Here is a 55,903-nt window from a genome sequence, read left to right as displayed (position 1 = left end):
GCAGCAGGTAGTAGTACGGCCGCGTGTCCAGCAGCCCGTACTTCAGCGGCTGCACGCCGAGGATCTCGAACTCCGACAGCGACGGCGGGTGCGGGATGCCCTGCACACCGCGCGGGCCGTTCACGAACGAGCTGTTGTTCGCCGTCCGCTTGACGATCTCACCGAAGCCGAGCGTCACGATCGCCAGGTAGTCGCCCCGCAGCCGCAGCGTCGGAGCGCCGAGGATCACGCCCGCCAGCGCCGAGAACAGGATCGCCAGGACCAGCGTCTCCCAGAAGCTCCAGTGGTACCGCACCGCGAAGATCGCGATGGTGTAGCCGCCGACCGCGTAGAACGCGACGTAGCCGAGGTCCAGGAGGCCCGCCATGCCGACGACCACGTTCAGGCCGAGCGCCAGCAGCACGTAGATGGCGATCTGGTCGCTGAGCATCGACGGCCAGCTCGCGCCGCTCGGCGCCATGAAGCTGCCGATCGCCTCGCTCGGCAGGAAGACCGCGCCGACGATGAGCAGGACGTAGACCGCCCAGCGCTGCCAGCCGGGGGCGCCCGCCCACCAGTCCCGCAGCGGGTCGAGGGAGAGGCCGGAACCGCGCCGGCCCGCCTTGCCGTTCTTCGTCTTCGTAAGGTTCATGCGCGCGCCTGCTGGAGGGACTCACCGAGGATGCCGGTGGGACGGAACATCAGGACCAGGATCAGCACGGTGAACGCGACCACGTCCCGCCACTGCGAACCGAACAGGCTCGACCCGTACATCTCGAGCAGCCCGAGGACGAACCCGCCCGCGAGCGCGCCGCGGATGTTGCCGATCCCGCCGAGGACCGCCGCCGTGAACGCCTTGATGCCGAGCAGGAACCCGACGAAGTAGTTCGTCTGCTCGAAGCGCAGGAAGTACAGCGCCGCCGCGACGCCCGCCATGACGCCGCCGACCACGAACGTCACCGACACGACGCGGTCGATGTTGACGCCCATCAGCACGGCCGTCTCCGGGTCCTGCGCCGTCGAGCGGATGCCCCGGCCGAGCTTCGTCCGGTTCACGAACTGGTCGAGCGCGACCATCATCAGCACCGCGCCGACGAAGATGATGAGCTTGTCGTTGCTGATCTGGATGGGGCCGAAGTCCACCACGTCGGTGAGCTTCTTGTAGTGCTCGTCGACGGGGAGCTTGCCGCCCTCCTTCGAGGTTCCGAACACCCGGTGCACGACCACCGTCGCGAACAGCTGCTGGATGAAGATCGACGCACCGATGGCCGAGATGAGCGCGGCCAGCCGGGACGCCCCCCTTTTTCGGAGCGGCCGGTACGCCGTCACCTCCAGGAGCATGGCGCTGCCCGCGGTGACCGCGCCGGCCACCACCGCGGTGAGCGCCACCACCCCCACCAGCGCGAAGCCCCCCACGGTGCCGACGCCCAGCGAGCGCACCGTCCACAGGGCCGCGAACGTGCCGACCATGAAGATGTCGGCGTGTGCGAAGTTGATCAGCCTCAGCACGCCGTAGACCATCGTGTAGCCCAGCGCCAGCAGCGCGTAGATCGCGCCGAGCGCCAAGCCGTCGATGGTCGACGGCCAGAATTGATTGATGAAGTCGTCGAGCACCTTTGGTCGCCTTAGTCGAGAAGGAGCGGGAGCGCTGTAGCGCTCCCGCTCCCGCGCCGTCAGGAGATCTCGTCGGAGGCGTGGGTGACGCCTACGAGACCTTCGCTTCGTTGCTGTTGCCGAGCAGCGGCAGCTGGTTGTCCTTCACCTCGTAGATGAAGATGTCCTCGGTGGCGAGCTCGCCGTTCTCCGCGAACTTGATCGGCTTGCCGACGCCCTGGATGTCCAGGGTCTTGAGGAAGTCGTTGATCTCCTCGGGCTTGGTCTTGCCGGCCTTGACCGCCTCGACGAACGCGGTCGCGGCGTCGAAGCCCTCGGTCGAGTAGATCGCGACGTCCGAGCCGAACTTCGCCTTGTAGTCGTCGGCGAACTTCTTGGCCTTCGGGTTGGTCTTGCCGGTCGGGTCGATGAGGCAGCCGCAGCTGATCAGCGTGCCCTGGGCGTTCTTCTGCCCGGTGCCCTCGATCAGGCCGGTGGCGAGCGAGCCGTCGCCCGACATCATCTTGCCGGTGTAGCCGCCCTCGCGCAGCTGCTTGAACAGCCGGCCGGCGACCGCGTAGTAGCCGCCGAAGTACACCACGTCGGGCTTGAACTGGTTGATCTTGTTGACCGTGGAGGAGTAGTCGGTGCCCTTGTCGTCGACCGCGTCGCTCTGGGTCTGGGCGCCCTTGGCCTTCACGGCCTTCTCGATGGCGTCCGCGAGGCCCTTGCCGTAGTCCTGGTTGTCCGACACCAGGAAGACCTTCTTGGCCTTCACCGAGTTCATCACGAAGTTGCCGACGCCGGCGCTCTGCGCCGCGTCGTCGGCCACCACGCGGTGCCAGAACTTCCAGCCCTTCTCCGCCAGCGTGATGCCCGTCGCCGACGGGGACACGCTCGGGATCTTGGCCTCTTCCAGGATCGGGCCGACGCTCTGCGACTCACCGGAGAACGCGGGGCCGATCAAGCCGGCGATCTTGTCGTTCTTGACGGCGCCGAGGGCCAGCGAGGTCGCCTGCTCCGGCTTGCCCTGGCTGTCATAGGTCTTGAGCTTGATCTTGACCTTGGGGTTCGTGGCGTTGTACTGCTCGATGGCCAGCTGCGCGCCCTGCTTGGGCGGGATCACCAGGCCCGAGTTCTCGCCGGTCAGGTCGCCCATGAAGCCGATCGTGACCTCGTTGCCACTGCCACCCGAGTCGCCGCCGTCGTCACCGCAGGCCACGGCGCTGAGCGCGAGCGCCGCGCTCACCGCCACCGCGCCGGTGATCCTCATCTTGTTGCGCCGCAAGGTGCCCAACCTTTCCATCCGGATCCGGGAGGGGATCGGGTACGAGTCATGCCCCGACGCCGAACCCTTGGCAAAGGAAAACGGTCAGTCAGGGACCAGCTATGTCGTACACCGTCGAGCCACCCCGAAACAGGCCCCCCGGATCGAAGGGTTACTCAGTCGTTACTCCCCTGTGCCCATCCGATACCCGCAATTGCCTGGGATGATTACAGAGAGTGACGACGATGGGCCAGTCCAGAGCCTCTGGTTGGACCTTGACAACGCGCCGACCGCCGGTGACGGCGGGTCACTCGGCGGCGGACTCGTCCCGCGCGCCGGACGCGCCCGCGACGACCGCCTCCGCGACGGCCCGCATCGTGAGCCGGCGGTCCATCGAGGTCTTCTGGATCCAGCGGAACGCCTCCGGCTCGGACCACCCGTGCGCCTGCTGCAGCAGCCCCTTCGCGCGGTCGACCACCTTGCGCGTCTCCAGCCGCTCCTGCAGCCCCGCGACCTCGGCCTCCAGCGCCCGCAGCTCGGTGTAGCGGCTCACCGCCATCTCGATCGCCGGCGCGAGGTCGGTCTTGGAGAACGGCTTGACGAGGTAGGCCATCGCCCCGGCGTCGGTCGCCCGCTGGACGAGCTCGCGCTGGGAGAACGCGGTGAGGATCACCACCGGCGCGATCCGGTCCGCGGAGATCCGCTCGGCCGCCGAGATCCCGTCCAGCACCGGCATCTTCACGTCCAGGATGACCAGATCGGGCTTGAGCTCGCCGGCCAGCCGCACGGCGGCCTCGCCGTCCCCCGCCTCTCCGACGACCTCGTAGCCGTCCTCCTGAAGCATCTCCTTCAGGTCCAGCCGGATCAGGGCCTCATCTTCCGCGATCACAACTCGCCGAGCGCTCTCCACGCGCACGAGCCTACCGAAACCCGCTACCCTGGTCCCCGCGAGGGTTCCCCTGGCGCGCCCCGTTCCCTACGCCGCCCAACTGTCCGGATTATCCGGATAAATGCCCCGATAGCCCAATGGCAGAGGCAATGTGCTCAAACCACATCAAGTGTGGGTTCGAATCCCACTCGGGGCACCGCTGACGAACCGCCGTCCGGCCGGACGGCGGTTTTTTCGTCCGCCGGGGCCGGGCCGGGGGTGGGTGGTTGGCCGGAGCGTCGTGGAAATGAGATCGGGTGGTGATCGGAGGGCCGGGCACCGCGCGGGGTGCGGGTCGCGCGGTGCCCGGCGGGGCGGTTGGCTCTGTGCCGGGCGGGTCGCTCAGTGCTGGACGGCGATGGCGTCGCCCAGGGTGTGGACGCGGAGGGCGTTGGTGGAGCCGGGGGTGCCCGGGGGCGACCCGGCCACGACGACGACCTTGTCGCCCTTCTGGCAGCGGCCCAGTTCGAGGAGGGCCTGCTCCACCTGGCCGAACATGGCGTCGGTGTGGTCGACCTGCGGGACGATGAACGTCTCGACGCCCCAGACGTGCGCGAGCCGGCCGCGGACGGCGGGGACCGAGGTGAAGGCCAGCAGCGGGATCGGCGAGCGGTAGCGGGACAGGCGGCGGGCCGTCTCGCCGGACATCGTGAACGCGGCGAGGGCCTCGGCGCCGACGATGGCGCCGACCTCGGCGGCGGCGCGGGCGATGGCGCCGCCGACGGTCTCGGGCATGCGCTCCAGGGTGTGGGTGGCGTGCAGGGCGGCCTGCTCGGCGGTCTGCACGATGCGGCTCATCGTCAGGACGGACTCGATGGGGTACTGGCCGACGCTGGTCTCGCCGGACAGCATGACGGCGTCGGCGCCCTCGAAGACCGCGTTGGCGACGTCGGAGGTCTCGGCGCGGGTGGGGCGCGGCGCGGAGATCATGGACTCGAGCATCTGGGTGGCGACGATGACCGGGCGGGCCTTCTCGCGGCACAGCTCGATGGCGCGCTTCTGCACGATCGGGACCTGCTCCAGCGGGAGCTCGACGCCGAGGTCGCCGCGGGCGACCATGATGCCGTCGAAGGCGGCGACGATCTCGGGGAGGCGCTCGACGGCCTGCGGCTTCTCGATCTTGCCGATGAGGGGGACGCGGACGCCCTCCTCCTCCATGATCTGGTAGCAGATGTCGGCGTCGGCCGGGGTCCGCACGAAGGACAGGGCGACGAGGTCGACGCCGAGGCGCAGGGCCCAGCGCAGGTCGGTCTCGTCCTTGTCGGTGAGGGCGGGGACGCTGACCGGGACGCCGGGCAGGTTGAGGCCCTTGTTGTCGGAGACCATGCCGCCGACGGTGACGGTGGTGCGGACGCGGGTGCCGTCGACGTCGACGACCTTGAGGGCGACGCGGCCGTCGTCGATGAGGACGCTGTCGCCGGGGCTGACGTCGCCCGGCAGGCCCTGGTAGGTGGTGGACACCTCGCGGCGGGTGCCGGGGACGTCGTCGGTGGTGATGGTGAACTCGTCGCCGAGGGTGAGCCGTACCGGCCCGTCGGGGAAGCGCCCGATCCGGATCTTCGGGCCCTGCAGGTCCGCCAGGATGCCGACGCCGCGGCCGGTGGCGTCGGCCGCCGCCCGGATCCGGTGGTAGACCTCCTCGTGGACGGCGTGGTCGCCGTGGCTCATGTTGAGGCGCGCGACGTCGATACCGGCCTCGACGAGGGCGTTGATCTGCTCGGTGCTGGAGCAGGCGGGACCGATGGTGCTGACAATCTTCGCTCGACGGGTCACGTGCACAACCGTACTTAGTTACTTGCCGGTACGGATATTCGCGCAGGATATGGTCGCCCGCGGTTCACCGATTGGTCTAGGTCAGAGGTCTAGACCACATGTGGCCCCGGTCAGCGTTTGAACGCCTCGACGGCGGCCTGGCAGAACGCCTTGAGGTCGTCGGGCTTGCGGCTGCTAACGAGGGTGTTGGGCCCGTCCTCGCAGATCTGTACCTCCTCGTCCACCCAGTCCGCGCCCGCGTTGCGCAGATCGGTCTGGAGACTGGGCCAGGACGTCATGGTGCGGCCCCGCACGACGTCCGCCTCCACGAGCGTCCACGGCCCGTGGCAGATGACGGCGACGGGCTTGCCGGCGTCGAAGAAGGACCTGGCGAACGCGACGGCGTCGGGGTCGGTGCGCAGGAAGTCGGGGTTGGCGACGCCGCCCGGCAGCACCAGCGCGTCGAACTCGGTGTGGTCGGAGACGTCGACGGTGGTGTCGACGGGGAAGGTGTCGCCCTTGTCCAGGTGGTTGAACGCCTGCAGGCGGCCGGACTGGGTGGAGACCAGGCGCGGGGTGCCGCCGGCCTGCTCCACGGCCGTCCAAGGCTCGGTCAGCTCGACCTGCTCGGTGCCCTCGGGGGCGCAGAGGAAGGCGACGGAGGTGCCCTGAAGATCGTTCGACATGGTTTCTCCTGATTTGGCGGGTTTCCCTGGCCCTTGCCCGAAGGGACCGGTGGTATGCAGGAGGGATGAGCCCCACCGTCCGCCAACCGCCCCCACCCACCGCCAATCAAGCGACGGGCTCCGCTCGGCCGAGCGGCCGCCAGCGGACCTATCGCGAGTACCCGGCGCCGGGGCTGGCCTGCGCGTGGACGGCGGCGCTGCCGGCGGACGCGGAGCCGTTCGTGCAGCGCGTGGTGCCGGACGGCTGCGTCGACCTCATGTGGTCGCGGGACGGGATCCTCGTGGCGGGCCCGGACACCGGGCCGCTCCCCGCGGCGATGCGGCCGGGCGATGCGGTGGTGGCGGTGCGGTTCCGGCCGGGGACGGCGCCGCCGGTGCTGGGCGTCCCGGCGGACGCGGTCCGGGACGCGCGCGTCCCGCTGCGGGAGCTGTGGGGCGCGCAGGCCGACCGGCTGGCCGCGGACGTCGCGGCGGCGGGCGACCGGCGCGCGGCGCTGGTCGCGGCGGTGCGGGAGCGGCTGGGCCCGCCCGATCCGCTCGTCCCGGCGGTGGTGGCGGGGGTGGCCCGCGGCCGGGTGCGGGACGTGGCGGACGGCCTCGGCATCGGCGAGCGCCAGCTGCGGCGCCGTTCGCTGGCGGCGTTCGGGTACGGGCCGAAGACGCTGCAGCGGGTGCTGCGGTTCCAGCGGGCGCTGCGGCTGGCGCGGGCCGGCGGGGCGCTGGCGGAGGTGGCGTACGCGGCGGGCTACGCCGACCAGGCCCATTTCGCGCACGAGGTGCGGGACCTGGCCGGCGAGCCCGTCGGGAACCTGCTGTGAGTCAGGGCTTGAGCCGGCCGTAGGCGCGCAGCGTCAGGATCCGCTCGACGGTGACGAAGCCGCGCCACTCGGGCCGGGTGACGGGGGTCCAGCTGGGGAAGGCGATGTCCCAGCCGCCGTCGTCGTCCTGGTCGTCGATGAGGGCGTCGAGCCGCGCGTCGATGACGTCCTCGGGGTAGAGGCGGCTCCCGTGGCCGCCCGGGGCCGGCGCGAAGTCGAGCACGTCGTGGTGGTCGCTGTGCGCGGCGGCGGCGAGGGCGTCCCGGACGCGGCCGAAGGCGGCCTCGGCGCGGTCGCGGTCGGGGACGTGGTCGAGGAACGTCAGGATCGCCAGGACGTCGTAGGGCCCCGGTTCGGCGTCGAGGCCGTCCAGGTGGCGCCAGCAGAAGGCGGTGGCCTGGGCGAGCCAGGGGTGGGCGGATCCGGCACGGTGGAGCATCCCGGCGAGGGTGGCGGTGGGGTTGATGCTCGCGGGCGGGTCGTCGGGGGTCTGCCACCAGGGGCCGTGCGGCGCGTCGCGGACGGTCGGCAGCACGAACGGCACTCCCCCGCCGTCCCGGCTGATGGAGGCGAGGTAGCCGGCCACGCGGTCGACGGCGGGATCGCGGTCGGCGCCGGCCTCGTGCAGGAACTGGAGGGCGTGCTGGGCGGGGACGGGCTGGCTGCCGGCCCCGCGCAGGTCGGGTTCGAGGGCGTGGCCGTAGCCGCCGTCGGGGTTCTCGTAGGCCCGGAGCGCGGCGACGACGGGGGCGGCGGGGCCGCCCCGGAAGTGGAGCGCGAACCGGTGGCGGTCGATGAGGCGGCCGTTGAGCAGCAGGAACCGTTCGGCGCGGGCCAGGGCGTCGGCGTGCGGGACTCTCATGGCGACCACCCTAGGGAGGCCGGTTCCGGCCGGTCTTGTAGGAAACGGCCGTCCGGGCGGGTCGCGGTGGGCCCGGCCACCCCAGCGGTGGGTGGCCGGGCCCCTGATGTCCCGCGCTGCGGGGTGCGGGAGCGCGCGGCCCACGGCGGCGCGCCGGGAGTGTGCCGTCCCGGCGCCGCGTGGACCCTGGCGGGACGCTAGCCGACCGGTCCCAAGACCACAAGGGGGGCCGAGGTCAAGACCGTTTTCACCGGAACCGCGGCTGTGGTCTGCTATGCGTCATGAGTGATCCCCTAGACGAACGTGACAGGGCCGGTGGCCCGCTCGCGGTGGTGGCGCGGGAGGCGGGGCCGTATCTGGACGGGCTGGCGGCGCGTCCCGTCCACGACCGCTCGATGGACGCGCTCCTCGACGAGCTGGACGGCCCGCTGCCCGCCGCCGGGGACGGCGCGGTGGCGGCGGTGGAGCGGCTGGTCAGGGTCGGGACGGCGGCGGCGACGCACTCGTCCGGGCCGCGGTTCTTCCACTTCGTCGTGGGCGGGTCGACGCCGGCGGCGATGGCGGGCGACTGGACGGCGTCGCTGCTGGACCAGGCGGCCGGGCTGTGGCTCACCTCGCCGCTCGCGGCACGCGCGGAAACGGTCGTGCTGCGCTGGCTGAAGGAGCTGTTCGGGCTGCCCGCCTCGTTCGGGGGCGTGCTGACGCCGAGCGCGACGCTCGCGCACGTGGCGGGCCTGGCGAGCGCGCGCTCCTGGTGGGCGGAGCGGTACGGCGTGGACGTGGCGTCGCGGGGCCTGTCCGGGCTGCCGGCGATGCCGGTGTTCAGCAGCGGGCTGGTGCACGTCAGCACGCGCAAGGCGCTGCAGATCCTGGGCTGCGGCCGGGACACGCTGCGCACGTTCGCGCGCGACGACGCCGGGCGGGTCGACCTCGCCGCCATGGACGAGGCCCTCGCCCGGACCGGCGGGCGCGCCGTGGTCGTGGCGAACCTCGGCGAGGTCAACACCGGCGACTCCGATCCGATCGCGGACCTGGCGGACCTCGCCGAGCGGCACGGCGCCTGGCTCCACGTGGACGGGGCCTTCGGCCTGTTCGCCGCGCTGAGCCCGCGCACCGCGCACCTCGCCCGCGGGGTGGAGCGGGCCGACTCGGTCACGGCGGACGGGCACAAGTGGCTGAACGTGCCGTACGAGAGCGGGTTCTCGTTCGTCCGGGACCCCGGCGGGCTGAGCCGCGCGTTCGGCGCGTGGGGCGCGGCGTACCTGCCGGACGCCGACGGCGAGCGCGTCAACTACAACATGCTGGGCCCGGAGTCGTCGCGGCGGGCGCGGGCGCTGCCGATCTGGGCGACGCTGCGCGCCTACGGCCGGGACGGCTACCGGCAGATGGTGGAGCGCCACCTCGACGTGGCCGCGCATCTCGGCGCCCTCGTCGAGGCGGCGCCCGACCTGGAGCTGCTGGCACCGGTCCAGCTGTGCATCGCGTGCTTCCGGTACCGCCCGGAGGGCGTCCCCGAGGACCGTCTCGACGCGCTGAACGCCCGCCTGGGCGAGGCCCTGCTCGCCGACGGCCGCGTCTACGCGGGCACGAGCACCTACCGCGGCATGACGGTGTTCCGCCCCGCACCGCTCAACTGGCGCACGACAAAGGCCGACGTGGAACAACTGGTACACGTCCTCCGCGAACTCGGCCCCACCGTGCTGGAGTGACCTCTCAGGTGGCGCAGTCGTTCCAGGGGGCGGTCTCGTCGAGTTCGGCGAAGGGCTGGGTGAGGCTGTACCAGCAGCCGGAGTCGTCGCGGAAGACGGCCTCGATGCCGTACGGGCGCTTCTCCGGCTTGTGGACGAACTCGACGCCGCGGGCGGACAGGCGCTCGTACTCGGCCTGGCAGTCGTCGGTGTTGAAGGCGCCGGCGCCGAGGACGCCCTTGGCGATGAGCGCCTTCATCTGGGCGGCGGAGTCGGGGTCCATGGTGGGCGGTCCGGGGACCATGAGGGCGAGGCTGAGGTCGGGCTGCTCCTTGGCGCCGACGGTGACCCAGCGCATCCCGCCCTCGCCGAGGGTCAGGTCGTCGCGGACCTCCAGGCCGAGCTTGCCGGTGAAGAACGCGAGGGCGGAGTCCTGGTCGAGGACCCAGACGGTGGCCAGTCCCAGCTTCGTGATCATGTTGCCTCCCTGGTGGGCGGTGGTTACGGGTGCCCACGCTAGGCGGCCGGGAGGCGGGCGGCCTTCTCGAAAGTTGCTCAGCGCCCGCGGAAGCCGCCCGCCCAGAGCAGCACGTGGCAGCCGGGGATCGCGGCGGCGCCGCCGGTGCGGGCGCGGCGGCGGAACTCGGTCGGCGTCATGCCGGTCTGCTGCTTGAAGCGGGTGCAGAACGTGCCGAGGCTCGTGAAGCCGACCAGCATGCAGATCTCGGTGACGGTGAGGTTGGCGGTGCGCAGCAGGTCCTGGGCGCGTTCGACGCGGCGGCGGGCGAGGTAGGCGCCGGGGGTCTCGCCGTAGACCTCGCCGAACAGCCGGACGAAGTGGTAGCGGGAGTAGCCGGCGCGGGCGGCGACGGCGGCGACGTCGAGGGGTTCGGCCCATTCGCGGTCCATGGCGTCCCGGGCGATCCGCATCCGCCGCAGCACGCCGGTGTCCAGCACGGATGCCGTGTTCTGCATGCTCCCCATGCTCGCACGAAGGCCCTGGAGGGGCGTCCCTCCAGGGCCTTCGTGCCGTGCGCTCAGGCGATCGGGCGCGCCGTCGGCGGGATCGGGTACGGCAGGTCGGTCCGGCCGGTGAGGTGGGCGTCGACGCCGTGCGCGGCGGCGCGTCCCTCGGCGATCGCCCAGACGATCAGGGACTGGCCGCGGCCCATGTCGCCCGCGGCGTACACACCGTCCACGGACGTCCTGTAGTCGCCGTCGCGGACCACGTTGCCGCGCTGGTCGAGCTCCACGCCCAGCTGCTCCAGCAGGCCCTCGCGCTGCGGGCCGAGGAAGCCCATGGCGAGCGTGACCAGCTCGGCGGGGATCTCCCGCTCGGTGCCCTCGACCGGCGCGAACCGGGTGTCGGGGCCGCCGACCTCCACCAGCTTCAGCGCGCGGACGTTGCCGTCGCCGTCGCCGGTGAACTCGGTGGTGGACACGGCGTACACGCGGTCGCCGCCGAGGCCGGCCAGCTCCTCGTGGGCGCTCTCCACCTTGAACAGCATCGGGTAGGTCGGCCACGGCTGGGCGCCCGGGCGGGACTCCGGGGGCCGCGGCATGATCTCCAGCTGCGTGACGGACGCGGCGCCCTGCCGGATCGCGGTGCCGATGCAGTCGGCGCCGGTGTCGCCGCCGCCGATGACCACGACGTGCTTGCCCTTGGCGGAGATCGGCGACTCGTCGTAGTCGCCCTCCTGCGCCTTGTTGGACGGCGGCAGGTACTCCATCGCCTGGTAGACGCCCTTGAGCTCGCGTCCGGGGACGGGCAGGTCGCGCCAGGCGGTGGCGCCGCCCGCGAGCACGACGGCGTCGTAGCGCCCGCGCAGCTCGTCGGCGGTCACGTCGACGCCGACGTTCACCGAGGTCTTGAAGGCGGTGCCTTCGGCGCGCATCTGGGCGAGGCGCCGGTCGAGGTGCCGCTTCTCCATCTTGAACTCGGGGATGCCGTAACGCAGCAGGCCGCCGATCCGGTCGGCGCGCTCGTACACCGTGACGTCGTGGCCGGCGCGGGTGAGCTGCTGCGCGGCGGCGAGGCCCGCGGGCCCGGAGCCGACGACCGCGACCGTCTTCCCGGTCTTCACGGCGGGCGGCTGCGGGCGCACCCAGCCCTCCGCGAACGCCCGGTCGATGATCTCGACCTCGACCCGCTTGATCGTCACCGGGTCCTGGTTGATGCCGAGGACGCAGGCGCTCTCGCACGGGGCCGGGCACAGCCGCCCGGTGAACTCGGGGAAGTTGTTGGTGGCGTGCAGCCGCTCGACCGCCTCCCGCCAGTCCTTGCGGTAGACGAGGTCGTTCCACTCGGGGATCAGGTTGCCGAGGGGGCAGCCCTGGTGGCAGAACGGGATGCCGCAGTCCATGCAGCGGCTCGCCTGCTTCTCCAGGCGGTCGGTGCCGAAGTCCTCGTAGACCTCCGACCAGCTCTTGATCCGCACGTCGACCGGGCGGCGCTTCGGGAGCTCCCGCCGGACGGTCAGGAAACCCTTCGGGTCAGCCATGTGGAGTCCCCCTCTCTCAGCTCTGCGCCGCGGACATGACGGCCTCGTCGACGTCGCGGCCCTCGGCCTCGGCCTTGGCCATGGCGTCCAGGACGCGCCGGTAGTCGCGCGGCATGATCTTGGTGAAGCGGGCGGCGGCGGCGTCCCAGCCGTCCAGCAGCCGCCGGGCGACGGCGGAGCCGGTCTCGGCCAGGTGCCGCTCCACCAGCGTCCGGACGGACTCCGCGTCGGCGGCGTCGAGCGGCTCCAGGTCGACCATCTCGCCGTTGACCCGCTCGGGCACCAGGTCCAGGACGTAGGCGATGCCGCCGGACATGCCGGCCGCGAGGTTGCGCCCGGTCCGGCCGAGGATCACCGCGCGGCCCCCGGTCATGTACTCGCAGGCGTGGTCGCCGACGCCCTCGACGACGGCGGTGGCGCCGGAGTTGCGGACGCAGAACCGCTCCCCGACGACGCCGCGGGCGAACAGCTCGCCGGACGTCGCGCCGTACAGGATGACGTTGCCGCCGATGATCTGCTCCTCGGCCGCGAACCCGGCGTCCGCCGGCGGCGCCAGCGTGAGCCGCCCGCCGGACAGGCCCTTGCCGACGTAGTCGTTGGCGTCGCCGACGAGCCGCAGCGTGATGCCGCGGGGCGCGAACGCGCCGAACGAGTTGCCCGCCGACCCGGTGAAGGTGACGTCGATCGTCCCGTCGGGCAGGCCCGCGCCGCCCCACTTCTTGGTCAGCTCGTGGCCGAGCATGGTGCCGACCGTCCGGTTGACGTTGCGGATCGGCAGTTCCAGCTTGACCGGGTCGCCGAACGAGAGCGCGCCCTCGGCGAGCTGGATCAGGGTGTTGTCGAGCGCCTTCTCCAGCCCGTGGTCCTGCACGGCGGTGCGGCGCAGCGACGCGCCGTCCGCGACCTCGGGGGTGTGCAGGATCGGGGTCAGGTCCAGGCCGGAGGCCTTCCAGTGGTCGACGGCCTCGCGCATGTCGATCGTGTCGACCTGCCCGATCGCCTCGTCCAGCGAGCGGAACCCGAGGGCCGCCAGGTACTCGCGGACCTCCTCTGCGACGAACTCGAAGAAGTTCACCACGAACTCGGGCTTGCCGGAGAACCGCTGCCGCAGCACGGGGTTCTGCGTGGCGACGCCGACGGGGCAGGTGTCCAGGTGGCAGACCCGCATCATGATGCAGCCCGACACCACCAGCGGCGCGGTCGCGAAGCCGTACTCCTCGGCGCCGAGGAGCGCGGCGATGACCACGTCCCGGCCGGTCTTCATCTGCCCGTCGGTCTGCACGACGATGCGGTCGCGCAGGCCGTTCAGCAGCAGCGTCTGCTGCGTCTCGGCGAGGCCGAGCTCCCAGGGGGCGCCGGCGTGCTTGAGCGACGTCAGCGGGGACGCGCCGGTGCCGCCGTCGTGCCCGGAGATCAGCACCACGTCGGCGTGCGCCTTGGACACCCCGGCCGCGACCGTGCCGACCCCGACCTCGGCGACGAGCTTGACGTGCACGCGCGCCGCCGGGTTGGCGTTCTTCAGGTCGTGGATGAGCTGCGCCAGGTCCTCGATCGAGTAGATGTCGTGGTGCGGCGGCGGCGAGATGAGGCCGACGCCCGGGGTGGAGTGCCGGGTCTTGGCGATCCACGGGTAGACCTTGTGGCCGGGCAGCTGCCCGCCCTCGCCGGGCTTGGCGCCCTGCGCCATCTTGATCTGGATGTCGTCGGCGTTGGTGAGGTACTCCGAGGTCACGCCGAACCGGCCGGACGCGACCTGCTTGATGGCACTGCGCCGCAGGTCGCCGTTCTCGTCCGGGGTGAAGCGCGCCGGGTCCTCGCCGCCCTCGCCGGTGTTGGACTTGCCGCCGAGCCGGTTCATCGCGATCGCGAGGGTCTCGTGCGCCTCCGCGGAGATGGACCCGTACGACATCGCGCCGGTGGAGAACCGCTTGACGATCTCCGCGACCGGCTCGACCTCCTCGATCGGCACCGGCTCCCGCTCGCCCTCCTTGAGCCGGAACAGCCCGCGCAGCGTCATCAGCTTCTCGGCCTGCGCGTCGACCTTGGCGGTGTACTCCTTGAAGATCTCGTAGCGGCGGGTCCGGGTGGCGTGCTGGAGCTTGAACACCGTGTCCGGGTTGAACAGGTGCGGCTCGCCCTCGCGGCGCCACTGGTACTCGCCGCCGACCTCCAGGGTGCGGTGCGCGAGGTCGTTGCCGCCCGGCGGGTAGGCGCGGGCGTGCCGCTGCGCGACCTCCCGGGCCAGCACCCCGAACCCGACGCCGCCGAGCCGGGACGTGGTGCCGGTGAAGCAGCGCGCCACGACGTCCTCGCCGAGGCCGATCGCCTCGAAGATCTGCGCGCCGGTGTAGGACGCGACCGTGGACACGCCCATCTTCGACATGACCTTCAGGACGCCCTTGCCGTACGCCTTCACCAGGTTCCGGACGGCCTTCGCCGGCTCCAGGCCCTCGATCGCCCCGCCGCGGACCAGGTCCTCGACGGTCTCGATCGCCAGGTACGGGTTGATCGCGGACGCGCCGTACCCGATGAGCAGCGCCATGTGGTGGCACTCGCGGGCCTCGCCCGTCTCGATCACCAGGCCGGTCCGGGTGCGGGTCTTCTCCCGGATCAGGTGGTGGTGGACCGAGCCGGTGAGCAGCAGCGACGGGATCGCGGCGCGGGCGGAGTCGGCGCCGCGGTCCGACAGCACGATGATGCGGGCGCCGGCCGCGATGGCGCGGCTCACCTCGGAGTTGATCTCCTCCAGGCGGGCCTCCAGGGCCTCTCCGCCGCCGGCGACCTCGTACAGGCCCTGCACGACGTGGGCCTGCAGGTGCGGCAGCGACCCCTCGTCGTCGATGTGGATGATCTTGGACAGCTCGTCGTTGTCCAGGATCGGGGTGGGGAGCACGAGCCGGCGGCACGAGTCCGGGCCGGGCTCCAGCAGGTTGCCCTCCGGGCCGAGCGTGGACTGCAGCGAGGTGACGAGCTCCTCGCGGATCGCGTCCAGCGGCGGGTTCGTGACCTGCGCGAACAGCTGCTTGAAGTAGTCGAACAGCAGCCGCGGCCGCTCCGACAGGACCGCGATCGGGGTGTCGGTGCCCATCGACCCGATCGGCTCGGCGCCCGTCCTCGCCATCGGCGTCAGGATGATCCGCTGCTCTTCGAGGGTGTAGCCGAACGTCTGCTGCCGCCGGACCAGCGTCTCGTGCGTCGGGATCTCCCGCTCGCGCTGCGGCAGCTCCTCGAACCGGACGAGGCCCTCGTGCAGCCATTCGCCGTACGGGTGCTCGGCGGCCAGCTCGGCCTTGACCTCGTCGTCCTCGACGATCCGCCCGGCGGCGGTGTCCACGAGGAAGATCTTGCCGGGCTGGAGCCGGCCCTTGCGGACGACCTTGCTCGCCGGGATGTCGAGCACGCCGGCCTCGCTGGCCAGCACGACCAGGCCGTCGTCGGTCACCCAGTACCGGCCGGGGCGCAGCCCGTTGCGGTCCAGGACGGCGCCGACCACGGTCCCGTCGGTGAAGCTGACGCTGGCGGGGCCGTCCCAGGCCTCCATCAGCGTGGAGTGGAACTCGTAGAAGGCCCGGCGGGCCGGGTCCATCTCGGTGTGGTTCTCCCACGCCTCCGGGATCATCATCAGCACCGCGTGCGGCAGCGACCGGCCGCCGAGGTGCAGCAGCTCCAGGCACTCGTCGAACGAGGCGGTGTCGGACGCCTCGATGTCGATCACCGGGAAGATCCGGGACAGGTCGCCGGGCAGCAGGTCGGACTTCAGCAGCGCCTCGCGGGCCCGCATCCAGTTCCGGTTGCCCTTCACCGTGTTGATCTCGCCGTTGTGGGCGATGAACCGGTACGGGTGGGCCAGCTCCCAGGCGGGGAACGTGTTGGTCGAGAACCGCGAGTGCACCAGGGCGATCGCGCTGGTGAAGCGGCGGTCCGACAGGTCGGGGAAGAACGGCTCCAGCTGCGGGGTCGTCAGCATCCCCTTGTAGACGATCGTGCGGCTGGACAGGCTCGGGAAGTACACGCGGACGTCCTGCTCGGCGCGCTCGCGCATGCAGAACACGGCGCGGTCCAGCTCCAGGCCGGTCTTGCCCGCGTGCGGCCCGCCGGCGGCGGCGGAGACGAACAGCTGCGCGAAGTGCGGCATGACGCGCCGCGCGGCCGGGCCCGTGAAGTCGGGGTCGTGCGGCAGCTCGCGCCAGCCGAGGACCGTCAGGCCCTCCTCGACGCACAGCGTCTCGATGTGCGCGACCGCCGCCGCGCGCTCGCCGCCGTCCGCCGGGAGGAAGGCGATGCCGGCCGCGTAGGCGCCGGCCGCGGGCAGCGGGAAGCCGCAGACCTCGCGGAAGAACGCGTCCGGGAGCTGGACGAGGATGCCGACGCCGTCGCCGTCGTCCGGCTCCGCGCCCACCGCACCGCGGTGGTCGAGGTTCTTCAGCACGGTCAGGGCGTTCTCGACGATCTCGTGGCTCTTGCGGCCGTGCATGTCGGCGACCATGCCGACGCCGCAGGCGTCGTGCTCGTTCGCCGGGTCGTACAGCCCCTGGGCATCGGGGCGGCCCTGTACGCGGGCAGCAGGTGTGAAGGCAGCTGAGGCCATCAACCCTCCCGTCGTCGTCTCGTGTCACTGCTTCGGTGTCAGTGCAGTCGTGGGACGACGTTGGCCCTGCTGCGGTGAGATGACATTACATCACTGTCGGGAACATGCCCGACTGCACCGGATCGCGAAACTTCCCCGCGGCGATCCGACCGCATGCCATCTCGGAGTGGTTTAGACCAAGGCTAGTGCCGGGCTCGGGCCGGGCACCGCGCTGACCTGGGTGAGCATCATCACCGAACCGGCACGTTTACCCGGATATTCCGGCGATCTACCGAAAATTTCCGCCGTCCGGGGCTCCGTGGCGGCGCCGGACGCGGGCTGCCCGGACGCGGGCTGCCCGGAGGCGGGCTGCCCGGAGGCGGGCTACTCGGAGGCGCGGGCGGCGCGGCCGAGCACCGCCGGGGACTTGCCGCCCTCGATCAGCAGCGACAGCAGCGTCTCGTCGGTCGCGGTGCCCTTGCCGTCCAGCCGCGCCGCCCACGAGACCACGGCGAAGTGGCCCATGGCGAGGCCGCGCGCCATGCCGAAGCCGCGGCCGAAGTCGTCCAGCGGCTCGGGGGCCTCCAGCGGCCGGACGAAGCCGGCGCCGATCGTGTGCTCCAGCCGGGCGACGAACCGGTCCGCGTCCGCCGAGCCGTTCAGGTTGAACACCGCGACGGCCAGCCCGTAGCCGCGCTTCGGGTCGGAGTAGACGGCCCGCGCCGCCTGCGTGCAGCCGCCCCTGCCCAGCTCGGCGCCCACGCTGCCGCCCCACACGGCGGCGGCGCAGTCGGCGTCCAGCCGCTTGGCGCGCAGCTTCACCTTCACCTCGCCGTCCGGGACGGCCAGCGTCGCCGCCTCCGGCGGGAACGCCTCCGCGGCCGTCAGCGGCTCGGGGTCGGACCCGCGGGCGGCGATCCCGCCGTACGCCGACGTCGAGGGGGAGCTGGAGTAGGAGGTCGGGGACGGCCCGTTCCCCGCCGGCTTCCCGATCTTGGCGTTCGCCGCGCTGCCCGCCGCGGGACCGTTCCCGTCGCGGAACACGACGACCGCGGCGAGCCCGATCAGCACGAGCACGCCGAGCGCGGCGGCGGCGCCGAAGTACAGCCGCGGGCCGAGCCCGGCGACGAGGCCGGCGAGCCCTCCCGAGCCGGCCGGTTCGCCCTCCTGGTCGGGCCGCTTCGGCCGTTTCGGCCTCCTGGCCTGCTTGGACCGATCGGGTCGGCCGGGGCGGTCCTGCCGCTTCGCCTTGCCGGACCGCTTCGGCTTGCGCCCGCCGGAGCGGGGAGCCGGGACGGCCTCGTACGGCTCCCCGTACTCCTCGTCGTACCGCTCGTCATGCCGCTCGTCGTAGGCGGGCTCCGCGTAGGGGGCCGGCTCGTACGGCGCCTCGGCATGGGGCGGCGGCGCGTCGTCGTAGGACGGTGCGGGAGGCGGGACGGGGCGCTCGCGGCGCGGGGCCGGCCGGGGCGACGGGCCGCCGCGGCGCGGGCCGCCCATGCGGGCGGGCGCCGTCCTGCGCGGGCCGGGGCGGCCGCGGCCCTGCTGCCGGCTCACCGGCGCTCGGCCGCGTCCGCCGCGGCGGGGTTCATCGGGGTCCACGAGCGCGCAGACTACTGCCCGCCGGCCGGTGACACGCCCGCGTGCGGGCCGGTCACTGCCCGGGCCTTCCGGCGGAGGCCAGGTCGAGCCGCCCGTAGAGGAAGTCGGCGGCGTTCTCGATGACCAGGCTCACATCGATCATCTCGTTGAGCGAGGCGGGCTGCGCGCCGCCGGCCCGCTGCACCCATGTGAGCACGGCGTAGTGGCCGTAGGTCTTGGCGTAGGCGGCGCTGAACCCGGACCCGAACGCCGGGACGCCCGCGGCCTTCAGCGGCGTGATCCAGCCGGCGCCGGTCGCCGGGTCCAGGTCGCGCAGGATCTGCTTGACGCCGTCCTCGGTCTCCATGTTCAGCACGATGAACTGGCCGACGTGCTTCTTGTCGGCGCTCACGTAGGCGGCGCGGGCGAGCTGGCTGCAGCCGTGCTTGGCGAGGTCGGCCTGCAGCCGGGAGCCCCAGGTGCCGTCCTTGCAGTCGGCGGACAGCTTGGAGGAGGCCAGCGCGAACGAGTAGGCGCCGTTCTTGAGGGCCTTGGCGCCGAACGCCTCGCCCTCGGTGACCGCCCGCTTGTCGGCGGTGCGGGACGCGATCTGGCTGAAGCCCTCGCCCAGGTAGTCCGGCGTGTAGGCGGTCGGCACCGCCGTCTTCGGCGCGGCCTCCTCACCGCCGCCCCCGGTCAGCAGGACCACCGCCACCGCGGCGACGATCACCGCGACCAGCGCGGCGGCACCGCCGAAGAGCAGCTTCGGACTGGGGAGCTTGCGGCCGGGCTTGTCCTCCGGCCAGAAGTCCCGCCCGCCGCCCTGCTGGGCGGCCTCGGCGGAACCCGTGTCACGAGCCTCGATCACGCCCCGGAGCTTAGCGGTCCGGGCGGCCCCCGCGGGGCCAAAAGGGCTTTTCGTCCAGATTCCTTGGAGCTACAGGCCGTTGGTCCCGATCAGCGCGCCGACGGCGTAGGTGATGCCCGCGGCGGCGGCGCCGAACAGCAGCTGCCGCGTCCCGCCGAACCACCACGGCCGGGCGGTGATCCGCGACACCAGCGCCCCGGCCAGGAACAGGCCGAGGGCCGCAACGATCGCCGCGGGCCACAGCGAGGTGGCGCCCAGCAGGTACGGCAGCACCGGCAGCACCGCGCCGATCGCGAACGACAGGAACGACGAGCCCGCCGCCAGCACCGGCGACGGCAGGTCGCCGGGGGTCACCCCGAGCTCCTCCCGGGTGTGCACCTCCAGCGCCTCGTCGGGGTCGCGCGACAGCTGCCGGGCGACCTCCGCGGCGGTCTCCGGGTCGACGCCGCGGGCCTCGAAGACCTCGGCGAGCTCGCGCTCCTCGGCGACCGGGTGGCGGGCGAGCTCCAGCCGCTCGACCTCGATCTCCGCCTCGGCCAGCTCCGACTGGGAGGCGACGGAGATGTACTCCCCCGCCGCCATCGAGAACGCGCCCGCCGCCAGGCCGGCGAGGCCGGCCAGCAGCACGACCTTCCGGTCCACCTGGCCGCCCGCGACGCCCGCGATCAGCGCGAAGTTGGACACCAGGCCGTCCATCGCGCCGAACACCGCCGGCCGCAGCCAGCCCCCGGTCACGTCGCGGTGCTGGTGGTGCCGCTCGGGCATCACCCCGCCCCTGCGGCCGGTCGTCTCCCCCGCGTCCGCCATCGCCCCCTACTTCCCGTCCCGGACGGGCTCTCCCTTCTCCGCCCCGGCGGACTCGGCGGCACCGTCGTCCTCATTGTCCGCGATCTCCGCCGCGGGCTCGGGGGCGGGGTCGGCCTCAGCCTCGGGTTCGGGGTCGGTGCCGGGGCCGGTGTCGACGGCGTCCTCAGGGGCCTTCTCGGGCGTGTCCGCGGGGGCGTCCTCCTCGGAACGCGCCTCCGTTTCGGCCGCGGCCTCAGCGTCCGGCTCAGCGCCCTTCCCGGCGTCCTCCCCGGCGTCATCCGCGGATTCGGCGGCGGGTTCGGCCTTCGCCTCCGCCTCGGGCTCCTCGGCGGGCTCCGGCTCGGCCGCCGGCGCGGCCTTCTCCGCCGCCGCGGGCGTGCCCGCCGGCTCCGGCGCGCCCCCGGCGGTGGCGGGGACGGCGCCGACGTTCTCGGGGCCGGTGCGGCCGCGGGCCAGGTACAGGTAGGCGACCGCGCCGACGAACAGGATGATCGACGTCCAGTCGTTCAGCCGCAGGCCGAGGATGTGGTGGGCGTCGTCGATGCGCAGCGCCTCGATCCAGCCGCGCCCGAGCGTGTAGGCGGCGACGTACAGGGCGAACGCGCGGCCGTGGGTGAGCTTGTAGCGGCGGTCGGCCCAGATGACGAGGACCGCGACGCCGACGCACCACAGGAACTCGTACAGGAACGTCGGGTGGTAGGTCGCGACGTCGGCGTACTTGGGATCGAGGGCGGGCCCCCCGTCCAGCATCGGGCGGTGGTTCTCGTCGATCTCCAGCGCCCAGAAGGCGTCCAGCGGACGGCCGTACAGCTCCTGGTTCCAGTAGTTGCCCCAGCGGCCGATCGCCTGCGCCAGCGCGATGCCGGGCGCCACCGCGTCGGCGAGCGCCAGCACCGAGATCCCGCGCCGCCGGCAGCCGATGACCGCGCCGACCGCGCCGAGCGCGATGGCGCCCCAGATGCCGAGGCCGCCCTTCCAGATCTCCAGCGCCCGGACGGGGTCGCCGTCCTCCCCGAAGTACCGCTGGTAGTCGGTGATCACGTGGTAGAGCCGGCCGCCGACCAGGCCGAACGGCACCGCCCACACGGCCACGTCGACGATCACGCCGGGGGCGCCGCCCTTGGCGGCCCAGCGCCGCTCGCCCAGCCAGACCGCGGCGACGATGCCAAGGATGATCATGAGGGCGTAGGCGCGGATCGGGACTGGCCCGAGCTCCCAGACGCCCTGCGAGGGACTCGGGATGGAGGCGAGCTGGTGCATGACCGTTGAACCTACCTCCTTCCGGGCGCGCCGCGCGCCCTCTCCGCCGCCCTCCCCGTCACCGCGGTGCTCCCGCCGTCACGACGCGGCCGTCCGGCTCGACGGCGCGCCGCCCGGCGCGGGCGCGCTGCCGGCCGCCTTCGCGACCGCCTCGCGCAGCTCGTCGGCCGAGCCGAGGACGTCGTCGCCGACCTTCTTGCCGTTCAGCGCCAGGTACGGGGTGGCGTCCACGCCCGACTTCCCGGCCAGGGCGCTGGCCTGGTTCACGGTCTTCATCTGCTGCTCCCCGTTGACGCAGTCGGCGAAGGACGGGTCGCGCACCCCGAGGTCGGCCGCCCAGGCGATGAGGTCCTTCGGCGGGTACCCCTTCGTGCCCTCCTCGGGCTGCTCTGCGTAGAGCCGGTCGTGGTACTTCACCCAGTGGTCGGCGGGCATGCAGGCGGCGGCGTTCGCGGCCCGCCGCGAGTTGCCCATCAGCGGCTCCTGCTGGAACAGCTGGAACGGCCGGTACACCACCTTCAGCCTGCCCTCGGCGGCGAGCTGCTTCATCGTCCCGCCGAGCCGCGCCTCCATCCCCTTGCAGGCGGGGCACTGGAAGTCCTCCCAGACGTCGAGGACGGGCGCGTTCACGCCCGGCTTCGCCATCGCGACCGAGCCGTCCTGCTGCCGGGTCGCGGGGGCGAGCGCGCCCTTGTAGTCGTCGACCGAGGGCCCGCCCCCGTCTCGGGACACGACCACCACGACCACCACGACCGCCACCGCCGCGGCCGCGACGGCCCCGAGGACGACCACCAGCGCGCGCCGCCGCCGTCCCCGGGCCGCCGCCCGTGCCCGCTCGTCCGCGAGGCGCCGCCGCGCGGACCCTCCGCTGCCCTGCTCGCTCATCGATCCCCCGATCGCCACTGTGCGTGCTCCTGGCTGTCCCGAGCGTAGCGGCGGGGGCGGCGGGCGTCCTCAGGAAGCGCCGTGCGGGCCGGGAGAGGTCACTTCCCGGCGGCGCCGGCGGCGTCGATCACGGCGCGCAGGCCCGCGGGGTTCATGACCTGGGCGGTGTCGAGCTTCTGGCCGTTCAGGAAGACCGTCGGCGTGCCGTCGACGCCGCGGTCCTGCAGCGCGTACTTGGTCATCGCGTCGACCGTGCTCTTCTTCTGCTCGTCCCGGACGCACTTCTCGAAGTTCGGGTCGGTGACGCCGACGTCCTTGCCCCACTTCACGAGGTCGTCGGGCGAGAAGCCCTTGGAGCCCTCGGCGGGCTGGAACTTGAAGAGCGCGTCATGGTAGGAGACCCACTTGTCGGCCGGGACGCACAGCGCCGCCTCGGCCGAGCGCAGCGAGTTGATCCGGACGGGGTCCTTCTGCTGGCCGAACAGGTGGAACGGCCGGTAGACGACCTTGACCTTGCCCTCCAGCGCGAGCTGCTGGACGGTCTTGCCGGTCGCCTCCTCGAACTGCTTGCAGATCGGGCACTGGAAGTCCTCGAAGATCTCCAGCTCCGGCTTGGTGACGCCGGCCTTGGCCATCACGATGGACCCGTCGGCCTGCCGGCTGACGGGCGCGAGGGGGCCCTGGTGGGCCTCGGCGCGGCCGTTCTTGTTCTTCTGGTCGACGATGAGGACGGCGGCGACCACGACGAGCGCCACCGCCACCACCGATCCGAGGACGATAGCGAGCAGCCGCCGCTGCTTGTTCCGCGCCGCCTGCCGCTTGCGCTCGGCGGCCAGGCGCTCCCTCGCGGACCGCTCTCGTGCGGCCTTGCTCATTGGTTCTCCTATGCGTGCGGGACCCGGCGCCGCCGTCGGTGCGGCGCGGTTACGGCGAGATTAGTCGACTTGACCGATCCGTCGGAATTCATCGGCCAGGACGAGGAGGAACAGCAGGACGGTGATGACGTGGACCCCGGTGCACCACAGGCAGATCTTGTGCAGGACCGCCAACTCGACGGTGACGAGGTAGACGACCATCAGCACGCCGACGGAGACGCCGGCCACCCGGGCCCAGCGCAGCGGCGGCCACGTCGAGCGCAGCGCCCAGGGGGTCAGCAGCGCGCAGAACCCGACGAAGAACGCCAGGCCCAGCAGCGGCATGGGGATGCCGGCCAGGGTGGAGTACTCGCTCGTGGTGACCGCGTGGCAGTCGATCGTCGAGGACGCGGAGCAGACCAGCGCGCCCTCGTCGTAGTGGGTGATCGTCAGGTAGACGGAGATCCCGAGGCCGCCGAGCGTCAGCAGCCAGGCCGCGACCTGGAACCACGCGGGGGGCAGCGGCGGCGGTGCCGCCTCCGCCCGGCCCTTGGCCGTCATCTCTTGCGTCATCGTGATCCTTCCGGGACCGCCTCCTCCGGCGATCACACCCTACGGGAGCGCGGCGCCACTACGAGCATGAACTCGGCGGCGGCCGCGCCGAGTTCCCGGCGACCGGCGGGACCCGCACGGATACGGCTTTTGCGCCGTCCGCACGGGTACCGCCGGCATGTCCGGAACGCGGTCAGCGGGCGGCGCGGACGCCCGCCGCGAGCTCCTCGGTCAGCGACCGGACCCCGGCCAGGCCGGAGGCGAGGTCGGGGGCGTCCAGGATGCGGCGGCTGAACGCCGACCCGACGATCACCCCGTCGGCGAACCCGGCGACCTCGGCGGCCTGCGCGCCGGTGCCGACGCCGAGCCCGAGCCCGACCGGCAGCCCGGTCCCGCTCCTGCCGATGGCCGCGCGGGTGCGCTCCACCAGCCGCGGGGCGCCGGTGTCCAGGGCCGAGCGGGCGCCGGTGACGCCCATCAGCGAGGCCGCGTACACGAAGCCGCGGGACGCCGCGGTGACCGTCTCGATGCGCTCGTCGGTGGAGCTGAGCGCGACGAGGAACACCCGGTCGAGGCCGTGCGCGTCCGACGCCTCCAGCCACTCGCCGCCCTCCTCGGGCGTGAGGTCGGGGGTGATCAGGCCGGCCCCGCCGGCGGCGGCGAGGTCGCGCGCGAACCGGTCGACGCCGTAGCGGTCGACGGGGTTCCAGTACGTCATGACGAGGACCGGGACGCCGGTCGCCGCGACGGCCTCGACCGTCGCGAACACGTCGGCGATGCGGACACCGCCGACGAGGGCCCGGTGGACGGCGTCCTGGATGGTGGGGCCGTCCATCAGCGGGTCGCTGTAGGGCAGCCCGATTTCGATGGCGTCGCAGCCCGCGTCGACCATGGTCTTCATGGCCTCGATGGCGCCGTCGCGGGTGGGGAACCCGGCGGGCAGGTACCCCACGAGCGCGGCGCGCCCCTCGGCACCGGCCTTCTCGTAGGCGGTCCGGACGCTCACTGGCTCTCCCCCTCGGGCATCAGGCCGAAGTAGGAGGCGGCCGTGTGCATGTCCTTGTCGCCGCGGCCGGACAGGCAGACCACGATCACGGCGTCCGGGCCGAGCTCCGCGCCGACCTTGAGCGCGCCGGCGAGCGCGTGCGCGGACTCGATGGCCGGGATGATGCCCTCGGTACGGCAGAGCAGCGAGAAGGCGTCCATCGCCTCCGCGTCGGTGATCTCCCGGTACTCGGCGCGGCCGGTGTCGCGCAGCCACGAGTGCTCGGGGCCGACGCCCGGGTAGTCGAGCCCGGCGGAGATCGAGTGGGTCTCCAGGGTCTGGCCCTCGTCGTCCTGCAGCAGGTAGGTCCGCATGCCGTGGATGACGCCGAGGGAGCCGCCGACGAGCGTCGCGGCGTGCCTGCCGGACGCGACGCCGTCGCCGCCCGCCTCGAACCCGTACAGCCGGACCGACGCGTCCGGGATGAAGGCGTGGAAGGCGCCGATCGCGTTGGAGCCGCCGCCGACGCAGGCGACGACCGCGTCCGGCAGGGCGCCGGTCATGTCGAGGCACTGCCGCCGCGCCTCGACGCCGATGACGCGCTGCAGGTCGCGGACCATCATCGGGTACGGGTGCGGGCCCATGGTCGAGCCGATGCAGTAGTGGGTGTCCTCGACGGTGGCGACCCAGTCGCGGAACGCCTCGTTGCAGGCGTCCTTGAGGGTGCGGCTGCCGGTCTTCACCGGGATCACCTCGGCGCCGAGCATCCGCATCCGGGCGACGTTGAGGGCCTGCCGCTCGGTGTCGACCTCGCCCATGTAGACGGTGCAGGTCAGGCCGAGGAGCGCGGCCGCGGTGGCGGTGGCCACGCCGTGCTGCCCGGCGCCGGTCTCGGCGACGACCCGGGACTTGCCCATCCGGCGGGTGAGCAGCGCCTGGCCCAGCACATTGTTGATCTTGTGCGAGCCGGTGTGGTTGAGGTCCTCGCGCTTGAGCAGCACCCGGGCGCCGCCCGCGTGCGCGGAGAAGCGCTTCGCCTCGGTCAGCAGGCTCGGACGGCCCGCGTAGTTCGCGAGGAGGTCGTCGAGCTCGCCGGTGAAGGCCGGGTCCCGCTTGGCGGCCTCGAACTCGCGGGTCAGCTCGTCCAGCGCCGCCATCAGCGCCTCGGGGGCGAACCGGCCGCCGAAGCGGCCGAAGTGGCCCGTGGCGTCGGGTACGGCTTCAGCACCGCGCGCGGCGGTGTCCATGGTCATGGGTAAACGGTCCTGTCGTGGAGAAGTGGCCAGTGGGGTCAGCGGACGCTCGACTGGCCCCGCCATCGCTCCCGGAGCGGTTCGGCCTGCATGTTCCCCACCCTATCCAGTCGGCCCGCCGCGCGCCGCTCAGCCGCTCTGCCGCAGCGCCGGGTGGGCGCCGGCGGCGACCAGGTCGGCGACGGCGGCGCGCGGGTCGCGGCCGATGACCAGGCTCTCCCCCACCAGCACGGCGTCGGCGCCGCTGGAGGCGTAGGCGAGCAGGTCGTGCGGGCCCCGCACCCCGGACTCGGCGATCTTCACGACGTCCTTGGGCAGGGTGGGCGCGACGCGGGCGAACACGCCGCGGTCGACCTTGAGGGTGCGCAGGTCGCGGGCGTTCACGCCGACGACCTTGGCGCCGGCCTCCACGGCGCGGGCCGCCTCCTCCTCGGTGTGCGCCTCGACGAGCGGGAGCAGCCCGATGGACTCGGCCCGCTCGATCAGCGAGACCAGGGCGTCCTGCGGCAGCGCGGCGACGATCAGCAGCGCCATGTCGGCGCCCGCGGCGCGCGCCTCCCACAGCTGGTAGGAGGTGACGATGAAGTCCTTGCGCAGCACGCAGACGTCGACGTTGGCGCGCACGTCGGCGAGGTCGCCGAGGCTGCCGCCGAACCGGCGCCGCTCGGTCAGCACGCTGATCACCTTGGCGCCGCCGGCCTCGTAGTCGCGGGCGAGCGCGGCGGGGTCGGCGATCGCGGCGAGCGCGCCCTTGGACGGGCTGCTGCGCTTGACCTCGGCGATGACCGAGACGCCCGGGCCGCGCAGCGCGGCGAGCGCGTCGCGCGGGGCCGGGGCGGCGGCCGCCTTCTCCTTGACGGCGTCGAGCGGGACCTCGCGCTGCCTGTCGGCGAGATCGGCCCGGACGCCCTCGATGATCTCGTCCAAAACGCTCAAGGTCGCAGGCCCCCTATTTCAGGTCGTTCCGTGCACCGATCGTAGCCGCCCCCGCCGGAGCGGCCCCCACCCGGGCGGGCCCCGGCCGCCGCCGGCCGCCCTCCCGCGCCCCCGGACGCGCCCGCCCCGCGCAGGTCACGGCGCCAGCGCCGCGGCGAACGGCAGGTTCCGGACGACCCAGTAGACGATCAGGAGCCCGACGAACGCGTACACCACCGGCGGCTTGAACAGGACGGTCCGCATCGGCAGCCCGCGCGCGGTCTGGACCGTCCAGCGCGCGTAGAGGTAGCCGAAGACCGGCAGCAGCGCGAACAGCAGCGGGTTGAGCCCGAAGGCGGTGCCCACGTCCCCGTGGGTGAGCGCGTAGACCAGGCGCGTGGCCCCGCAGCCCGGGCAGTAGTAGCCGGTCATCGCCAGGAACGGGCAGCCGGGGTAGTGCCCGGCCTCGTTGGGGTCGCCGCGCAGCGCCACGGTCAGGGCGCCGGCGGTGACGCCGGCGAGGACCGCCGCCTGCGGCAGGAGCGCTCTGAGCCGCCCCTGGCCCGGCGCGTGCGGTACGGGCCCGTACGGGTGCGCGTGCTCCTGCGAAGGGACGGGTGCGCGAGTCACAACGCCCACGATAGGCGACGTCCAGCGAGCGTCCGTGCGGGCCGCCCGACGGCCCGGGCGGCAAGTCGGCCGTCAGCCGTCAGCCGTCAGCCGTCAGCCGTCCAGGACGTAGCCGACGCCGCGGACGGTCCGGATGGGGCTGTCCCCGCCGAGTTTGGCGCGGAGCTGGGCGACGTGGACGTCCACCGTGCGGCTCCCGGCGCCGGCGCCCGGGCCCCACGCGGCGTCGAGGAGCTGCTCGCGGGTGAAGACGCGGCCGGGGTTGGCCATCAGGAACTCGAGGAGGTCGAACTCGGTGACGGTGAGGGCGACGCGGCGGCCGCCGGCCACGGCGGCCCGGCCCGGCCGGTCGAGGGCGACCGAGCCGGCCCGCAGCGGGCCCGGCTCGCCGCCGGCGCCGGCGGGGGCGCCGCGGCGCAGCGCCTCGGCGACGGCGCCGACGAGCACGCGGGGGCCGAACGGCCGGTCGACGCGGTGCTCGCCGAGCGCGCGGGCGATCGCGGGGTCGAGCGGGCCGGTGACGGCGACGACGGGCGCCGGGCAGGCCGCGGCGGCGGTGCGCCGGTACAGGTCGGCGGGCAGCGCCGCGGTGGACAGGTCGAGGACGACGACGTCGGGGCGGCTGCGCTCGGCGGCGGCGGGCGCCCGCCCGGGGTCGGCCTCGATCTCGACGGCGAAGCCCTCCCGGGCCAGGTAGCGGCGCTGCAGCTCGGCGACGGCGGGGTCGTGCTCGACGACGAGCACGAGCCCGCCCCCGTCGCCGGTCATCTCCGGCCGTTCCGGCGGGCGGTCGGGTCCTCGCCGCGGTCGAGGGAGCGCCACATCGCGGAGGGGTCGTCCGCCGGGGCGGCGCCCTTCGCGGCGGGGCCGGGCGTCCCGGCGCGCTCGTAGCGGGACGACATGCCGGGCCAGCGGGTGCCGCGCACGGCCGTGACCAGGCCGGCGACGGCGAGCAGCACGCCCCCGGTGACCGAGGCCATCCACCACAGGTTCACGTCGAGGACGGGGTCGGCGCCGAGTTTCAGCAGGGCGCTCTTGTCGCCGGCGGCGGACAGCACGTTGGACCGCTGGACGGCGGCGGCCGACGCGTAGGCGATCCCCGCCCCGAATAGCGCGATGAGGACGCCGATGCCCGCGCGCACACGGCCGCGGGTGGCGAACAGGGCGGCCAGCCCGGCGAGACCGGCCCAGCCCAGCGCGCCCGCGGCGCCGCCGAGGTCGCCGCCGGTGAGCGTCTGGCTGAAGGGGGTGATGGCGTGCTCGGCCTTGACCGTGGCCCAGGTGCGCCCGGCGGCGAGCAGGGCGAGACCCGCGCCTGCGGCGCACAGCAGCGCCGTCAGCCCGCGTTCACGCCCGGGCGTCATGACGCCCCGTCAGGACGCTCCCCGACCACGGCGGGAAGGGCGTCGGCGTCCCAGCAGGTGCGGTCGCCGGTGTGGCAGGCGGCGCCGACCTGGTCGACCTTCACCAGGACGGCGTCGGCGTCGCAGTCCAGCGCGACGGACTTGACCCACTGCTGGTGCCCGGAGCTCTCGCCCTTCACCCAGTACTCCTGCCGGCTGCGCGACCAGTAGGTGCAGCGGCCCGTGGTGAGGGTGCGGTGCAGGGCCTCGTCGTCCATCCAGCCGAGCATGAGCACCTCGCCGGTGTCGTACTGCTGGGCGATGGCGGGCACGAGGCCGTTCGGGTCGCGCTTCAGCCGCGCGGCGATCTTCGGGTCCAGGTCGCTGGACGCTCGTGGGGACATGACCGAGAGTTTATTGCAGCGGTACCGGAGGCCGACCTCGGCCGCCGCTCCCCGGCACACGAAAGGGCCCGCTCCCCTGGCGGAGGGAACGGGCCCCGACGTACGACTACGGGTGTTACAGGGGGACGACCTGGTCGGCCTGCGGACCCCGGTTACCCTGCGTCACCTCGAACTGGACGCGCTGGTTCTCGTCCAGCGTGCGGTATCCGGAGGACTGGATGGCCGAGTAGTGCACGAAGACGTCCGGCCCGCCGCCGTCGACGGCGATGAACCCGAAGCCCTTCTCGGCGTTGAACCACTTCACGGTGCCCTGCTGGGGCATGTCTTTCTCCTTGCGGCAAAACCTGGGCCCACACCTCGCGGGCCCGTGCGGTCGCTGCGGAACGCTCTCGCCCCCGGTACGGTCCCGGAAAAGCCAAAACGCCCGCTGCCATCAGTCCGCGGGCGTCTGCACGATCGAGAACCACGACTGCAACCGACCGCCCCACAGTATCACCGGTTCCGCGTAAAGCGGAGGAGCCGCAAGGCACGCGATTCTCCTCTCGGCGAACCCTGCCGTTACCTGCCCGTTAAAGACTCCAACCGGTCTCGGTCAGGCTCTTGACAGCGTCCGTGGCCCCGGTGAGGCGGACGTCCGCGACGTCGCGGCGGCCCAGTGCCCAGAGGACGAGTTCGCCGACCGGGCCGTGCACGCGCACGGCTCCGCGGGCGCCCCGGCCCCGTCCGGGCACTCTCAGGCCGCGGCCGTCGGGTTGCACCAGCGTTACTTCGACCTGAACTTTTCTTAGGACAAAGCGGGCAATTTTTATCCGTCGCCAGAGCACTTCCTCGAGTTCCGGCGAGATCTCCCGGGGCTCCCAGTCGGGACGCGCGCGCAGGACGTCCTCATGGTGCACAAAGAACTCGACACCGTTCGCGCTTTTGTCGACTCCGGGAAGCGCGTAGGGGGAGAACTTCGCCGGTCCGTCCCGAAAGCGTTCCACCAGCCGCTCGAACGGGACGGCGCGCGCGGTGCGGCGCCGGACGCGCTCGGTGTAGAAGGCCAGCGGCGGCAGCAGTATTCCGGGCGCGGCGTCCGGGCGGTCCTCCCGGACGACCAGATGGGCGGCCAGATCACGGGCGGTCCAGCCGGCGCACTTGGTGGCGGCGTCGGGCCCCGCGGCGGCCAGCGCGCCGGCGAGCAGCAGGCGCTCGCGCCGGACGGGCCCCGGCCCGGCCGCGCCGGGTCCGGCGGGGCCGCCGGCCGGGCGGCCCTCGGATGCGCTCATCCCTTGATCGTAGGCGGTGCGGGTCCGGCCGGGAATAAGCGCCGCGGCCGGATGGTAGGCATGTGCAGGCCCGAAGATCCCCGCGCCCCGGCCGCCGGGGCTTGTCCCGGGCGCCGCCGTGATCGAGGAGTCGCCGTGCCACCTGCGTCCAGACGCGTCAGCCCACACGTGCTCAGGGAGGGCATGGGCGTGCTGTGGGTCGCGGTCAAGGCCGAGCCCCGCGTCTTCACGGCGTCGGTGGTCGCGAGCGCCCTCTACGCGGCGATGACCGTGGCCACGGCGCGCGTGCTGGGCTGGGCGACGGAGCACGTCGTGCTGCCGGCCTTCGAATCGGGGCGCACGACCGCCGGGGCGCTGGCCGGCGCCGCAGCGCTGGTCATGGCGGTGGCGCTGCTGAAGGCGCTCGGCGTGGCGGGCCGCCGCTTCTACGCGGGCCTCATGCAGTACCGGATGCAGGCGTCCTACCGCCGCGCGGTGACCCGGCAGTACCTGCGGCTTCCGCTGGCCTGGCACCACCGGCACCCGACCGGGCAGCTGCTGTCGAACGCCAACGCCGACGTCGAGGCGGTGTGGGCGCCGATCGCGCCGCTGCCGATGGCGGTCGGCGTGGTGTTCATGCTGCTGATCGCCGCGGTGTCGATCCTGCTGACGGACGTGGTGGTGGCGGCGGTCGGCTTCCTGGTCTTCCCCGCCGTCGCGCTGATCAACATCGTGTACCAGCGGCGGCTGTCGCCGGTCGCGACCCGCGCGCAGCAGCTGCGCGCCGAGGTCAGCGAGGTGGCGCACGAGAGCTTCGAGGGCGGCCTGGTCGTCAAGACCCTCGGCCGGGAGGCGGCCGAGACCGCGCGGTTCCGGGAGCGGGCGGAGGCGCTGCGGGACGCCAACATCGCGGTCGGCCGGATCCGCGGGCTGTTCGACCCGGTGCTGGAGGCACTGCCGAACCTCGGCGTCCTCGCCGTGCTGCTGATCGGGTCCATGCGGCTGCAGGCCGAGGCGATGTCGCCGGGCGACCTGGTGAACGCCGCCTACCTGTTCACGCTGCTGTCGTGGCCGATCCGGGCGCTCGGCTGGGTGCTCGGCGAGGTGCCGCGCAGCGTCGTCGGCTGGGAGCGGGTCCGGCACGTGCTGGACGCGACCGGCTCCCTGCCGTTCGGGGAGGACGCGCTGGACGGCGCCGGCGGCGAGGCGACCGACCTGGAGGTCCGCGAGGTCCGCTTCGCCTACGAGGCGGACGGGGACGGCGGCGGCCCCGGCCGGCGCGTCCTGCACGACGTGTCGTTCGCCGCGTCCCCGGGGCGGACGATCGCGGTGGTCGGCCCGACGGGCTCCGGCAAGTCCACGCTGACCTCGCTGCTGGTGCGGCTCGTCGACCCGGCCGACGGCTCGGTCCTGCTGGACGGCGTCGACCTGCGCGACGTGCGGCGCGGCGGGGTCGCCGCGACGGCGGCGCTCGTCCCGCAGCAGACGTTCCTGTTCGACGACACCGTGCGCGGCAACGTGGCGCTCGGCCTCGACGTCCCCGACGAGCGGGTCTGGGAGGCGCTGCGCCTCGCGCAGGCCGAGGGGTTCGTCGCGGCCCTCGCCGACGGGCTCGACACGAAGGTGGGCGAGCGCGGGGCGACGCTGTCCGGCGGGCAGCGGCAGCGGCTCGCGCTGGCGCGCGCGCTGGTGCGGCGGCCCCGGCTGCTCGTCCTGGACGACGCGACCTCCAGCGTCGACCCGCAGGTGGAGGCGCGCATCCTGCAGAGCCTGCGGGAGGCGCAGTCGGGTGAGGCGGGCGGCGCGACCGTCGTGGTCGTCGCCTACCGCAAGGCGACGATCGCGCTGGCCGACGAGGTCGTCTACATGGAGCACGGCCGCGTCGTCGCGCGCGGCGCGCACGCCGAGCTGCTGGACAGCTCGGCGGGCTACGCCGACCTCGTGAACGCCTACGAGCGGGCCGAGGCCGAGCAGGAGGCCGTCGAGGGCGGCGAGGAGGCATTGGCATGACGGTCCTTGACGGCACGGCGACCACCGAGGGCGCGATCAGCACGCTCAGGCGGGGGCTGCGGCTGAGCCCGGAGTTCCGCGCGGGGCTCACGGGCACGCTGCTGCTCGCGCTGGTGTCGACGGCGGGGCGGGTGGTGGTGCCCGTCGCCGTCCAGCAGACGATCGACAAGGGCATCGGGCGCCCCGGCGGCCCCGACATCGCCTTCATCCGGACGGCGGTGCTGCTGTGCGCGGCGGCCGTGCTGGTGACGGCGGTGTGCGCGTACCTGATGAACGTGCGGCTCTACAGGACGTCCGAGGGCGGCCTGGCGGGGCTGCGGGTGAAGGCGTTCCGGCACGTCCACGACCTGTCGATGCTCACCCAGAGCGGGGAGCGGCGGGGCGCGCTCGTGTCGCGGGTGACCGGCGACGTCGACCAGATCAGCCAGTTCATGCAGTCCGGCGGGCTGATGTTCATCGTCTCGATCGGGCAGCTGCTCGTGGCGAGCGTGCTGATGCTGGTCTACTCCTGGCAGCTGGCGCTGCTGGTGTGGGTGGCGTTCCTGCCGCTGGCGTTCGCGCTGCGGCGCTTCCAGCGGATCCTGTCGGCGGCCTACTACCGGGTGCGGGAGCGGATGGGCGACCTGCTGGCCGCGGTCGGCGAGTCGGTCGTGGGCGCCCCGGTGATCCGCGCGTACGCGGCGGAGGAGCGCACCGGCCGCCGGGTGGACGAGACCGTCGAGTCCTACCGGTCGGCGCAGACCCGGGCGCAGGCGATGGTCGCGCTGACCTTCCCGGTCAGCGAGCTGGTCGCCGCCCTGGCGACCGCAGCGGTCGTCATCGCCGGGACGCTGCTCGGCATCGCCGGCGAGGTGTCGGCCGGCAAGCTGGTCGCCTTCCTGTTCCTGGTGACGCTGTTCGTCAGCCCGATGCAGACGGCCACCGAGGTGCTGAACGAGGCGCAGAACGCGATCGCGGGCTGGCGGCGGGTGCTCGGCGTGCTGGACACCGCCCCGGACGTCGCCGACCCGGGCGAGGCGGGCGAGACGCTGCCGCGCGGCCCGATCGAGGTGCGGTTCGAGTCGGTCGGGTTCGCCTACCCGGGCGGCCCGACCGTGCTGCACGGCGTGGACGCCGAGATCGCGCCGCGCAGCCGGATCGCGATCGTCGGGCAGACGGGCTCCGGCAAGACGACCTTCGCCAAGCTCCTCACCCGGCTGATGGACCCGGTGTCGGGCCGGGTCCTGGTGGACGGCGTGCCGCTGGACCGGGTCCGGTTCTCCTCGCTGCGCGAGCGGATCGTCATGGTGCCGCAGGACGGGTTCCTGTTCGACGCGTCCCTCGGCGACAACATCCGGTACGGGCGGCCGGACGCCCGCGACGACGACCTCGTCCTCGCGCTCACCGAACTCGGCCTCGCCGACTGGCTGGACGGCCTGCCGCGGGGCCTGGACACCCCGGTCGGGCAGCGCGGCGAGTCGCTGTCGGCCGGCGAGCGGCAGCTCGTCGCGCTGGCCCGCGCCTACATCGCCGACCCCGACCTGCTCGTGCTGGACGAGGCGACCTCGGCCGTCGACCCGGCGACGGAGGTCCGCATCCAGCGGGCCCTGGACGGCGTCACCCGCGGCCGGACGGCGATCGCCATCGCGCACCGGCTGTCCACCGCCGAGGCGGCCGACGAGGTGATCGTCTTCGAGGCGGGGCGGATCGTCCAGCGCGGCCCGCACGCCGAGCTGGTGGCGCGTCCGGGGGTCTACGCCGACCTGCACGCCTCCTGGATCGCGCAGCGGTCGCTATGAGGACGGGACAGACCTGGGGTAAAGCACTTGCCCGTTATCTGGTCCAGTGCGCATTCTGACGGGGTGAGCAACGAGGTCGTGTTGGAATCGGCGGGCACGCTGCACGGTCAGCTGCAGCGGGGGCTCGGGAGGGCCGCGCGGCGCGCGGCGGACAGGCCCGGCGCGGGCGAGTACGTGTACGCCTGCGTCCGGTCGGATCCGCGCTGGGACCGCCAGTGCGAGTCGCGGCGGCTGTACTACGCCCGGTTGATGGTGGATCTGGAGTTGCCGACCGGCCCGGTGGCCGAGCACCTGTTCGACCCGGCGGACCATACCGACCCCGACGAGTGGCGGGTGGACCTGGCGCTCGGCGTCCTCGCGGACCTGGTGCGGCTGAGCCGGCGCGAGGCGGCGGTGCCGCTGCGGCGGTACGCCGAGGAGGGCGCGCAGTGGTTCGACGCGGTGGCGGAGCTGATCGACCTTGAAGACCCGGCGCTGACGATCGGTTTGGACGAGCTGGTGGCGGCGCGCTGCGACGACGCCGACCTGGAGCTGCTGATACCCGCCGGGCGCAACCCGGTGATCGAGGCGTGGGCGGCGCGGCAGCCGCGGGTGGCCGCGGCGCTGGAGCGGCAGCGGGAGGCGGGCCGGGCGGCGCGCCGCGCGATGGCCGCGGCCCCCGGCCGGGACGCGCAGAGCGACGCCGAGCTGCTGGACCTCGCCCGGCGGCGCGGCGAGGGCGCCATCGCGGCGATCTTCGAGCTGGGCCGGCGGCGGACGCCGGCGCTGCTCGACCTGGCCGAGGAGCTGCTGCCGCAGCGGCCGAGCCGGTTCGGCGGCGCGGTGTGCCGGGCGCTGCGCGAGTACGGCCCGGAGACGCTGCCGCGGGCGCGGGCGTGGGCGGCCGAGCGCGGCGGCTGCGCCGACATGGGGCTGCGCATCCTCGCCCGGTACGGCACCCGGCAGGACATCCCGCTGCTCATGGAGGAGCTGCGCGGGGCCGTCGCCCGGCGGGAGTGGGGCGGCGCCGCGGGCCCCATCGAGGGGCTGGGGCGGCTGCGCGCCGGCGAGGCCGTCCCGCTGCTGAAGACCGCTTGGACCGAGTCGACCTACGCCTATCTGAGACCCCGCATCCTGACCGCGTTGACGAGAACGGCCCCGCACACGGCCGAGTCCTACACCGTCGAGGGGCTGTGGGACTGCGAGGACGGCGTCCGCGCCGAGGCCGCCCGGTCCGCGCCGCTCACCCGCGATACCGGGCTGCGGCTGCGGCGGCTGCACCAGGACGGCGCCGAGGACCCCGGCGTGCGCGCCGCGGCCGGCGCCCGCCTGATGACCTGACCGCCGGCCGGCCGCCGGGGGCTCCGCCGGGCGGCCGGTGAACCCCGCCGGGGCGGGACGCGTATTGATCCGTCGAATCGCGCATCTCACCCCGGAGAGGAATGGCGATGGGTCCCCGACACCACCCCCGCCCGATCACGCCGCGCCCGAAGGCGTCCCGCCCGGCCGCAGCGCGGACGCGGGCGGCGCTGCTGTGCGCCGCCGCGCTGGCGCTGCCGCTCGCGGCGGGCTGCTCGGCGAAGTCCGGCGCCTCGTCCGGCCAGAAGGCCGCCAAGCCCGCGAGCCTCCGGGAGCTCGCGCGGCAGACCGACTGCCGGGTGACCGGCGAGCGCAAGGTCAAGGACCTGGAGCAGGGCAACTGCAAGACCTCGCGGGGGCGGTACGTCCTGGTCAGCTTCACCACCGACGCGGGCATGCACTCCTGGCTGGAGGAGGCCAAGCCGTGGGGCGGCTGGTACCTGGTCGGGGCGCGCTGGGTGGCGGTCAGCCAGAAGCCGACGCTGGAGTCGCTCCGCGCGGACCTCGGCGGCAAGATCGTCCAGGGCGACCACCACGGCACCGGGCAGGAGGGCGGGCACGAGGGCGGGCACGGGTGAGCCGCCGCTCACGCCCCGGCGCCGTCCTCGCCGCGGACCAGCAGGACGCTCCAGCGCTCCAGCGCGGGCCCCGTGCGGGCCAGGACGCGCCGCGCGGCCAGCCCGCGGCCGATCGTGCCCGGATGCCACAGCGGGTGGCGGGGGCCGTCCACGACGACGCGCAGCGCGGCGACCGGCAGCCCGCCGGCCCGCGCGGCGACGACGGCCGACTCCATGTCGACTCCGCGCGCGCCCTGCGCGGCCAAGGCGGCCCGTTCCCGCCCGTGCACGACGCGGTCGGTGGTGACCAGCGGCCCGACCTGGGCGCTCAGCCCGTCCTGGATCAGCTCCTCCGCGAGCAGCCGGGGCGCGCTGCACGGCACCGCCGTGCCGCCGGGCCCGCGGATCTCGTCGGCGACGAGGACGTCGCCCGGCCGCAGCCGCTCGTCGAGCGCGCCGCCGAAGCCGACGGTGACGAGGGCGGCGCAGGCGCCCGGCAGCCGGGCCGCGCGGCGGGCCCGGTAGCCGACGACCACGACCGGTGTCCGGGTGAGGCCGCGCCGCACGGCGCGCGCCTCGATCCGCAGCGCGGCGCACACGACCGGGCCGACGACCGGGACCTCGGCGGCCCCGGCGGCGGCGAGCGGGTCACTGTCGGTGCTCACGCGTCCAGCGAAGCACGGGGTGGCCGGGCAGATCCAGCCGCGTCACCGTGCGGTACCACATTCGTCCTGCGCGGATCCGCCTCCGGGAGGGCGGCGGCGCCCGGGATCGCGCCTAGACTCCCGGCATGACCTCCTTTCCCCTCCGGCGGAAGCTGGCCGTACTCCCGTTCGCGCTCCTGCCGCTCGGCGCCCTCGCCGCGTGCGGCGGCGAGAACAGCGACACCTCCTGCGGTGTCAACTCGTGCACGGTGACCTTCGACCGCGGCGTGGACGCGAGCGCGTCCATCCTCGGCGTGAAGGCCGAACTGGTGAAGGTGCAGGGCGAGATGGTCACCCTGAAGGTGGCGGGCCAGACGGTGACCGTGCCCGTCGGCGACGGGGAGCAGGCCGAGGGCTTCAACATCTCCGTCCAGTCGGTCACCCAGGACAATGTCGTGGTGAAGATCTCCAACAGCGGGTGAGCCCCGCTATGCTTCGCACATGCGTTCGATGACGACGGCGGAGCGGCGGGCCCGGCTCGCGCTCCGCCACCGGCTCGCCCACGAGGCCCGCACCGACGACGTCCCCGGCATCGCCCGGTCCATGGTGGTGCTGCACGCCACCGATCCGGCCACGGTGTTCCTGTCGGTCGCGGCCCGCAGCGTCGAGGCCGCCCCGGGCGCGGTGGAGCGGGCCCTGTACGACGACCGCACGCTGCTGCGGATGCTCGCCATGCGCCGGACGATGTTCGTCGCGCCCACCGAGCTGGTGCCGGTGCTGCAGGCGTCCACGGCGAACGGGCTGGCCGTCAAACAGCGCGCCACCTATACGCGGATGATCGAGCGCGGCAGCGACATCGCCGACGTCCCGGCCTTCTTCGCCGAGACCGCGGAGGCCGCGCACAAGGCGCTGCTCGCGCGCGGCGCGGCCACCGGCGCCCAGCTCAGCGCCGAGGTCCCGGCGCTGCGCACGCAGGTCGACCCGGCGCCCGGCAAGTCCTACTCGCGGCCGACGGGCGTCACCACCTGGATCCTCGTCACGCTCGGCTGCGAGGGCCGCATCGTGCGCGGCCGCCCGAACGGGTCGTGGACCAGCAGCCAGTACCGGTGGGCGCCCGTCGAGGAGTGGCTGCCCGGCGGCATCGCGCAGGTCCCCGCCGCCGAGGCCCGCGCGGAGCTGGTCCGCCGCTGGCTGCGCGCGTTCGGCCCGGCCCCGGCCGCCGACCTGAAGTGGTGGACGGGCTGGAACGCCGGCGATGTGAAGAAGGCCCTCGCGGCGCTGGAGGTCACCGAGGTCGCGCTCGACGGCGGCGGCACCGGCCTCGTCCTGTCCGACGACCTGGAGCCGGCGGCGGCGCCGGAGCCGTGGGCGGCGCTGCTGCCCGCGCTCGACCCGACGCCGATGGGCTGGCAGGAGCGCGGCTGGTTCCTCGGCGGCCACGGCCCCGCGCTGTTCGACCGCAACGGCAACATCGGCCCGTCCATCTGGTGGGACGGCCGGATCGTGGGCGGCTGGGCGCAGCGCGCGGACGGCGAGATCGCGGTCCGCCTCCTGGAGGACGTGGGCGCCGGCGCGGCGGCGGCGATCGAGCGGGAGGCGGCACGCCTGGCCGGCTGGTACGGCGAGGTGCGCGCCGTCCCCCGCTTCCGCACTCCGCTGGAGCGCGAGCTCACGTCCTGACCGGAAGGCCCCGGGTCAGCGGCGGGCGGCGCTCCGCCGGAACGCGACCACGACGAAGCTGAGGACGGCGAGCCCGCCCACCCCGAGGGCCACGAACAGGGCCAGCCCCAGGTAGGCGTGCGCGGTGTCGTCCGGCGCCACCAGGATCGGGCCGTCGGTGCCCCGGCAGGTGAGCAGCGCGGCCCCGGTCACCGGCGCCTCGAAGGTGGCCGTGTACCGGTAGCCGGGCCGGTCGGAGACGCTCCAGGAGTTCTTGCGGCTGAGCCTGATGGGCCCGGACCGCTCGCCCGCCCGCACGGCGCACGAGTAGGGCGTGGAGCCGCCGGTGCGGACGTACAGGAAGTAGCCGTACCCCTCGGAGAGCTGGACCGCCACGCCCCGGACCGGGTCACCGACCGCCTTCGGGCCGTCGGCGGCCTCGGAGTCGTCCCACAGGAACGCGACCAGGGTGAAGAAGCCCACCACGGCCGCCAGAAGCAGGGCGACGGGCAGCGCGTACCAGCCCGCGCCGGGCCCGGCGCGGCGCGGCGGGGGCCAGGAGGGCGCCGCCTGGCCCGGCCCCGCGGGCGGCGGTCCCATCGGCAGGTTCGACCCCGGCCACATGTCGTGTACTCCCCCTGGAGACGGGCTGTGAGAACGCAACCATTCCAGACAACGACCATCCGGTCGAGAACGATCCCCGGTAAGGACCCGCTGACATCGGTCCGCGCGGGCGTCGGTAACGTCGCCCTGAGACCGAGGAGGCGCAGTGGCCAGACCGTCCGACCTGGAGCCCGGAGCGTTCCCGCCGCAGGCCGCCGAGTTGCGCGGGCAGGTACGGGACTTCCTCGCGCGGACGCCGTTCACGGCCCGCTGCGACAGCTGGCTCACCGGCGCCGACCCCGCGTTCAGCCGGCGCCTCGGCGAGCGCGGCTGGCTCGGCATGACGCTGCCGGAGCGGTACGGCGGGCACGGCCGCTCCCCGCTGGAGCGGTTCGCGGTGATCGAGGAGCTGCTCGCCGCCGGGGCACCGGTCGGCGCGCACTGGATCGCCGACCGGCAGACCGGGCCGAGCATCCTCGCGCACGGCACCGAGGAGCAGAAGAACCGGTTCCTCCCGGCGATCGCGCGCGGCGAGTGCTTCTTCGCGATCGGGATGAGCGAGCCCGACTCCGGGTCGGACCTCGCGTCCGTCCGGACCCGCGCCGAGCGGGACGGGGACGGGTGGCGGCTGCACGGCACCAAGGTGTGGACGAGCGGCGCCCACCTCGCGCACGCGATCCTCGTCCTGGCCCGCAGCGCGCCGCGGGGCGGCGACCGGCACGCCGGGCTGACGCAGTTCATCGTCCCGCTGCCGGACGAGCGGGTGGCGGTCCGGCCGATCCGGGGGCTGTCCGGCGAGCACCACTTCAACGAGGTGGTCCTGGACGGCGTGCGCGTCCCCGACTCGATGGTGCTCGGCCGTGCCGGGGACGGCTGGCGGCAGGTCACCGCCGAGCTGGCCTACGAGCGCAGCGGCCCGGAGCGGCTGCTCAGCACGTTCCTGCTGATCCGGCTCCTGCACGGCCGCGCCGACGGCCCGGCGGCGCGCCGCACCCTCGGCCGGCTGACGGCGCGGCTGTGGGCGCTGCGGCAGGCGTCCCTCGGCGTCGCGGGCGCCCTGGACGCCGGGCTGACCCCGGACGTCCCCGCCGCCCTGGTGAAGGACCTCGGGACGCGGTTCGAGCGCGAGGTGATCGAAGCCGTGCGGGAGCACGCGGGCGTGGAGCCCGACCCCGCCTCCCCCGACCCGCTGGCCCGCGCGCTCGCGGAGTCGGTCGTCCAGGCGCCCGGCTTCACGCTGCGGGGCGGCAGCAACGAGATCCTGCGCGGCATCGTCGCGCGCGGCCTGGGAGTGCGCTGATGGAGCTGCTGGAGGAGACCGCGAACGAGATCCTGGCCGGTGGCCGGCCGTGGGCGGCGCTGGCGGAGTCCGGGCTGGCGCTGGTCGGGGTGCCGGAGGAGGCGGGCGGCAGCGGCGGGACCCTCGCCGACGCCGCGACCGTGCTCCGCGCGGCCGGGTACCACGCCGCCCCCGTCCCGCTCGCCGAGACGGGCTGGCTCGCCGGGCGGCTCCTCGCCGAGGCGGGCCTGCCGGTCCCCGCCGGAATCCTGACGGCGGCCTCCGGAACGCTGAGCGGAACGCTGCGCCGGGTCCCCTGGGCGCGCGACGCGGACCGCATCGTCGTCCTGGCCGGCGGCGTCGTCGCGGTCGTCGACCCCGCCCGCGCGCGGATCACCGAGGGCGCGAACGTGGCGGGCGAGCCGCGCGACGACGTCGACCTGTCCGGGGTGCGGGCGGAGGTCTCGGCGCCGTGCCCGGTGGACGCGGCGGAGCTGCGGCGGCGCGGGGCGCTGGCGCGGGCGGTGCAGCTGACCGGCGCGATGGCGCGGGCCCTCGACCTGTCGGTCCGGTACGCGGGCGAGCGCGAGCAGTTCGGGCGGCCGCTCGGGCGGTTCCAGGCCGTCCAGCAGATGCTCGCCGAGCTCGCCGGGGAGGCCACGGTCGCCGACGTCGCGGTGCGCGCCGCCGTCCGCGACCCCGGCGACCCGGTCGCGGTGGCCGCCGCCAAGGCGAACGCCTCGCGCGCGGCGGGCGCGGTCGCGGCGATCGCGCACCAGCTCCACGGCGCGCTCGGCGTCACCGAGGAGCACGTGCTGCACAAGGTCACGCTGCGGCTCGGGGCGTGGCGGGAGGAGTACGGCAGCGAGACCGCCTGGGCCGACGACCTGGGCGCCGCGGCCGCCGCCGCGCCCGACCCCTGGGCGTTCATCACGGGCCCGTGACGGTTGCGGCCGCCGTCCGCGGTTACCTTTCCTGGGAGTAGCCCACCGCGGACGGAGGCAGCATGGCGCCCTGGGACCGACTGCCCGCCCCATCCCTCAGGCTGCCGCACCCGCGCGGACTGCTGCGCTACACCGTCGAGCGCGACCTTCCGGTGACCATGCCGGACGGCGTGACGCTGCTCGCCGACCGGTACGTCCCCACCGGCGTGGAGCGCCCGCCCACCATCCTGGTGCGGACGCCCTACGGGCGGCGCGGGCCCGCCGCCCTCGCCAACGGGCTGCCGTTCGTCCCGTTCGGTTTCCAGCTGGTCGTGCAGAGCGCGCGCGGGACGTCCGGGTCGGGCGGCGAGTTCGACCCGCTCGGCAGCGAGCGCGACGACGGCCTGGTCACGGTCGAGTGGCTGAAGCGGCAGCCCTGGTTCCACGGCTCGTTCGCCACCTACGGCGCCAGCTACCTCGGCTACTCGGCCTGGTCGATCGCCGCCGAGGCGGGCCCGGCGCTGAAGGCGATGTCGCTGCAGATCACGGCGTCGTCCTTCCGGGACGCCGCCTACGTCGGCGGGTCGTTCGCACTGGAGTCCACGCTCAGCTGGACCGACCTCACCCACCGGCAGCAGCAGCGGCTCGGCATGCTGACCGCGCCGCTGACGGCCCGGCGCCGCGCCCTGCGCGCCGCCCGCTCCGGCCGCCCCCTCGCCGAGCTGGACGTACTGGCGGGCGGCGAGCCCATGCGCTTCTACCAGGACCTCCTCGCCAACCACGGCGCCTCCGGCCGCTACTGGGACCGCCGCGACTTCAGCGGCACCGTCGGGCAGGTCGCCGCGCCCGTCACCCTCCTCGGCGGCTGGTACGACGTGTTCCTGCCCTGGCAGCTCAAGGACTACCTGGCGCTGCGCGCCGCCGGGCACGCCCCGTACCTGACCATCGGGCCGTGGTGGCACACCGACGCCCGGCACGGCCTGCCCGGCATCCGCGAGTCGCTCGCCTGGTTCCGCGCGCACCTCCAGGGCGACCCGTCCGGGCTGCGGGCCGACCCCGTCCGGCTCTACGTCACCGGCGCCCGCGAATGGCGGCACTACCGCGACTGGCCGCCGCCGGGCACCCGCCAGGCCCGCTGGCACCTGCACGCCGGCCCGCCGCACGGCCTCGGCGAGGACGGCCCCCAGGACCATCCGCCGAGCACCTACACCTTCGACCCGGCCGACCCCACGCCGGCGCTCGGCGGCCCCACCCTGCTCGGCAGTTCCCGCCCGGTCGACAACCGGCCGCTGGAGCGGCGCCCGGACGTCCTGGTGTTCACCTCCCCCGCCCTCACCGCCGACCTCGACGTGATCGGCCCGGTCGGCGCCGACCTGTTCGTCCGCTCCGACCGCGAGCACACCGACTTCGTCGTCCGGCTCTGCGACGTCGCGCCGGACGGGACGTCCCGCAACGTCTGCGAGGGCGGCCTGCGGCTCCCCGCGGCGGCCGAGAAGCCCGTCGGAACCCACGGCGTCCGCCGCATCGCCGTCGACCTGTGGCCCACCGGCCACCGGTTCCCGCGCGGCCACCGCGTCCGCGTGCACATCACCAGCGGCGCCCACCCCAAGGTCGCCGCCAACCCCGGCACCGGCGCCCCCTTGGCGACCACCGCGACCCGCATGCTCAAAGCACACCAGGAACTCTTCCACGACCCGGACCACCCGTCCGCGATCATCCTCCCCATCCCTACCCACTCCCCCGAAGTAACCGCCCCCGCCCCCACGGACAACACCTGACCGCCCCCACCCCCCGACCAAACCTCAACCACCACCCACGGGTCAGACGGCCACAGGTGACCCACGGGTCGGGCGGCCGGAGGGCGCTCTAGCGCCCGGAGGCCGCCCGACCCGACGGGCGAGAGGCTGTTTCACCGAGACGCGCCAGCGGATCGGTGAAACAGCCTCTCGCCCGCTGACGGGGGTTCCAGGGGGTCGCCCCCCTGGGCAAACACAGCCCCATGGGCAAGTCAGCGCACCGGGTTGCCCGCCTCGCGCAGCGCCGACTTCACCTCGGAGATCGTCAGCTCGCCGAAGTGGAAGACGCTCGCGGCGAGGACGGCGTCCGCGCCCGCCGCCACGGCGGGGGCGAAGTGCGCGGCGGCGCCGGCGCCGCCGCTGGCGATCACCGGCACCGACACGGTCTCCCGGACGCGGCGGAGCATCTCCAGGTCGAAGCCGGCCTTGGTGCCGTCGGCGTCCATGGAGTTCAGCAGGATCTCCCCGACCCCCAGCTGCTCGCCGCGGCGGGCCCACTCGACGGCGTCGATGCCGGTCCCCTCGCGGCCGCCGTGCGTGGTGACCTCGAACCCCGACTCGGTGCCGGCGGCGCGCCGGGCGTCCACCGACAGCACCACGCACTGCGACCCGAAGCGGTGCGCGGCCTCCCGCAGGAACTCCGGCCGCGCGATCGCGGCGGTGTTGATCGACACCTTGTCGGCGCCCGCGCGCAGCAGCCGGTCGACGTCCTCGACGGTCCGGACGCCGCCGCCGACCGTCAGCGGGATGAACACCTGCTCGGCGGTGCGGCGCACCACCTCGTAGGTCGTGGACCGGTCGGCGCTGGAGGCGGTGATGTCCAGGAACGTCAGCTCGTCGGCGCCCTCGGCGTCGTAGCGGCGCGCGAGCTCCACCGGGTCGCCGGCGTCCCGCAGGTTCTGGAAGTTGACGCCCTTGACCACGCGCCCGGCGTCGACGTCCAGGCACGGGATCACCCGCACGGCGACGGTCACTTGACGGCCTCCAGGGCCTCTTCCAGCGTGAACGCCTGCGCGTACAGCGCCTTGCCGACGATCGCGCCCTCGACGCCGTCGGGCACCAGGCCGGCCAGCGCCCGCAGGTCGTCGAGCGAGGACACGCCGCCGGACGCGACGACGGGCTTGTCGGTCCGCGCGCACACCTCGCGGAGCAGTTCGGTGTTGGGGCCGCGCAGCGTGCCGTCCTTGGTGACGTCGGTGACGACGTAGCGGGGGCAGCCGTCGTCCTCCAGCCGGGCGAGGACCTCCCACAGGTCGCCGCCCTCCCGCGTCCAGCCGCGCGCCGCGAGCGTCGTGCCCCGCACGTCCAGCCCCACCGCGATCTTGTCGCCGTGCGAGGCGATGATCTTGCGGCACCACTCCGGGTCCTCCAGCGCGGCGGTGCCGATGTTGACGCGGGCGCACCCGGTGGACAGCGCGGCCTCCAGCGACGCGTCGTCGCGGATGCCGCCGGACAGCTCCACCTTCACGTCCAGCCGCCCGGTCACCTCGGCGAGCAGCTCCCGGTTGGAGCCGCGCCCGAACGCCGCGTCCAGGTCGACGAGATGGATCCACTCCGCCCCCGCCCGCTGCCAGGCGAGCGCCGCCTCCAGCGGGGCGCCGTAGGAGGTCTCGGTGCCGGCCTCGCCCTGGACCAGGCGGACCGCCTGGCCGTCGGCGACGTCGACCGCGGGAAGGAGCGTCAAAGTCATGCGGAAACCCTATCGAGGCTGGTGGACGGGGTGATCGGTGCTCTCAGCCGAGCGTGCCGAGCCAGTTGCGCAGCAGCTGGGCGCCGGCGTCGCCGGACTTCTCCGGGTGGAACTGGGCGGCGCACAGCGGGCCGTTCTCCACCGCCGCGACGAAGCGGTCGCCGTGCTCGGCCCAGGTGACCAGCGGCGGCTCGATGCGGCCGGCCGGGTCGGGCGCCAGGTCCCAGCGGCGGGCGGCGTAGGAGTGGACGAAGTAGAACCGCGCGTCCGCCAGCCCGTCGAACAGGACCGAGCCCGCGGGGACGTCGACGGTGTTCCAGCCCATGTGCGGGACGACGGGCGCGTTCAGCCGGTCGACCGTGCCGGGCCACTCGCCGCAGCCCTCGGTGGTGACGCCGTGCTCGATGCCCTTGGTGAACAGGATCTGCATGCCGACGCAGATGCCGAGGACGGGGCGCCCGCCCGCGAGGCGGCGGCCGATGATCTGGTCGCCGCGGACCGCGCGCAGCCCCGCCATGCAGGCGGCGAACGCGCCGACGCCCGGCACGACCAGGCCGTCGGCGTTCAGCGCGGCGTCCCAGTCGGCGGTGACCGTCACCTCCGCTCCGGCGCGGGCGACGGCGCGCTCGGCCGAGCGCAGGTTTCCCGAGCCGTAGTCGAGGACGACGATCCGGGTCACAGCCACATCACCCCGCCGGCGAACGCGATCCCGGCCAGCACGAGCAGGATCATCGCGCCGATCTTGATGCCCTGCTTGATGAAGCTGTACACCCCGGCCAGCAGGAACACCGCGACCGCGAAGATCGCCATGGTGCCGTAGGTGAAGTGCAGGTCGCCGATCTCCACGGCTACAGCGCCCCCTTGGTGGACGGGACGCCGTGCACCTTCGGGTCGAAGGCCACCGCGTCGCGCAGCGCGCGGGCCAGGGCCTTGAACTGCGCCTCGACGATGTGGTGGGCGTTGCGGCCGTACGGCACGTGGACGTGCAGCGCGACCCGGGCGTTGGAGACGAACGACTCGAAGATGTGCCGGGTCATCGTGGTGTCGTACTCGGGGCCGATCATCGGGGCCATGCCGTCCGGCTCGACGTGCACCAGGTAGGGGCGGCCGGAGACGTCCACGGTGACCTGCGCGAGCGCCTCGTCGAGCGGGATGGACGCGTCGGCGAAGCGGCGGATGCCGGCCTTGTCGCCGAGCGCCTCCCGGAACGCCTGGCCGAGCGCGATCGCGGTGTCCTCGATCGTGTGGTGGCTGTCGATGTGCAGGTCGCCGGCGGTCTTGACGGTCAGGTCGAACGATCCGTGCTTGCCGAGCTGGGCCAGCATGTGGTCGAAGAACCCCACGCCGGTCGCGACGTCGACCTGCCCCGTCCCGTCGAGGTCGATCTCGACGAGGACCTGGGTCTCCTTGGTCCCGCGCTCGACCCGTCCCTTGCGCGTCACAGACTCTCCTTCAGTACGGTGCGGAACGCGGCCATCTCGGCGGGCGCGCCGACGCTGACCCGCAGCCACTCCGGCGGCCCGACCTCCCGGATCAGCACGCCGCGTTCGAGCATGCTCTCCCAGACCCTACGTCGGTTCTCGAACGTCCCGAACAGGACGAAGTTGGCGTCGGAGTCGGCCACCCGGAACCCCTCGCCGCGCAGCCACGCCACGAGGTCGTCGCGCTCGCGGCGCAGCGCCGCGACGCCGCCGAGCAGCTCCTCGCCGTGCGCGAGGGCGGTGCGGGCGACGGCCTGGGTCACCGACGACAGGTGGTAGGGCAGCCGGACGAGCAGCAGCGCGTCGATCACGGCGGGGTCGGCGGCCAGGTAGCCGAGCCGGGTCCCGGCCATCGCGAACGCCTTCGACATCGTCCGGGTGACGATCAGCCGCGGGTGGCCCGCCAGCAGCGTCAGCGCCGAGGGGGTGCCCGCCCGGCGGAACTCGGCGTAGGCCTCGTCGACCACGACCATGCCCGGCGCGACCTCCAGCACCGCCTCGATCGCGGCGAGCGGCAGCGCGGTGCCGGTCGGGTTGTTCGGCGAGGTGAGGAACACGATGTCGGGGCGGTGCTCGGCGACGGCGGCGACCGCGCGCTCGGGTTCGAGGCCGAAGTCCTCGTCGCGGAACGCGTTCACCCAGCGGGTCCCGGACACGGCGGTGATGATCGGGTGCATCGAGTAGGACGGCTCGAAGCCGAGCGCGGTGCGGCCCGGCCCGCCGAAGGCCTGCAGGATCTGCTGGATGATCTCGTTGGAGCCGTTGGCCGCCCACACCCGCTCCCGGGTGAGGCCGGCGCCGGGCGTGTCGGTGTCCAGGAACGCCGCGAGGCCGGTGCGGAGCGCGACCGCGTCCCGGTCGGGGTAGCGGTTCAGCGACCCGGCGACCTCCATCACCGCCTCGCCGAGGGCCTTCACCAGGCGCTCGGACGGCGGGTAGGGGTTCTCGTTGGTGTTCAGCGCGTAGGGGACGTCCAGCTGCGGGGCGCCGTAGGGCTCCCGGCCGCGCAGGTCGTCCCGCAGCGGCAGGTCGTCGAGCGAGGTCACGAGGGGATCTCCCAGTCGAAGCGGGCCTTCAGGGCGGCGCCGTGGGCGGGCAGGTCCTCGGCCTCGGCGAGCGCGACCACGCGCGCGGTGGCCTCGGCGAGGGCGTCCCGGTCGTACTCGACGACGTGCACGCCGCGCAGGAACGACTGGACCGACAGCCCGGAGGAGTGGCAGGCGCACCCGCCGGTCGGCAGCACGTGGTTGGACCCGGCGAGGTAGTCGCCGAGCGACACCGGGGCGTGCGGCCCCACGAAGACCGCGCCGGCGTTGCGGACGCGGGCGGCGACCGCGGCGGCGTCGGCGGTCTGGATCTCCAGGTGCTCGGCGGCGTAGGCGTCGACGACCTTCAGGCCGTCCTCGACGCCGTCCACGAGCACGATGCCGGACTGCCGCCCGGCGAGCGCCTCGGTGATCCGCTCGGTGTGCCTGGTCCGCGCGACCTGCGCCTTCAGCTCGGTCTCGACCTCGTCGGCGAGCCGCACCGAGTCGGTGACGAGGACGGCCGCGGCGAGCGTGTCATGCTCGGCCTGGCTGATCAGGTCGGCGGCGACGTCCACCGGGCTCGCGGTGTCGTCGGCGAGGATCGCGATCTCGGTCGGGCCGGCCTCGGCGTCGATGCCGATCACGCCCTTGAGCAGCCGCTTCGCGGCGGCGACGTACACGTTGCCGGGCCCGGTGACCAGATCGGCGCGGGGGCACTCGTCGGTGCCGTAGGCGAACATCGCGATCGCCTGCGCGCCGCCGACGGCGTACACCTCGTCCACCCCGAGGAGCGCGCACGCGGCGAGGATCGTCGGGTGCGGCAGGCCGCCGAAGTCACGCTGCGCGGGCGAGGTCACCGCGAGGGAGCCGACGCCGGCCTCCTGCGCGGGGACGACGTTCATGACCACGCTGGACGGGTACACGGCCCGCCCGCCCGGCACATAGAGGCCGACGCGCTCGACCGGGATCCACCGCTCGGTGACGGTGCCGCCGGGCACGACCTGCGTGGTGACGTCGGTGCGGCGCTGCGCGCGGTGCACGGCGCGGGCGCGGCGGATGCTCTCCTCCAGCGCGTCGCGGACGGCCGGGTCGAGGGCGGCGAGCGCCTGGTGGACGGCCGCCACCGGCACCCGCGTGCTCGCCAGCTCGACGCCGTCGAAGGCCTTGGTGTACTCCCGTACCGCGTCCGAGCCGCGATGGCGCACGTCCTCGCAGATGGGCCGCACCTTGTCCAGGGCGGCCTCGACGTCGAGATCGGCGCGGGGCAGCACGGAGCGCAGGTCGCCGGGAAGCGAGCCGCGCAGGTCGATACGGGAAATCACCCGTCCAGTCTACGGAGTGGGCCCCGTCCCCCGCGCATCGTCTCAGCTCGCGAGACGCGGCGTGTCCCTCAGATCCGGAGGGTGCCGTCGAGCACCGTGACGGCCCGCCCCGACAGGGTCACGCGGTCGCCGCGCACCGCGACGCCGACGTATCCGCCGCGCGCCGACGCCTGGTATCCGGTCAGCGTGTCGCGGCCGAACCGCTCGGCCCAGTACGGCGCGAGGGCGCAGTGGGCGGACCCGGTGACCGGGTCCTCGGCGTCGCCGGGCAGGACGCGCGGCGCGAAGAACCGGGACACGAAGTCGTACCCGCGGCCGGGGTCGGCGGCCGCCGTGACGATCACGCCGCGCGCGTCGAGCCGGGCGAGCGCGGGGATGTCGGGGGCGGCCCCGCGCACGGCGGTCTCGCCCGCGACCTCGGCCACGAGGTCGTTCTGCCCGTTGCGGCCGGCGCGCAGCACCGGCAGGCCGAGCGCGTCGCTCAGCCCGGCGGGGGCCTCGATCGGCGCGGCGGGCGCGGCCGGGAAGTCCATCGCCAGCTCGCCGCCGGCCTCCCGGGTGACGGTGAGGACGCCGCTCCGCAGCGTCCGGAAGCGGATCGGGCGGTCCGGCGCGACCGTCCCGGTCTCGAAGAGGGCGTGCGCGGAGCCCATCGTGGCGTGCCCGCAGAGGTCGACCTCCGCGAGGGGCGTGAACCACCGGAGCTCGAAGTCGGCGCCGGGCTCGTCCAGCGGGCGGACGAACGCCGTCTCCGAGTGCTTCATCTCGGCGGCGACCCGCTGCATCCACTCCGGGTCGGCCGGGCCCTCCAGCAGGCACACCCCGGCGGGGTTCCCGGCGAACGGGCGGTCGGCCAGCGCATCGACGACGAGCATCCTCATGGCGCCGACGCTACCGGCCGCCCCGGCGCGGCGGCAGGGCCAATCGGCGGCAGTGGCCCGCCACGATGACAGCGGCTTCACAGTGTGAAAAAACACCCCTTACCAAGATCATCATTATCCACGTACCCTGGCGGCGGGGGCGTCTTCCCGGCGGCGCCCAGGACGCGGGAGTGAGAGTGTGACCGAGCGGCTCGCCCTGTTCCCCCTGGGCACCGTGCTGTTCCCGGGGCTGGTGCTGCCCCTGCACCTGTTCGAGGACCGGTACCGCCGGCTGGTCGCCGACCTGCTGGAGCGGCCCGAGCCGCGCGGGTTCGGCGTCGTCGGCATCCAGCTCGGCCACGAGGTCGGCGAGGGCGCCGCGCACCGGCTCGCCGACGTCGGCTGCGTCGCCGAGCTGCGCGAGGTGGCCCCGCATCCCGACGGCCGCTACGACATCGTGACGGTCGGCACCCGGCGGTTCCGGGTCAAGGAGCTGGACAGGTCGCGGCCCTACCTGCAGGGCGAGGTCGAGTTCCTGCCCGAGGAGGCGGGCGCCGATCCGGAGCCGGTGGCGGCGCGGGTGCGGCGGCTGTTCCGGCTGTACCGGCACCGGCTCGGCGCGGCCGGGGCCGGCCCGATCGAGGCGGCCGAGCCGCCGGACGACCCGGTCGCGCTGTCGCACGCGATCGCGGCGGCGCTCGTCCTGGACGGGCACGAGAAGCAGCGCCTGCTGGAGTGCGAGGACGCGGCGCTCCGCCTCGCCGCCGAGCGCGACCTGCTGCACCGCGAGAACCGCATCCTGGACATCCTGCCGATGATCCCCGCCGGGCAGTTCCTGGACGGGGCGTTCACCCCGAACTGACACCGGCCGGAAACGCACCCGCCGGGCACGGCAGACTCTTCCCATGAGCACCAAGGCCAAGGGCGGCAAGGGGACCCCGGCGACCGTCGCCGCGACCAAGGCGAAGATCGAGTACACGCTGCACTCCTACGAGGCGGACCCGGACGCCGAGTCCTACGGGGAGGCCGCCGCCGACGCCCTCGGCGTCCCGTACGGGCAGCTGTTCAAGACGCTGCTGGCGGAGGTGGACGGGCGGCTCACCGTCGGGATCGTGCCCGTGTCGTCCACCCTGGACCTGAAGGCGCTCGCGGCGGCGGCCGGCGGCAAGAAGGCGCGGATGGCCGCCCCGAAGGACGCCGAGCGCGCCACCGGCTACGTCGTCGGCGGGATCAGCCCGCTCGGGCAGCGCAGGCGGCTGCCCGCGGTCGTCGACGCGTCGGTGTCAGCGCTCGCGACCGTCTACGTCTCCGCCGGTCGGCGCGGACTCCAGATCGAACTCGCCCCCGCCGACCTGGTCCGCCTCACCGGCGCCCGCGTCGCCGCGATCGCCCGCGGGTAGCCGCCGGACGGCCAGCTCCAGCAGGCCGTAGGCGGCCACGGCGGGCAGCGGCCAGAACATCAGCACGCCCGTGGCGCGCAGGTCGGCGACGCCGGTGACGGTGGTGCCGTCGCGCGCGTGCCGGACCGCGTCCTGGAAGTCGCCGAGCCCGATCAGGTGGCCGGTCTTCCAGGCCAGCAAGGCCGCGGCGCACCCGCCGGCGGCCAGGCCGAGCAGCAGCGCGACGTCGTTGCCCCGGCCGCCGGCCGCGTACGCGGCGGCGCCGCACAGGATCCCGGCGACGAGGGCGATCAGGGCGAACCGCGCGTCGGTGCCGATCGGGCCCTGCCCTTCCGGATCGGCCAGGAGCGCCTCACCCTGCACGATCACATATGTCACCTCGGGCGCGACGGCCGCCCACAGCAGGCCCGCGAGCGGGCCCAGCAGCGCCATGATCGCGGTGGTGGCGGCCCATGTCACCCAGGGCCTCGTCGCGAAGAGCCTCCCGGCGGGTCGCCGCACCTCGTACGCTCCTAGCTGTAAGTCCCGTGACAGCGAAAGCCTAGCCTGCCCGGTTCGGCCGATCGACTCTCGAAGGGTGTCCGATTCCCGCCCACGACCGCCCCGATTACTGGGATAATGTGCCCGACATGTCCGGATTCAGTCCTGCGTTCGAACGCCTCGGCGCCGCGCGCGCGGCCGTCGTCCTGCAGCAGCAGGAGACGCTCGCCGAGTTCCTGCCGCGCGAGGACTGGAGCGCCGACCTGACCGCCCGCACCTACGCCAGCGGCGGCGTCGCGGTCCGCGTCTCGCTGCTCGGCAGCTACGCGGCCCGCGAGCGCACCTGGCTGTGGGGCTGGGCGAACCCGCAGTTCGGCGACGCCCACCCGGCGGTCGCCCCGACGCTCGGCATCCGGGCGATCGGCGAGCGCCTCGGCATCCCCGAGTTCACCACCCCCGAGGTCGACCTGTCCTGGTACGAGGGCCCGGCCGGGCACGGCGGCGAGCTGATCGCGATGGCCGCGGGCGGCGTCCTCGGCGGGGCCGGCTACATCGGCGCCGGCTACGACGGCGGCTCCGCCTACCTGCACGTCGACGACCCGCAGGTGCCGGCCGCGCGCTGGGACCCGGTCCCGCTGCCCCGCCTGCTGGCGAACGCGGCGAGCCTGTTCCCGCACGAGCCCCGGCTGACGCTCGCCGGGCTGCTCTCCCACCACCGCGTGCCCTACCGGCAGACCGACACGCTGACCGAGGCCGCGCTGCCTGGCGGCGGCACCGCCCGCGCCTCCTTCGACGGCCTCGGCCGCTTCGTCGACTGGCACGCCGAGCTGACCCCCGCCGTCCTCGGCGGCTGACGCCCCCGGCACGAACCGGTAGGGCGCACCAGTAGCGCTACTGATTCGCGCTCCGCCCCGCGCGGGTAGTTTCCGGATCATGGACTATCGCTTCGGTGTGCAGCTCGCCCCGGTGGCCGCCGGGCTGGACGGCGTCCGCGCCCTGGCCCGGATCGCCGACGCCGACGGCCTCGACCTGCTCGGCGTCCAGGACCACCCCTACGCGGCGGACCTCGCCGACACGATGGCGGTCATCGCGACCGTGCTCGCCGGCACCGAGCGGCTCCGGGTGTTCCCGGACGTGGCGAGCCTGCCGCTGCGCGGCCCCGCCGTCCTCGCCAAGCAGGCCGCCACCCTCGACCTGCTCAGCGGCGGCCGGTTCGAGCTCGCGCTCGGCGCCGGCGCCTTCTGGCCCGCCATCGCCGCCATGGGCGGCCCCGACCGGACGCCGGGCGACGCCCTGCGCGCGCTGGAGGAGGCCATCGACGTCATCCGGGCGATGTGGCGCCAGGGCGAGACCGCCAGGGCCGGCGGGGAGCACTACGCGGTGCGGGGCGTCCACGCGGGGCCCGCGCCGGCGCATCCCGTCGGGATCTGGATCGGCGCCGTCGGGCCGAAGGCGCTCGCGCTCACCGGCCGGGCCGGGGACGGATGGGCGGCGCCCATCCCGCACTACCTGCCGTACGAGAAGTGGCGCGGCGCGCAGGACGCCATCACCCGCGCCGCCGAGGGCGCCGGGCGCGACCCGTCGGCGATCACCCGCGTCGCCCAGCTCGTCGGCGACATCACCGAGGCGCCCGGGGCCGTCCGGCTCCAGGGCGAGGAACCGATCCGCACGGACGCGGCGGGCTGGGCCCGCGTCCTCGCCGACCTCGCCACCGGGGCTGGGTTCGACGCGTTCGTCTACTGGCCCGAGGACACCGGCGAGACCCAGCTGCGCCGCTGGGCCCGGGAGGTCGTCCCCGCCGCCCGGGAGCTGCTGGGCGGCTGAGCGCGGGACGCCCGGGGGCGCGTCAGGAGGCCGCCCAGCGGATCGTGCCGTCCTCGACCGTGAAGCGGGTCCGCGGGACCTCGGCGGCGTCGTGCGGGGTCTCCGTGGACGGCGGCAGCGGGTCGGGCGTCCGCCACTTGAGGGCCCGGTGGACGGCGCAGGGGCAGTCCGGGTCGAGCGGCGCGGGGCAGCCGGCGACCGCCTCCCGGAACGCGGCCGTGTCGGCGGCGTCCATCCGCCACCACCAGTACTTCTCGTAGTCGGCGGGGTTGCCGGTGTCCCAGTCGTCGTAGTTGTAGTACTCGATCACCGCGCCGCCGCAGGCGGCGCAGCCGCTCACCGAGTAGCGCGTCGCCGCCCCGTTGGCGAGGACGAGGAGGCGGCTCAGGGCCGGGGCGGCGCAGCAGCGGACGGGCATCGGCCGGCCTCAGCCGAGGCAGGACGGGCCGAGGAGCTGCTTCAGGTCGCCCATCAGCGCCGGCGACGGGGCCACCCGGAGCCGGTCGTCCAGCCGGACGACCGTGGTGCGGGGGCCGTTCTGGACGTGCAGGTGCACCTCGGCGCTGCCGGGATGGGTGACCAGCACCTCCTTCAGCCGCGACACCGTCGGCGGCGTGCACCGGCCGAGCGGCACCGTGACCGACAAAGGGCCCGTCGCGTCGGTGACCGTCAGGTCGGGCTGGGTGACCTCCATCGCGATGATCTTCGCGACGTCCTCGCGGCGGTCCAGCCTGCCCTTGACGATCAGGATCGCGTCCTCGGCGAGCAGCGTGGAGCACAGCTGGTAGGACGACGGGAAGCACAGCACCTCGATCGAGCCGGCGAGGTCCTCCAGCTGGAACATCGCCCACGAGTTGCCCTGCTTGGTGACCTTGCGCTGCAGCCCGGACAGCAGGCCCGCGACGACCACGATCTGGCCGTCCGGCCGCTCCCCCTCGTTCAGCGAGGCGATGGCGCAGTCGGCCTCGCGTTCGAGGATGTGCTCGACGCCGAGGAGCGGGTGGTCGGAGACGTACAGGCCGAGCATCTCCCGCTCGAAGGCGAGCAGGGTCGTCTTGTCCCATTCCTCGCCCTCGGGGATCGCGACGGCGAACGCGTCCTCGCCGCCGTCCTCCTCCAGCGCGCCGAACAGGGAGTCCTGGCCGACGGCCTCCTTGCGCTTGATGTCGATGACCGAGTCGATGGCCTGCTCGTGCACCATCAGCAGCGCCTTGCGCTGGTGGCCGAGCTCGTCGAACGCGCCCGACTTGATCAGCGACTCCACGACCCGCTTGTTGCACACCTGCGGCGGGACCTTGTTCAGGAAGTCGTTGAAGTCGGTGTAGGCGCCCTTCTCCCGGCGGGCGGCGACGATCCCGTCCACCACGTTGTGGCCGACGTTGCGGACCGCCGACAGGCCGAACCGGATCTCGGTGTCGCCGAGCGGGGTGAAGTCGGCCTCGGAGGTGTTGACGTCCGGCGGCAGGACCTTCAGTCCCATCCGGCGGCACTCCGACAGGTAGAGGGCGCTCTTGTCCTTGTCGTCGCCGACGGAGGTGAGCAGGCCCGCCATGTACTCGGCCGGGAAGTTCGCCTTGAGGTAGGCCGTCCAGTAGGACACCAGGCCGTACGCGGCCGAGTGCGCCTTGTTGAACGCGTAGTCGGAGAACGGGACGAGGATGTCCCACAGCGTCTTCACGGCCTCCTTGGAGAAGCCGTTGTCGATCATGCCCTGCTCGAAGCCGACGAACTGCGCGTCCAGCTCGGCCTTCTTCTTCTTGCCCATGACGCGGCGGAGCAGGTCCGCCTTGCCGAGCGTGTAGCCCGCCACCTTCTGCGCGATCGCCATGACCTGCTCCTGGTAGACGATCAGGCCGTAGGTGGTGTCGAGGATCTCCTTGAGCGGCTCCTCCAGCTCCGGGTGGATCGGGGTGATCTCCTGCTGGCCGTTCTTGCGGAGCGCGTAGTTGGTGTGGGAGTTCGCGCCCATCGGGCCCGGCCGGTACAGGGCGCCGACGGCGGAGATGTCCTCGAAGTTGTCGGGCTTCATCAGCCGCAGCAGCGACCGCATCGGGCCGCCGTCGAACTGGAACACGCCCAGGGTGTCGCCGCGGGCGAGCAGGTCGTAGGTCGGCTGGTCGTCCAGCGGCAGCGCGAGCAGGTCGACGTCGACGCCCTTGTTCTTCTTGATGCCCTTGAGCGCGTCGTCGATGATCGTCAGGTTCCGCAGGCCCAGGAAGTCCATCTTCAGCAGGCCGAGCGTCTCGCAGGTCGGGTAGTCGAACTGCGTGATGATCGCGCCGTCGGCGTCCCGGCGCATGATCGGGACGTGGTCGGTGATCGTCTCGCCGGACATGATGATCCCGGCGGCGTGCACCCCGGTCTGGCGGATCAGGCCCTCCAGGCCCTGCGCCAGGTCCATGATCTGCTTGACGTCGGTCTCTTCCTCGTACAGCTTGCGCAGCTCGCCCGCCTCGCCGTGGCGCGGGTGCTTGTCGTCGAAGATGCCCGACAGCGGGATGTCCTTGCCCATCACCGCGGGCGGGAACGCCTTGGAGATCCGGTCGCCGAGCGCGTACGGGAAGCCGAGGACGCGGCCCGCGTCCTTGATCGCGGCCTTCGCCTTGATGGTGCCGAAGGTGGCGATGAAGGAGACCTTGTCGGCGCCCCACTTCTCCGTCGTGTACTTGATGACCTCGGCGCGCCGGTCTTCAGGGAAGTCGATGTCGATGTCGGGCATGGACGCGCGCTCGGGGTTCAGGAACCGCTCGAAGATCAGCCCGTGCGGGATCGGGTCGAGGTCGGTGATCCCCATCGCGTAGGCGATCAGCGAGCCCGCGGCCGACCCGCGGCCGGGGCCGACCAGGATGCCGTTCTCCTTGGCCCACATGATGAAGTCGGCGACGACGAGGAAGTAGGACGGGTACCCCTTGCCGAGGATGACGCCCATCTCGTACTCGGCCTGCTCCTTGTAGCCCTCCGGCAGGCCGTCCGGGAAGCGGCGCTCCAGCCCCTTCCAGACCTCCT

Annotated in this window: 55 protein-coding genes and 1 tRNA gene (2 of these 56 running past the window's edge); 16 read left to right on the top strand and 40 right to left on the bottom strand. The window is 73.8% G+C overall.

The features are described from left to right. From HUT06_RS16155 to HUT06_RS16140, 4 genes are all read right to left on the bottom strand, one after another. A protein-coding gene (locus HUT06_RS16155) for a branched-chain amino acid ABC transporter permease (RefSeq protein ID WP_176196487.1) crosses the window boundary here: on the bottom strand, positions 1–631 show its 5' portion. Its footprint begins 524 nt before the window's first position; 631 of the gene's 1,155 nt are visible here — the first part of the coding sequence; its start codon is at positions 629–631; its stop codon lies off the left edge, out of view. After that, positions 628–1,593 carry a branched-chain amino acid ABC transporter permease gene (locus HUT06_RS16150; RefSeq protein ID WP_176196486.1) on the bottom strand — a complete coding sequence of 322 codons (966 nt, stop codon included), beginning with the start codon at positions 1,591–1,593 and terminating at the stop codon, positions 628–630. Before HUT06_RS16150 ends, HUT06_RS16155 begins: the two co-directional genes overlap by 4 nt. Positions 1,594–1,684: 91 nt before the next feature. Next, positions 1,685–2,860 (bottom strand): branched-chain amino acid ABC transporter substrate-binding protein, encoded by a 1,176-nt coding sequence (locus tag HUT06_RS16145; RefSeq protein ID WP_217711313.1) that lies wholly within the window; start codon positions 2,858–2,860, stop codon positions 1,685–1,687. Between the two features lie 286 nt (positions 2,861–3,146). After that, positions 3,147–3,755: an ANTAR domain-containing response regulator gene (locus HUT06_RS16140; protein ID WP_302931807.1), complete on the bottom strand. Its 609-nt coding sequence runs from the start codon at positions 3,753–3,755 to the stop codon at positions 3,147–3,149. A gap of 96 nt (positions 3,756–3,851) precedes the next feature. On the opposite strand from HUT06_RS16140, the gene HUT06_RS16135 reads away from it, so the two are divergent. Continuing rightward, positions 3,852–3,924 (top strand) — tRNA-Leu (locus HUT06_RS16135). A 185-nt stretch (positions 3,925–4,109) separates the two neighbouring features. Here the strand turns inward: HUT06_RS16135 and pyk are convergent. Together pyk and HUT06_RS16125 are read right to left on the bottom strand one after the other, a co-directional pair. Next, positions 4,110–5,540 carry a pyruvate kinase gene (pyk, locus tag HUT06_RS16130; protein ID WP_176196485.1) on the bottom strand — a complete coding sequence of 477 codons (1,431 nt, stop codon included), beginning with the start codon at positions 5,538–5,540 and terminating at the stop codon, positions 4,110–4,112. A gap of 110 nt (positions 5,541–5,650) precedes the next feature. Continuing rightward, positions 5,651–6,205, bottom strand: a complete 555-nt coding sequence (locus HUT06_RS16125) for a type 1 glutamine amidotransferase domain-containing protein (RefSeq protein ID WP_176196484.1) — start codon at positions 6,203–6,205, stop codon at positions 5,651–5,653. Positions 6,206–6,270: 65 nt separating this feature from the next. On the opposite strand from HUT06_RS16125, the gene HUT06_RS16120 reads away from it, so the two are divergent. After that, positions 6,271–7,023 (top strand): helix-turn-helix transcriptional regulator, encoded by a 753-nt coding sequence (locus HUT06_RS16120; protein WP_176196483.1) that lies wholly within the window; start codon positions 6,271–6,273, stop codon positions 7,021–7,023. A 1-nt stretch (position 7,024) separates the two neighbouring features. On the opposite strand, the gene HUT06_RS16115 is transcribed toward HUT06_RS16120, so the two are convergent. Beyond that, positions 7,025–7,885 (bottom strand): hypothetical protein, encoded by an 861-nt coding sequence (locus HUT06_RS16115; RefSeq protein ID WP_176196482.1) that lies wholly within the window; start codon positions 7,883–7,885, stop codon positions 7,025–7,027. Positions 7,886–8,166: 281 nt separating this feature from the next. Here HUT06_RS16115 and HUT06_RS16110 point away from each other — a divergent pair, with 281 nt between their 5' ends. Then, a complete protein-coding gene (locus tag HUT06_RS16110; protein WP_176196481.1) occupies positions 8,167–9,594 on the top strand; it encodes a pyridoxal-dependent decarboxylase in 1,428 nt (475 codons plus the stop codon). 4 nt (positions 9,595–9,598) lie between these two features. Here HUT06_RS16110 and HUT06_RS16105 read toward each other — a convergent pair whose 3' ends face one another. From HUT06_RS16105 to HUT06_RS16010, 20 genes are all read right to left on the bottom strand, one after another. Continuing rightward, on the bottom strand, positions 9,599–10,051 hold the full coding sequence (locus tag HUT06_RS16105) for a VOC family protein (RefSeq protein ID WP_176196480.1): 453 nt from the start codon (positions 10,049–10,051) through the stop codon (positions 9,599–9,601). Between the two features lie 77 nt (positions 10,052–10,128). Continuing rightward, complete coding sequence (locus tag HUT06_RS16100; RefSeq protein WP_176196479.1) at positions 10,129–10,548, bottom strand: helix-turn-helix transcriptional regulator; 420 nt, start codon at positions 10,546–10,548, stop codon at positions 10,129–10,131. 62 nt (positions 10,549–10,610) lie between these two features. After that, positions 10,611–12,074 carry a glutamate synthase subunit beta gene (locus HUT06_RS16095; RefSeq protein WP_176196478.1) on the bottom strand — a complete coding sequence of 488 codons (1,464 nt, stop codon included), beginning with the start codon at positions 12,072–12,074 and terminating at the stop codon, positions 10,611–10,613. 16 nt (positions 12,075–12,090) lie between these two features. Next, a complete protein-coding gene (gltB, locus tag HUT06_RS16090) occupies positions 12,091–16,662 on the bottom strand; it encodes a glutamate synthase large subunit (RefSeq protein ID WP_176196477.1) in 4,572 nt (1,523 codons plus the stop codon). 363 nt (positions 16,663–17,025) lie between these two features. Next, entirely contained in the window at positions 17,026–18,243 is a 1,218-nt protein-coding gene (locus tag HUT06_RS16085; protein ID WP_176196476.1) for a hypothetical protein, read from the bottom strand. A gap of 52 nt (positions 18,244–18,295) precedes the next feature. Next, entirely contained in the window at positions 18,296–19,090 is a 795-nt protein-coding gene (locus HUT06_RS16080) for a hypothetical protein (protein ID WP_176196475.1), read from the bottom strand. 69 nt (positions 19,091–19,159) lie between these two features. After that, positions 19,160–19,897, bottom strand: a complete 738-nt coding sequence (locus HUT06_RS16075; protein ID WP_254715209.1) for a VIT1/CCC1 transporter family protein — start codon at positions 19,895–19,897, stop codon at positions 19,160–19,162. A gap of 6 nt (positions 19,898–19,903) precedes the next feature. Then, a complete protein-coding gene (gene lgt / locus HUT06_RS16070; protein WP_176196474.1) occupies positions 19,904–21,157 on the bottom strand; it encodes a prolipoprotein diacylglyceryl transferase in 1,254 nt (417 codons plus the stop codon). Positions 21,158–21,235: 78 nt separating this feature from the next. After that, on the bottom strand, positions 21,236–22,060 hold the full coding sequence (locus HUT06_RS16065; RefSeq protein ID WP_254715208.1) for a thioredoxin domain-containing protein: 825 nt from the start codon (positions 22,058–22,060) through the stop codon (positions 21,236–21,238). Positions 22,061–22,140: 80 nt separating this feature from the next. Continuing rightward, entirely contained in the window at positions 22,141–22,917 is a 777-nt protein-coding gene (locus HUT06_RS16060; RefSeq protein ID WP_176196473.1) for a thioredoxin domain-containing protein, read from the bottom strand. Positions 22,918–22,977: 60 nt separating this feature from the next. After that, the gene (locus HUT06_RS16055) at positions 22,978–23,469 is read right to left on the bottom strand and encodes a vitamin K epoxide reductase family protein (protein WP_176196472.1); all 492 of its coding nucleotides are present in this window, start codon (positions 23,467–23,469) and stop codon (positions 22,978–22,980) included. A gap of 172 nt (positions 23,470–23,641) precedes the next feature. Next, positions 23,642–24,454 carry a tryptophan synthase subunit alpha gene (gene trpA, locus HUT06_RS16050; protein WP_176196471.1) on the bottom strand — a complete coding sequence of 271 codons (813 nt, stop codon included), beginning with the start codon at positions 24,452–24,454 and terminating at the stop codon, positions 23,642–23,644. Then, complete coding sequence (gene trpB, locus HUT06_RS16045) at positions 24,451–25,686, bottom strand: tryptophan synthase subunit beta (RefSeq protein ID WP_176196470.1); 1,236 nt, start codon at positions 25,684–25,686, stop codon at positions 24,451–24,453. The genes trpA and trpB overlap by 4 nt, the downstream gene beginning before the upstream one ends. 129 nt (positions 25,687–25,815) lie before the next feature. After that, positions 25,816–26,622: an indole-3-glycerol phosphate synthase TrpC gene (trpC, locus tag HUT06_RS16040; protein WP_176196469.1), complete on the bottom strand. Its 807-nt coding sequence runs from the start codon at positions 26,620–26,622 to the stop codon at positions 25,816–25,818. A gap of 135 nt (positions 26,623–26,757) precedes the next feature. Beyond that, positions 26,758–27,231 (bottom strand): DUF2752 domain-containing protein, encoded by a 474-nt coding sequence (locus tag HUT06_RS44570; protein ID WP_254715207.1) that lies wholly within the window; start codon positions 27,229–27,231, stop codon positions 26,758–26,760. A 93-nt stretch (positions 27,232–27,324) separates the two neighbouring features. Beyond that, on the bottom strand, positions 27,325–27,999 hold the full coding sequence (locus HUT06_RS16030; protein WP_176196468.1) for a response regulator transcription factor: 675 nt from the start codon (positions 27,997–27,999) through the stop codon (positions 27,325–27,327). Beyond that, complete coding sequence (locus tag HUT06_RS16025) at positions 27,996–28,595, bottom strand: Trp biosynthesis-associated membrane protein (RefSeq protein WP_176196467.1); 600 nt, start codon at positions 28,593–28,595, stop codon at positions 27,996–27,998. The genes HUT06_RS16030 and HUT06_RS16025 overlap by 4 nt, the downstream gene beginning before the upstream one ends. After that, complete coding sequence (gene hisI / locus HUT06_RS16020; protein ID WP_176196466.1) at positions 28,592–28,978, bottom strand: phosphoribosyl-AMP cyclohydrolase; 387 nt, start codon at positions 28,976–28,978, stop codon at positions 28,592–28,594. Before hisI ends, HUT06_RS16025 begins: the two co-directional genes overlap by 4 nt. Positions 28,979–29,093: 115 nt before the next feature. Further along, entirely contained in the window at positions 29,094–29,300 is a 207-nt protein-coding gene (locus tag HUT06_RS16015; RefSeq protein WP_018657218.1) for a cold-shock protein, read from the bottom strand. Between the two features lie 247 nt (positions 29,301–29,547). Then, on the bottom strand, positions 29,548–30,246 hold the full coding sequence (locus HUT06_RS16010) for a TIGR03085 family metal-binding protein (RefSeq protein WP_176196465.1): 699 nt from the start codon (positions 30,244–30,246) through the stop codon (positions 29,548–29,550). Positions 30,247–30,429: 183 nt separating this feature from the next. Here HUT06_RS16010 and HUT06_RS16005 point away from each other — a divergent pair, with 183 nt between their 5' ends. The 4 genes from HUT06_RS16005 (at position 30,430) to HUT06_RS15990 (ending at position 35,929) form a co-directional block, all read left to right on the top strand. Beyond that, a complete protein-coding gene (locus HUT06_RS16005) occupies positions 30,430–32,235 on the top strand; it encodes an ABC transporter ATP-binding protein (RefSeq protein WP_254715206.1) in 1,806 nt (601 codons plus the stop codon). Beyond that, positions 32,232–34,013, top strand: a complete 1,782-nt coding sequence (locus tag HUT06_RS16000) for an ABC transporter ATP-binding protein (protein WP_176196463.1) — start codon at positions 32,232–32,234, stop codon at positions 34,011–34,013. The genes HUT06_RS16005 and HUT06_RS16000 overlap by 4 nt, the downstream gene beginning before the upstream one ends. Positions 34,014–34,076: 63 nt before the next feature. After that, the gene (locus tag HUT06_RS15995; protein ID WP_254715205.1) at positions 34,077–35,333 is read left to right on the top strand and encodes a hypothetical protein; all 1,257 of its coding nucleotides are present in this window, start codon (positions 34,077–34,079) and stop codon (positions 35,331–35,333) included. 107 nt (positions 35,334–35,440) lie between these two features. Continuing rightward, positions 35,441–35,929 (top strand): hypothetical protein, encoded by a 489-nt coding sequence (locus tag HUT06_RS15990; protein WP_254715204.1) that lies wholly within the window; start codon positions 35,441–35,443, stop codon positions 35,927–35,929. Between the two features lie 8 nt (positions 35,930–35,937). On the opposite strand, the gene HUT06_RS15985 is transcribed toward HUT06_RS15990, so the two are convergent. Then, positions 35,938–36,573 carry a 1-hydroxy-2-methyl-2-butenyl 4-diphosphate reductase gene (locus tag HUT06_RS15985; RefSeq protein WP_176196462.1) on the bottom strand — a complete coding sequence of 212 codons (636 nt, stop codon included), beginning with the start codon at positions 36,571–36,573 and terminating at the stop codon, positions 35,938–35,940. A 125-nt stretch (positions 36,574–36,698) separates the two neighbouring features. Between HUT06_RS15985 and HUT06_RS15980 the strand changes: the two genes are divergently transcribed. Together HUT06_RS15980 and HUT06_RS15975 are read left to right on the top strand one after the other, a co-directional pair. Further along, positions 36,699–37,034, top strand: coding sequence for a hypothetical protein (locus tag HUT06_RS15980; protein WP_176196461.1), 336 nt, complete (start codon positions 36,699–36,701; stop codon positions 37,032–37,034). A gap of 19 nt (positions 37,035–37,053) precedes the next feature. Next, positions 37,054–38,232: a winged helix DNA-binding domain-containing protein gene (locus HUT06_RS15975; protein WP_176196460.1), complete on the top strand. Its 1,179-nt coding sequence runs from the start codon at positions 37,054–37,056 to the stop codon at positions 38,230–38,232. 15 nt (positions 38,233–38,247) lie between these two features. On the opposite strand, the gene HUT06_RS15970 is transcribed toward HUT06_RS15975, so the two are convergent. Beyond that, complete coding sequence (locus HUT06_RS15970) at positions 38,248–38,835, bottom strand: hypothetical protein (protein WP_176196459.1); 588 nt, start codon at positions 38,833–38,835, stop codon at positions 38,248–38,250. A gap of 145 nt (positions 38,836–38,980) precedes the next feature. On the opposite strand from HUT06_RS15970, the gene HUT06_RS15965 reads away from it, so the two are divergent. The 3 genes from HUT06_RS15965 (at position 38,981) to HUT06_RS15955 (ending at position 42,794) form a co-directional block, all read left to right on the top strand. After that, on the top strand, positions 38,981–40,114 hold the full coding sequence (locus tag HUT06_RS15965; RefSeq protein ID WP_176196458.1) for an acyl-CoA dehydrogenase family protein: 1,134 nt from the start codon (positions 38,981–38,983) through the stop codon (positions 40,112–40,114). Then, positions 40,114–41,037 carry an acyl-CoA dehydrogenase gene (locus tag HUT06_RS15960; RefSeq protein WP_176196457.1) on the top strand — a complete coding sequence of 308 codons (924 nt, stop codon included), beginning with the start codon at positions 40,114–40,116 and terminating at the stop codon, positions 41,035–41,037. Before HUT06_RS15965 ends, HUT06_RS15960 begins: the two co-directional genes overlap by 1 nt. Before the next feature lie 62 nt (positions 41,038–41,099). Then, positions 41,100–42,794 (top strand): CocE/NonD family hydrolase, encoded by a 1,695-nt coding sequence (locus HUT06_RS15955; protein ID WP_176196456.1) that lies wholly within the window; start codon positions 41,100–41,102, stop codon positions 42,792–42,794. Between the two features lie 230 nt (positions 42,795–43,024). Here the strand turns inward: HUT06_RS15955 and hisF are convergent, their stop codons facing one another. The 8 genes from hisF to HUT06_RS15915 all read right to left on the bottom strand — a co-directional run bounded on the left by hisF (position 43,025) and on the right by HUT06_RS15915 (position 49,214). After that, complete coding sequence (gene hisF, locus HUT06_RS15950; protein ID WP_176196455.1) at positions 43,025–43,786, bottom strand: imidazole glycerol phosphate synthase subunit HisF; 762 nt, start codon at positions 43,784–43,786, stop codon at positions 43,025–43,027. Continuing rightward, positions 43,783–44,502 carry a bifunctional 1-(5-phosphoribosyl)-5-((5-phosphoribosylamino)methylideneamino)imidazole-4-carboxamide isomerase/phosphoribosylanthranilate isomerase PriA gene (gene priA, locus HUT06_RS15945; protein ID WP_089324209.1) on the bottom strand — a complete coding sequence of 240 codons (720 nt, stop codon included), beginning with the start codon at positions 44,500–44,502 and terminating at the stop codon, positions 43,783–43,785. The genes hisF and priA overlap by 4 nt, the downstream gene beginning before the upstream one ends. Before the next feature lie 43 nt (positions 44,503–44,545). Continuing rightward, complete coding sequence (gene hisH, locus HUT06_RS15940; protein WP_217711312.1) at positions 44,546–45,181, bottom strand: imidazole glycerol phosphate synthase subunit HisH; 636 nt, start codon at positions 45,179–45,181, stop codon at positions 44,546–44,548. Next, positions 45,178–45,348, bottom strand: a complete 171-nt coding sequence (locus HUT06_RS15935) for a hypothetical protein (protein WP_176196453.1) — start codon at positions 45,346–45,348, stop codon at positions 45,178–45,180. Before HUT06_RS15935 ends, hisH begins: the two co-directional genes overlap by 4 nt. A 2-nt stretch (positions 45,349–45,350) precedes the next feature. Beyond that, positions 45,351–45,944 (bottom strand): imidazoleglycerol-phosphate dehydratase HisB, encoded by a 594-nt coding sequence (hisB, locus tag HUT06_RS15930; RefSeq protein WP_138638723.1) that lies wholly within the window; start codon positions 45,942–45,944, stop codon positions 45,351–45,353. Further along, positions 45,941–47,029 carry a histidinol-phosphate transaminase gene (locus tag HUT06_RS15925; RefSeq protein ID WP_176196452.1) on the bottom strand — a complete coding sequence of 363 codons (1,089 nt, stop codon included), beginning with the start codon at positions 47,027–47,029 and terminating at the stop codon, positions 45,941–45,943. The genes hisB and HUT06_RS15925 overlap by 4 nt, the downstream gene beginning before the upstream one ends. Next, positions 47,026–48,333, bottom strand: coding sequence for a histidinol dehydrogenase (gene hisD, locus HUT06_RS15920; protein ID WP_176196451.1), 1,308 nt, complete (start codon positions 48,331–48,333; stop codon positions 47,026–47,028). Before hisD ends, HUT06_RS15925 begins: the two co-directional genes overlap by 4 nt. 68 nt (positions 48,334–48,401) lie before the next feature. Beyond that, complete coding sequence (locus HUT06_RS15915) at positions 48,402–49,214, bottom strand: PhzF family phenazine biosynthesis protein (protein ID WP_176196450.1); 813 nt, start codon at positions 49,212–49,214, stop codon at positions 48,402–48,404. A gap of 178 nt (positions 49,215–49,392) precedes the next feature. Here HUT06_RS15915 and HUT06_RS15910 point away from each other — a divergent pair, with 178 nt between their 5' ends. Both HUT06_RS15910 and ybaK read left to right on the top strand, forming a co-directional pair. Next, positions 49,393–50,055 carry an LON peptidase substrate-binding domain-containing protein gene (locus HUT06_RS15910; RefSeq protein ID WP_176196449.1) on the top strand — a complete coding sequence of 221 codons (663 nt, stop codon included), beginning with the start codon at positions 49,393–49,395 and terminating at the stop codon, positions 50,053–50,055. 43 nt (positions 50,056–50,098) lie between these two features. Next, positions 50,099–50,593, top strand: a complete 495-nt coding sequence (gene ybaK / locus HUT06_RS15905; protein ID WP_176196448.1) for a Cys-tRNA(Pro) deacylase — start codon at positions 50,099–50,101, stop codon at positions 50,591–50,593. On the opposite strand, the gene HUT06_RS15900 is transcribed toward ybaK, so the two are convergent. Beyond that, positions 50,477–51,052, bottom strand: coding sequence for a hypothetical protein (locus HUT06_RS15900; RefSeq protein WP_254715203.1), 576 nt, complete (start codon positions 51,050–51,052; stop codon positions 50,477–50,479). The genes ybaK and HUT06_RS15900 overlap by 117 nt on opposite strands. A gap of 170 nt (positions 51,053–51,222) precedes the next feature. Here HUT06_RS15900 and HUT06_RS15895 point away from each other — a divergent pair, with 170 nt between their 5' ends. Continuing rightward, positions 51,223–51,927: a DUF6882 domain-containing protein gene (locus HUT06_RS15895; RefSeq protein ID WP_176196447.1), complete on the top strand. Its 705-nt coding sequence runs from the start codon at positions 51,223–51,225 to the stop codon at positions 51,925–51,927. 79 nt (positions 51,928–52,006) lie between these two features. Next, positions 52,007–52,897, top strand: a complete 891-nt coding sequence (locus tag HUT06_RS15890) for an LLM class flavin-dependent oxidoreductase (protein ID WP_176196446.1) — start codon at positions 52,007–52,009, stop codon at positions 52,895–52,897. A 22-nt stretch (positions 52,898–52,919) separates the two neighbouring features. On the opposite strand, the gene HUT06_RS15885 is transcribed toward HUT06_RS15890, so the two are convergent. Continuing rightward, positions 52,920–53,315 (bottom strand): hypothetical protein, encoded by a 396-nt coding sequence (locus HUT06_RS15885; protein WP_176196445.1) that lies wholly within the window; start codon positions 53,313–53,315, stop codon positions 52,920–52,922. 9 nt (positions 53,316–53,324) lie between these two features. Next, a protein-coding gene (dnaE, locus tag HUT06_RS15880) for a DNA polymerase III subunit alpha (RefSeq protein ID WP_176196444.1) crosses the window boundary here: on the bottom strand, positions 53,325–55,903 show its 3' portion. It continues 952 nt past the right edge of the window; 2,579 of the gene's 3,531 nt are visible here — the last part of the coding sequence; its start codon lies off the right edge, out of view — the gene reads right to left on this strand; it ends in the stop codon at positions 53,325–53,327.

Origin of the sequence: Actinomadura sp. NAK00032, from assembly GCF_013364275.1 — a bacterium.
Classification (GTDB): domain Bacteria; phylum Actinomycetota; class Actinomycetes; order Streptosporangiales; family Streptosporangiaceae; genus Spirillospora.
This window is presented reverse-complemented; position numbering and strand designations above follow the sequence as displayed.

What these genes read in the sequence shown, in the direction of transcription:
- HUT06_RS16095 (WP_176196478.1), bottom strand. Translation starts at nt 12,074, where the DNA reads ATGGCTGACCCGAAGGGTTTCCTGACCGTCCGGCGGGAGCTCCCGAAG.
- HUT06_RS16125 (WP_176196484.1), bottom strand. Translation starts at nt 6,205, where the DNA reads ATGTCGAACGATCTTCAGGGCACCTCCGTCGCCTTCCTCTGCGCCCCC.
- HUT06_RS16015 (WP_018657218.1), bottom strand. Translation starts at nt 29,300, where the DNA reads ATGCCCCAGCAGGGCACCGTGAAGTGGTTCAACGCCGAGAAGGGCTTC.
- lgt (WP_176196474.1), bottom strand. Translation starts at nt 21,157, where the DNA reads ATGCACCAGCTCGCCTCCATCCCGAGTCCCTCGCAGGGCGTCTGGGAG.
- HUT06_RS16025 (WP_176196467.1), bottom strand. Translation starts at nt 28,595, where the DNA reads ATGACGCCCGGGCGTGAACGCGGGCTGACGGCGCTGCTGTGCGCCGCA.
- HUT06_RS15885 (WP_176196445.1), bottom strand. Translation starts at nt 53,315, where the DNA reads ATGCCCGTCCGCTGCTGCGCCGCCCCGGCCCTGAGCCGCCTCCTCGTC.
- ybaK (WP_176196448.1), top strand. Translation starts at nt 50,099, where the DNA reads ATGAGCACCAAGGCCAAGGGCGGCAAGGGGACCCCGGCGACCGTCGCC.
- HUT06_RS16075 (WP_254715209.1), bottom strand. Translation starts at nt 19,897, where the DNA reads ATGGCGGACGCGGGGGAGACGACCGGCCGCAGGGGCGGGGTGATGCCC.
- HUT06_RS15970 (WP_176196459.1), bottom strand. Translation starts at nt 38,835, where the DNA reads ATGTGGCCGGGGTCGAACCTGCCGATGGGACCGCCGCCCGCGGGGCCG.
- gltB (WP_176196477.1), bottom strand. Translation starts at nt 16,662, where the DNA reads ATGGCCTCAGCTGCCTTCACACCTGCTGCCCGCGTACAGGGCCGCCCC.
- HUT06_RS15895 (WP_176196447.1), top strand. Translation starts at nt 51,223, where the DNA reads ATGTCCGGATTCAGTCCTGCGTTCGAACGCCTCGGCGCCGCGCGCGCG.
- HUT06_RS16030 (WP_176196468.1), bottom strand. Translation starts at nt 27,999, where the DNA reads ATGACCGGCGACGGGGGCGGGCTCGTGCTCGTCGTCGAGCACGACCCC.
- priA (WP_089324209.1), bottom strand. Translation starts at nt 44,502, where the DNA reads ATGACTTTGACGCTCCTTCCCGCGGTCGACGTCGCCGACGGCCAGGCG.
- HUT06_RS16120 (WP_176196483.1), top strand. Translation starts at nt 6,271, where the DNA reads ATGAGCCCCACCGTCCGCCAACCGCCCCCACCCACCGCCAATCAAGCG.
- HUT06_RS16005 (WP_254715206.1), top strand. Translation starts at nt 30,430, where the DNA reads ATGGGCGTGCTGTGGGTCGCGGTCAAGGCCGAGCCCCGCGTCTTCACG.
- HUT06_RS15960 (WP_176196457.1), top strand. Translation starts at nt 40,114, where the DNA reads ATGGAGCTGCTGGAGGAGACCGCGAACGAGATCCTGGCCGGTGGCCGG.
- HUT06_RS16055 (WP_176196472.1), bottom strand. Translation starts at nt 23,469, where the DNA reads ATGACGCAAGAGATGACGGCCAAGGGCCGGGCGGAGGCGGCACCGCCG.
- HUT06_RS15990 (WP_254715204.1), top strand. Translation starts at nt 35,441, where the DNA reads ATGGGTCCCCGACACCACCCCCGCCCGATCACGCCGCGCCCGAAGGCG.
- trpB (WP_176196470.1), bottom strand. Translation starts at nt 25,686, where the DNA reads ATGACCATGGACACCGCCGCGCGCGGTGCTGAAGCCGTACCCGACGCC.
- HUT06_RS16115 (WP_176196482.1), bottom strand. Translation starts at nt 7,885, where the DNA reads ATGAGAGTCCCGCACGCCGACGCCCTGGCCCGCGCCGAACGGTTCCTG.
- HUT06_RS16100 (WP_176196479.1), bottom strand. Translation starts at nt 10,548, where the DNA reads ATGCAGAACACGGCATCCGTGCTGGACACCGGCGTGCTGCGGCGGATG.
- HUT06_RS16010 (WP_176196465.1), bottom strand. Translation starts at nt 30,246, where the DNA reads ATGAGCGCATCCGAGGGCCGCCCGGCCGGCGGCCCCGCCGGACCCGGC.
- HUT06_RS15980 (WP_176196461.1), top strand. Translation starts at nt 36,699, where the DNA reads ATGACCTCCTTTCCCCTCCGGCGGAAGCTGGCCGTACTCCCGTTCGCG.
- HUT06_RS16060 (WP_176196473.1), bottom strand. Translation starts at nt 22,917, where the DNA reads ATGAGCAAGGCCGCACGAGAGCGGTCCGCGAGGGAGCGCCTGGCCGCC.
- HUT06_RS16110 (WP_176196481.1), top strand. Translation starts at nt 8,167, where the DNA reads ATGAGTGATCCCCTAGACGAACGTGACAGGGCCGGTGGCCCGCTCGCG.
- HUT06_RS15915 (WP_176196450.1), bottom strand. Translation starts at nt 49,214, where the DNA reads ATGAGGATGCTCGTCGTCGATGCGCTGGCCGACCGCCCGTTCGCCGGG.
- HUT06_RS16000 (WP_176196463.1), top strand. Translation starts at nt 32,232, where the DNA reads ATGACGGTCCTTGACGGCACGGCGACCACCGAGGGCGCGATCAGCACG.
- HUT06_RS15890 (WP_176196446.1), top strand. Translation starts at nt 52,007, where the DNA reads ATGGACTATCGCTTCGGTGTGCAGCTCGCCCCGGTGGCCGCCGGGCTG.
- HUT06_RS15955 (WP_176196456.1), top strand. Translation starts at nt 41,100, where the DNA reads ATGGCGCCCTGGGACCGACTGCCCGCCCCATCCCTCAGGCTGCCGCAC.
- HUT06_RS15975 (WP_176196460.1), top strand. Translation starts at nt 37,054, where the DNA reads ATGCGTTCGATGACGACGGCGGAGCGGCGGGCCCGGCTCGCGCTCCGC.
- HUT06_RS16105 (WP_176196480.1), bottom strand. Translation starts at nt 10,051, where the DNA reads ATGATCACGAAGCTGGGACTGGCCACCGTCTGGGTCCTCGACCAGGAC.
- hisI (WP_176196466.1), bottom strand. Translation starts at nt 28,978, where the DNA reads ATGTCCCCACGAGCGTCCAGCGACCTGGACCCGAAGATCGCCGCGCGG.